Source organism: Thermodesulfobacterium thermophilum DSM 1276 (assembly GCF_000421605.1).
Taxonomy (GTDB): domain Bacteria; phylum Desulfobacterota; class Thermodesulfobacteria; order Thermodesulfobacteriales; family Thermodesulfobacteriaceae; genus Thermodesulfobacterium; species Thermodesulfobacterium thermophilum.
In genome coordinates this window covers 1-50139 of record NZ_ATXI01000014.1, presented here as the reverse complement: position 1 = coordinate 50139, position 50139 = coordinate 1, and the positions used below count along the sequence as shown (strand labels likewise).

The 50139-nt window shown below is 37.4% G+C and carries 45 protein-coding genes, 2 tRNA genes and 1 pseudogene; 20 read left to right on the top strand and 28 right to left on the bottom strand.

Annotated elements, in window-relative coordinates:
• The first annotated feature begins 415 nt into the window (after positions 1-415).
• Positions 416-631, top strand: coding sequence for a hypothetical protein (locus H529_RS0107355; RefSeq protein WP_022855878.1), 216 nt, complete (start codon positions 416-418; stop codon positions 629-631).
• A 5-nt stretch (positions 632-636) separates the two neighbouring features.
• On the opposite strand, the gene H529_RS10570 is transcribed toward H529_RS0107355, so the two are convergent.
• From H529_RS10570 to H529_RS0107335, 4 genes are all read right to left on the bottom strand, one after another.
• The gene (locus tag H529_RS10570; RefSeq protein WP_033396966.1) at positions 637-1320 is read right to left on the bottom strand and encodes a hypothetical protein; all 684 of its coding nucleotides are present in this window, start codon (positions 1318-1320) and stop codon (positions 637-639) included.
• 261 nt (positions 1321-1581) lie between these two features.
• Complete coding sequence (gene rho, locus H529_RS0107345) at positions 1582-2835, bottom strand: transcription termination factor Rho (protein WP_028843120.1); 1254 nt, start codon at positions 2833-2835, stop codon at positions 1582-1584.
• Positions 2836-3038: 203 nt separating this feature from the next.
• A tRNA-Asn gene (locus H529_RS0107340) sits at positions 3039-3111 on the bottom strand.
• Between the two features lie 94 nt (positions 3112-3205).
• A complete protein-coding gene (locus H529_RS0107335; protein WP_022855876.1) occupies positions 3206-3949 on the bottom strand; it encodes a hypothetical protein in 744 nt (247 codons plus the stop codon).
• A 136-nt stretch (positions 3950-4085) separates the two neighbouring features.
• Here H529_RS0107335 and H529_RS12105 point away from each other — a divergent pair, with 136 nt between their 5' ends.
• A complete protein-coding gene (locus H529_RS12105; RefSeq protein ID WP_022855874.1) occupies positions 4086-5291 on the top strand; it encodes an inositol monophosphatase family protein in 1206 nt (401 codons plus the stop codon).
• Complete coding sequence (locus tag H529_RS11290) at positions 5291-6184, top strand: GGDEF domain-containing response regulator (RefSeq protein WP_022855873.1); 894 nt, start codon at positions 5291-5293, stop codon at positions 6182-6184. The genes H529_RS12105 and H529_RS11290 overlap by 1 nt, the downstream gene beginning before the upstream one ends.
• Here H529_RS11290 and H529_RS0107315 read toward each other — a convergent pair.
• The 3 genes from H529_RS0107315 to H529_RS0107305 are packed head-to-tail and all read right to left on the bottom strand — an operon-like array spanning position 6181 to position 9548.
• Positions 6181-8172 (bottom strand): ribonuclease catalytic domain-containing protein, encoded by a 1992-nt coding sequence (locus H529_RS0107315; RefSeq protein ID WP_022855872.1) that lies wholly within the window; start codon positions 8170-8172, stop codon positions 6181-6183. The genes H529_RS11290 and H529_RS0107315 overlap by 4 nt on opposite strands.
• Positions 8172-8894, bottom strand: coding sequence for a 1-(5-phosphoribosyl)-5-[(5-phosphoribosylamino)methylideneamino]imidazole-4-carboxamide isomerase (gene hisA, locus H529_RS10555; RefSeq protein ID WP_022855871.1), 723 nt, complete (start codon positions 8892-8894; stop codon positions 8172-8174). The genes H529_RS0107315 and hisA overlap by 1 nt, the downstream gene beginning before the upstream one ends.
• A 3-nt stretch (positions 8895-8897) precedes the next feature.
• Complete coding sequence (locus tag H529_RS0107305; RefSeq protein WP_022855870.1) at positions 8898-9548, bottom strand: hypothetical protein; 651 nt, start codon at positions 9546-9548, stop codon at positions 8898-8900.
• Positions 9549-9781: 233 nt separating this feature from the next.
• Between H529_RS0107305 and H529_RS0107300 the strand changes: the two genes are divergently transcribed.
• From H529_RS0107300 to hypD, 12 genes are all read left to right on the top strand, one after another.
• Complete coding sequence (locus tag H529_RS0107300) at positions 9782-11101, top strand: NCS2 family permease (protein ID WP_028843119.1); 1320 nt, start codon at positions 9782-9784, stop codon at positions 11099-11101.
• 65 nt (positions 11102-11166) lie between these two features.
• On the top strand, positions 11167-11721 hold the full coding sequence (locus H529_RS0107295) for an HD domain-containing protein (RefSeq protein ID WP_022855868.1): 555 nt from the start codon (positions 11167-11169) through the stop codon (positions 11719-11721).
• A complete protein-coding gene (gene mdh, locus H529_RS0107290; RefSeq protein ID WP_022855867.1) occupies positions 11718-12647 on the top strand; it encodes a malate dehydrogenase in 930 nt (309 codons plus the stop codon). Before H529_RS0107295 ends, mdh begins: the two co-directional genes overlap by 4 nt.
• A gap of 10 nt (positions 12648-12657) precedes the next feature.
• Complete coding sequence (locus tag H529_RS10550) at positions 12658-13737, top strand: PIN/TRAM domain-containing protein (protein ID WP_022855866.1); 1080 nt, start codon at positions 12658-12660, stop codon at positions 13735-13737.
• Positions 13730-15415 carry a DNA mismatch repair endonuclease MutL gene (gene mutL, locus H529_RS0107280; protein WP_022855865.1) on the top strand — a complete coding sequence of 562 codons (1686 nt, stop codon included), beginning with the start codon at positions 13730-13732 and terminating at the stop codon, positions 15413-15415. The genes H529_RS10550 and mutL overlap by 8 nt, the downstream gene beginning before the upstream one ends.
• Positions 15412-16332, top strand: coding sequence for a tRNA (adenosine(37)-N6)-dimethylallyltransferase MiaA (miaA, locus tag H529_RS0107275; RefSeq protein ID WP_022855864.1), 921 nt, complete (start codon positions 15412-15414; stop codon positions 16330-16332). Before mutL ends, miaA begins: the two co-directional genes overlap by 4 nt.
• The gene (locus H529_RS0107270) at positions 16320-17201 is read left to right on the top strand and encodes a YicC/YloC family endoribonuclease (RefSeq protein ID WP_022855863.1); all 882 of its coding nucleotides are present in this window, start codon (positions 16320-16322) and stop codon (positions 17199-17201) included. Before miaA ends, H529_RS0107270 begins: the two co-directional genes overlap by 13 nt.
• Before the next feature lie 17 nt (positions 17202-17218).
• Complete coding sequence (locus H529_RS0107265) at positions 17219-18094, top strand: UbiA-like polyprenyltransferase (RefSeq protein ID WP_022855862.1); 876 nt, start codon at positions 17219-17221, stop codon at positions 18092-18094.
• On the top strand, positions 18095-18886 hold the full coding sequence (locus H529_RS0107260; protein ID WP_022855861.1) for a ParA family protein: 792 nt from the start codon (positions 18095-18097) through the stop codon (positions 18884-18886).
• A 91-nt stretch (positions 18887-18977) separates the two neighbouring features.
• A complete protein-coding gene (locus H529_RS0107255) occupies positions 18978-19571 on the top strand; it encodes a CDP-alcohol phosphatidyltransferase family protein (protein WP_022855860.1) in 594 nt (197 codons plus the stop codon).
• Between the two features lie 3 nt (positions 19572-19574).
• A complete protein-coding gene (locus tag H529_RS0107250; RefSeq protein ID WP_022855859.1) occupies positions 19575-19814 on the top strand; it encodes a HypC/HybG/HupF family hydrogenase formation chaperone in 240 nt (79 codons plus the stop codon).
• Positions 19777-20904, top strand: a complete 1128-nt coding sequence (gene hypD, locus H529_RS0107245) for a hydrogenase formation protein HypD (RefSeq protein ID WP_022855858.1) — start codon at positions 19777-19779, stop codon at positions 20902-20904. Before H529_RS0107250 ends, hypD begins: the two co-directional genes overlap by 38 nt.
• A 100-nt stretch (positions 20905-21004) precedes the next feature.
• On the opposite strand, the gene H529_RS0107240 is transcribed toward hypD, so the two are convergent.
• The 4 genes from H529_RS0107240 to H529_RS11285 form a co-directional block, all read right to left on the bottom strand.
• The gene (locus H529_RS0107240) at positions 21005-22702 is read right to left on the bottom strand and encodes a nickel-dependent hydrogenase large subunit (protein ID WP_022855857.1); all 1698 of its coding nucleotides are present in this window, start codon (positions 22700-22702) and stop codon (positions 21005-21007) included.
• A gap of 44 nt (positions 22703-22746) precedes the next feature.
• Positions 22747-23667 carry a hydrogenase small subunit gene (locus H529_RS10545; protein WP_022855856.1) on the bottom strand — a complete coding sequence of 307 codons (921 nt, stop codon included), beginning with the start codon at positions 23665-23667 and terminating at the stop codon, positions 22747-22749.
• A 166-nt stretch (positions 23668-23833) separates the two neighbouring features.
• Entirely contained in the window at positions 23834-25783 is a 1950-nt protein-coding gene (locus tag H529_RS0107230) for an aldehyde ferredoxin oxidoreductase N-terminal domain-containing protein (protein ID WP_022855855.1), read from the bottom strand.
• A gap of 50 nt (positions 25784-25833) precedes the next feature.
• Positions 25834-26985, bottom strand: a complete 1152-nt coding sequence (locus H529_RS11285) for a diguanylate cyclase (protein WP_081642280.1) — start codon at positions 26983-26985, stop codon at positions 25834-25836.
• A 112-nt stretch (positions 26986-27097) separates the two neighbouring features.
• Here H529_RS11285 and H529_RS0107220 point away from each other — a divergent pair, with 112 nt between their 5' ends.
• Both H529_RS0107220 and lolA read left to right on the top strand, forming a co-directional pair.
• Positions 27098-29218, top strand: coding sequence for an FtsK/SpoIIIE family DNA translocase (locus H529_RS0107220; RefSeq protein WP_022855853.1), 2121 nt, complete (start codon positions 27098-27100; stop codon positions 29216-29218).
• On the top strand, positions 29157-29813 hold the full coding sequence (lolA, locus tag H529_RS0107215) for an outer membrane lipoprotein periplasmic chaperone LolA (protein ID WP_155984471.1): 657 nt from the start codon (positions 29157-29159) through the stop codon (positions 29811-29813). Before H529_RS0107220 ends, lolA begins: the two co-directional genes overlap by 62 nt.
• 5 nt (positions 29814-29818) lie before the next feature.
• Here lolA and H529_RS0107210 read toward each other — a convergent pair whose 3' ends face one another.
• Positions 29819-30436, bottom strand: coding sequence for a DedA family protein (locus H529_RS0107210; protein ID WP_022855851.1), 618 nt, complete (start codon positions 30434-30436; stop codon positions 29819-29821).
• A 134-nt stretch (positions 30437-30570) separates the two neighbouring features.
• On the opposite strand from H529_RS0107210, the gene H529_RS0107205 reads away from it, so the two are divergent.
• Positions 30571-30657: transfer RNA gene (locus H529_RS0107205), tRNA-Leu, on the top strand.
• A 17-nt stretch (positions 30658-30674) separates the two neighbouring features.
• On the opposite strand, the gene H529_RS0107200 is transcribed toward H529_RS0107205, so the two are convergent.
• From H529_RS0107200 to H529_RS0107165, 8 genes are read right to left on the bottom strand one after another with little or no spacing between them, the layout of a single operon-like run.
• Positions 30675-31505, bottom strand: coding sequence for an ABC transporter permease (locus H529_RS0107200; protein ID WP_022855850.1), 831 nt, complete (start codon positions 31503-31505; stop codon positions 30675-30677).
• Positions 31506-31507: 2 nt separating this feature from the next.
• On the bottom strand, positions 31508-32494 hold the full coding sequence (locus tag H529_RS0107195) for an ABC transporter permease (protein ID WP_022855849.1): 987 nt from the start codon (positions 32492-32494) through the stop codon (positions 31508-31510).
• Positions 32491-33189, bottom strand: coding sequence for a tRNA (adenosine(37)-N6)-threonylcarbamoyltransferase complex dimerization subunit type 1 TsaB (gene tsaB / locus H529_RS0107190; protein WP_022855848.1), 699 nt, complete (start codon positions 33187-33189; stop codon positions 32491-32493). Before tsaB ends, H529_RS0107195 begins: the two co-directional genes overlap by 4 nt.
• Complete coding sequence (rseP, locus tag H529_RS0107185; protein ID WP_022855847.1) at positions 33174-34253, bottom strand: RIP metalloprotease RseP; 1080 nt, start codon at positions 34251-34253, stop codon at positions 33174-33176. The genes tsaB and rseP overlap by 16 nt, the downstream gene beginning before the upstream one ends.
• Positions 34247-35419, bottom strand: coding sequence for a 1-deoxy-D-xylulose-5-phosphate reductoisomerase (gene dxr, locus H529_RS10530; protein ID WP_022855846.1), 1173 nt, complete (start codon positions 35417-35419; stop codon positions 34247-34249). Before dxr ends, rseP begins: the two co-directional genes overlap by 7 nt.
• 8 nt (positions 35420-35427) lie before the next feature.
• Positions 35428-35793 carry a preprotein translocase subunit SecG gene (secG, locus tag H529_RS10525; RefSeq protein ID WP_022855845.1) on the bottom strand — a complete coding sequence of 122 codons (366 nt, stop codon included), beginning with the start codon at positions 35791-35793 and terminating at the stop codon, positions 35428-35430.
• A gap of 22 nt (positions 35794-35815) precedes the next feature.
• Positions 35816-37006, bottom strand: coding sequence for a homocysteine biosynthesis protein (locus H529_RS0107170; protein ID WP_022855844.1), 1191 nt, complete (start codon positions 37004-37006; stop codon positions 35816-35818).
• A 10-nt stretch (positions 37007-37016) separates the two neighbouring features.
• The gene (locus H529_RS0107165) at positions 37017-37616 is read right to left on the bottom strand and encodes a CBS domain-containing protein (RefSeq protein WP_022855843.1); all 600 of its coding nucleotides are present in this window, start codon (positions 37614-37616) and stop codon (positions 37017-37019) included.
• A gap of 148 nt (positions 37617-37764) precedes the next feature.
• Between H529_RS0107165 and polA the strand changes: the two genes are divergently transcribed.
• Both polA and H529_RS0107155 read left to right on the top strand, forming a co-directional pair.
• A complete protein-coding gene (gene polA / locus H529_RS0107160; protein WP_022855842.1) occupies positions 37765-40362 on the top strand; it encodes a DNA polymerase I in 2598 nt (865 codons plus the stop codon).
• A 7-nt stretch (positions 40363-40369) separates the two neighbouring features.
• Positions 40370-41083: a pseudouridine synthase gene (locus H529_RS0107155; protein WP_022855841.1), complete on the top strand. Its 714-nt coding sequence runs from the start codon at positions 40370-40372 to the stop codon at positions 41081-41083.
• Positions 41084-41090: 7 nt separating this feature from the next.
• Here H529_RS0107155 and H529_RS10520 read toward each other — a convergent pair whose 3' ends face one another.
• The 8 genes and pseudogenes from H529_RS10520 to rpoZ all read right to left on the bottom strand — a co-directional run bounded on the left by H529_RS10520 (position 41091) and on the right by rpoZ (position 50053).
• Positions 41091-41756, bottom strand: coding sequence for a 4Fe-4S dicluster domain-containing protein (locus tag H529_RS10520; protein ID WP_051132416.1), 666 nt, complete (start codon positions 41754-41756; stop codon positions 41091-41093).
• Between the two features lie 3 nt (positions 41757-41759).
• Positions 41760-42428, bottom strand: coding sequence for an ATP-binding protein (locus tag H529_RS10515; RefSeq protein ID WP_033396965.1), 669 nt, complete (start codon positions 42426-42428; stop codon positions 41760-41762).
• 76 nt (positions 42429-42504) lie between these two features.
• Positions 42505-44835, bottom strand: a complete 2331-nt coding sequence (locus H529_RS12190; protein ID WP_422821904.1) for an excinuclease ABC subunit UvrA — start codon at positions 44833-44835, stop codon at positions 42505-42507.
• 267 nt (positions 44836-45102) lie between these two features.
• Positions 45103-47754: pseudogene (gene uvrA, locus H529_RS12185) on the bottom strand (excinuclease ABC subunit UvrA); the annotation flags it as partial.
• Between the two features lie 16 nt (positions 47755-47770).
• Positions 47771-48133 (bottom strand): RNA polymerase-binding protein DksA, encoded by a 363-nt coding sequence (dksA, locus tag H529_RS0107135; RefSeq protein WP_022855839.1) that lies wholly within the window; start codon positions 48131-48133, stop codon positions 47771-47773.
• A complete protein-coding gene (gene moaC, locus H529_RS0107130) occupies positions 48133-48633 on the bottom strand; it encodes a cyclic pyranopterin monophosphate synthase MoaC (RefSeq protein WP_022855838.1) in 501 nt (166 codons plus the stop codon). Before moaC ends, dksA begins: the two co-directional genes overlap by 1 nt.
• Positions 48633-49778 carry a molecular chaperone DnaJ gene (gene dnaJ / locus H529_RS0107125; protein ID WP_022855837.1) on the bottom strand — a complete coding sequence of 382 codons (1146 nt, stop codon included), beginning with the start codon at positions 49776-49778 and terminating at the stop codon, positions 48633-48635. Before dnaJ ends, moaC begins: the two co-directional genes overlap by 1 nt.
• Before the next feature lie 8 nt (positions 49779-49786).
• Positions 49787-50053, bottom strand: coding sequence for a DNA-directed RNA polymerase subunit omega (rpoZ, locus tag H529_RS0107120; protein ID WP_022855836.1), 267 nt, complete (start codon positions 50051-50053; stop codon positions 49787-49789).
• Between the last annotated feature and the right edge of the window lie 86 nt (positions 50054-50139).

Genomic DNA, 50139 nt, shown 5'->3' with positions numbered 1-50139 from the left:
AAAAAAGCATCTTTATAGGATTGTTTCATCTGAACCATGTGGGATATAAAGAAAAGAAGATAAATTTCTGTAGTACATGGAAAGGTAGTTTCATCTGAACCATGTGGGATATAAAGTAAAACACTACATTCTTTTCTTTTAAGAAATTGAAGGTTTCATCTGAACCATGTGGGATATAAAGGACAATTATAAAGCTTTTATTCGTAAATTTACAATAGTTTCATCTGAACCATGTGGGATATAAAGTTTGTACATACAGTCCTCGTTTCTCCATATCGGATAGTTTCATCTGAACCATGTGGGATATAAAGGGAACTCCCAAATCAATTGGCAATGTTAGAAATATATTTTGTTTCTTTAGAAATTAGTAGTATACTTTAGTTAATGTATTCTTTTAACTTTGGAATACATTCGTATGCCTGCTATGTTGAGTTTGTCTTTAAAGTCTATCATAGGTCTTCTCATCGGTCCTTTGATGGTTTTATTTTTTATTACATTTTTAGTTGTTTTTTTAGTTGTTGTGTTTTTAAAAAATTTAGTAGAAGCCTATTTGATTCCTTATCTTATAAAAAAGAAAAAAAGGAGATATTTAAGAAGGCTTCTTAAAGAAAAACTTAAATATCTCCCTTAATATTTTTATTTATTTTTTAAATAAATATTTCTCAAATATTCCGGTAGAAGTTGAACAGGATAAGTTTTCTCTCCAATTTTATCTAAATGCCACCACCAGTGGTCAAAAGGATACTTTTGAGGATCATCAAATAAGTCAGAAGGATCTGCCCCTTTTTGTAATACGACTTCTATTAACATAAGATCAGCGATTTTTACGTCCTCTTCCTCATCAAGACCTTGTTGATGAATTTCTTCTCTTGTCTCTAAAAGGGCAGGTGCAGAAGCATAATAACGCAGATCGTCAGGAAATTCACAAAATAAAACCCAACTTTTTATTAATTCACTTTGATAAGAATCGTAGATTAACCTGATCTCACCTTTTAAAGCTTTTTCGTAAACTACTCTAAGATATTCAGGAAGGAGTTCTTGGGGATAGGATTTTTCAACAATTTTATCTAAATGCCACCACCAGTGGTCTTGAGGATACTGCATCGGCTCATCAAAATACTCTATCAACCCTTTTCCCTTTCTAAGCAAAGTTGTAATAAGGTTTAAATCTGCCTTTTTCACCTTTGCTTCACTATCAAGCTCTTGTTGATGGATTTTTTCTCGAATCATAAAAAGATCTAAATCAGTAGCATGATATCGAAATTTAAAACAAGGAGGTTCACATAACAGACACCACTCGTTAATAAGCTTGTTTTTCATGTTTCCTTCCTATTGAATAATAGCTTTATGTATCTTTGAATTATTATATAAAGTTTATAAAGATTGTCTAATTTTTATATTACATGTTAGGGCAAAAATATCGCTCTACAAAATGCAGAGAGGCTTTTCTTTTTTCTGAGAGGATTGGTAGTATTAAATCTGATGCCTATCTTACATTTTTTCTAAAGTCGAGGAAAGGTTTAAAATAGGAAACCTTGGTAGAGCCTTGGTAGGTGGTCCTGACCAAGGCTTTCTGTCGATTTACTGATTCATTTTGCTTAAAAAGTCTTGGTTGCTTGAGGTGTCTTTCATTTTTTCGATAAGGAACTCCATACATTCTACTGAAGAGAGAGGCGAGAGAACCTTCCTTAATAACCAGACTTTATGAAGAATATCAGGAGGTAATAAAAGTTCTTCTTTTCTTGTACCACTAAGATGGATGTCTATGGCAGGCCAGATCCTTCTATCAGCCAAGCGCCTATCTAAGACTATTTCCATGTTGCCTGTACCTTTAAACTCTTCGAAGATTACTTCATCCATACGGCTTCCTGTATCTATAAGACAGGTGGCAATGATAGTAAGGCTGCCTCCTTCTTCTATGTTTCTTGCAGCTCCAAAGAACCTTTTGGGCTTGTGTAAGGCGTTGGCATCAATTCCTCCTGAAAGAAGTTTTCCGCTTGAAGGAACTACCACGTTATAAGCCCTAGTTAAACGGGTAAGACTGTCAAGTAAGATTACCACGTCATATTTACATTCAACCAATCTTTTGGCCTTTTCTATAACAATTTCTGCTACTTGGGTGTGCTTTTGAGGTGGTTCATCAAAGGTAGAGCTTACGATCTCAGCCTTGGGAACTATTCTCTGCATTTCTGTTACTTCTTCAGGTCTTTCGTCTATCAAAAGGATGATTAAATGCACATCTGGATAATTAGTTACTATTCCGTTGGCGATATTCTGCAACAAAACCGTTTTTCCTGTTCTCGGAGGTGCAACGATAAGACCTCTTTGTCCTTTTCCGATAGGAACAAATAAGTCTATAATCCTGGTTGAAAGATTATCGGGGGTGTTTTCTAACCTAAGCCATTGGTTAGGATGGATAGGGGTAAGATGGTCAAAAGGGGTTCTGGTTCTAACTATTTCTGGTGAAAGATAGTTGACTTTCTCCACCTTGGCTAAGGCGAAATACTTTTCTCCTTCTTTAGGTTGTCTGATGTAACCAAAGATCGTATCTCCAGTTTTTAGACCAAACTTTCTTATTTGTGGAGGAGAAACGTATATGTCTTCTGAACTTGGAAGATAATTGTAGTCGTTAAACCGCAAAAAGCCAAAGCCTTCTGGTAAAACTTCTAAGACGCCTTCTACGATGATTTCTACACCTTTATTAAGCAAGGTACTTATGATGTTGTAGATTACATCGGATTTTTTATAGTAGTTATAGATGTTTTCTATGTTTAATTGTTCTCCTATAGAATAAAGCTCCGTAAGGTTTTTTCTCCTAAGTTCTGAAAGATAGATTGGGCTACCTAATTCTTCAAGAACTTTCTCTACACTGTCTTCTGAAGGAACGATACTTTTTCCTTTTTGGATTTCTTCCATTGGCAAACTCCTTTGATTTAATTTTTAGACAAAAATTTTTTAGACATCTAAAGAAACCTAATGGTGGAATTTTTAGATTAATTCAAAGATAGATTCTCACAAGTTAAAAAATTAAAAATAAGCTCCCCGGGCAGGACTCGAACCTGCAGCCTATGGGTTAACAGCCCACCGCTCTGCCGATTGAGCTACCGGGGAATACTTCATGAGATATTCATAAAAATAAATTAAAATCATATTTTGTCAAGGCCCTTAAGAGGGCTAATGTTAAAATTTTTCAATCATTTGAGGGTTAATAACAGGATAAAACCACATAGGCAGAAAGTTCTACTGTTTGTTCTTGTTTGGGGCTTGGAGGTTCTATCGTTGCTTTTTCTTCAGAAAAACTTCTAATAAAAGAGGCTTTTGGGATGACGATGTTTTCACTGCGTTGGTCAAGGTTTAGGGTAGTGATATGACAGGATTTATTAAGGGTTGTAGAAACTTTTTCGGCAAATTTTATAGCTTTGGTTATTAAGGTTAATTTTAACTCTTCTGTAATGGTTTCCAGGTCTTTTTCTGTTATCGTCCAGTAGGTGTTGGTTACAGAAAAATCAAGTTTATCACTATACATCTTTTTAGCCTCTTCAAACATAGAGTAAACCTTGGTTTGTTCGTTGGGATCTTTTAGCTCAAAAACATAAGAAAGGAAGCCTTTATAACCATAGCATACCTGTTTATCTTTTATCCATTGACAGTCTTTGTATATATTGTACCTTCCTCCCTGGTATTTTAGCTCTAAGGCCTTTACTTTTTTGTCTATCGTACCTAAAAGGTTTATGACTTCTATCTCCTTAGGTAAAGGTTGGGTAGATGCTTCAACAGCAAGCTTCAACACATTCGGTATGATTTCCTTTTTTTCTTTGAGTGAGGTTGAAACAGTCGTGATCTTAGGATGACCACCTTTGGTTTCTGCGTAAACTAATCCCTGGTTTAAGAGAAAGGTCCCCCAAGCTATTACCATCAAAATTATCATTGACAAGCCTTTGTTATCCATGTTGCCCTCCAGTTTCTGATAGTAAGCTTCTACAACATTTTGAAGTTAAAACTTATTTTTGTCAACCTGTCGATCATTAATAAAAATAAGCAAAGTGTCTTGTAATTTTGGAAGATTATAATATCCTTTATTTATCATGGATTGGATAAAGCTGATAGACCCTCTCAAAAATTTGGTTTTAGAAGTTGGCAGTTTTCAAAAACAGTCTTATTTTTCTTCGGTTGAGGTTTTTCATAAAGGAAAAATAGATCTGGTAACCTCTGTTGACCTTAAGTCTGAGGAAAAGCTTAAAGAAGGTTTGAAACGGATTTTTCCTTCTGCTTCTATTTTAGCTGAAGAAAGCTATCACCCTGAAAAAGAGTTGCCCGAGGTTTTTTGGTTGGTTGACCCGTTAGACGGAACTACCAATTTTGCTCATCGTCTTCCCTGGTTTGCCATTTCTGTGGCTTTGATGCAAGGGAAAACCCCTGTTTTAGGGATGGTTTATAATCCGATGACAGAAGAGCTTTTTTATGCAGTACGAGGTCAAGGGGCCTACCTAAACGGGAATCCTATTAGGGTTTCTTCGGTAGATAACTTGTTATCTTCGCTTTTATGTACTGGTTTTCCTGTATCTAAAATCATGGATAGTCCTGATTTGTTTATCCCTTTATTTAAAGAGTTTATGACAAAATGTCAGGGAGTTAGACGTTTTGGTTCTGCTGCTCTTGATTTGGCATACGTTGCCTGTGGAAGGTATGAAGGTTTTTGGGAACCCTATCTTAAACCCTGGGATACCGCAGCTGGAATCCTTCTTGTGGAAGAGGCAGGGGGTAAGGTTACAGATTATTTAGGTAACCCTTACCATCCTTTCCTAAACACCATAGTGGCTTCAAACAGTCATATTCATCAAGCTATGATAGAGATAACCTCAAAATACCATCTAGATACCTTTAAACCGTATAAAAATCCTTTTCCTACGGTAGATATTATCATTAAGTTTGGCGATGGAATCGTGTTAATCTATAGAAAAAATTACCCTAAAGGGTGGGCATTACCTGGAGGTTTTGTAGACTATGGAGAATCCCTGGAACAGGCAGCGATAAGAGAGGCTAAAGAAGAGACTAATTTAGACATAGAGCTCGAATATCTTCTTGGTTGTTATTCAAATCCTGACAGAGACCCAAGGTTTCATACTATTTCTACAGTATTTGTGGCTAAAGGTAAAGGGACGCTTAAAGGAATGGATGATGCTAAAGAGGCTCGAGTATTTAAGTTAGAAGAAATTCCATGGGATTTTTTAGTTTTTGACCATGCACAGATCCTTAGAGATTTTTTAAAAAAAGAAAGAGAGGAATTTTAGTGAAGTTAGCTAAGTGGTTAAATTTAATAAAGACAGAGCTTAAAGAGGATCCAAAAATTTTAATTTATGATCAGGGAAAAGAAGTAACTTTTTTTTTGGAAGAAATTTTAGAGCCCTATAAGGTAGAAATAATAAGTGTGGAAAGGCTGGAGTTTTCTAAAGAAGACCTTTTTCAGTTGGTGGTATTGGTGGGGAGAGGAGGAGAAGATCTTTCGTTTCTTTTAAACAAAGTTAAAGAATTCTACGAAGAATCTAAGGTGTGTGTGGTTTTAAACTTTTTAAAAGAGGAAGATATAGCACGTTATTTTGACTTAGGCGCAGATGAAGTTGTTTTTAAACCTTTTACTATAAACGAACTTAAAGCTAGGTTGGCTAAACTTTTTAAAGAATATTACCTGGATAAAAAAATAAAGCGTTTTTTGATAGAAGACCCTTTGACAGGGGTTTATAACAGGAGGTTCTTTGAAGAAAAACTAAGAGAAGAAGCCTATAAAGCCCTTAGGCAAAGACATCCTCTTAGTTTAATGATGCTAGACCTTGACAATTTTAAATGGTATAACGATAATCTTGGACATCAAGAAGGTGATGCTTTACTAAAGCTGGTAGGGGAAACTCTTTTAAATAGTGTAAGAGCAGGGGTAGACCTGGTTTTTAGATATGGAGGAGACGAGTTTGTTATCTTATTACCGTATACTACCAAAGAGCAAGCTGTTCAGGTAGCTGAAAGGATTAAGAAAAACTGGGAGATATATAACATCCCTAATGTTAAGATTTCTATTGGTATTGCTCAGCTAGAAGATAAGGGGGATTTAGAAAAGTCTATAGAAAATATGCTTGCAACAGCAGATGCTTTGATGTATTCTGAAAAAAAGGCTAATAAAAATTTAATTTAATCAAGTTTCAGTCTTAATATTTCTAATCTGGGGTTGACCTTTTCTATTTTAACGATTATTTCTTGCCCAGGATTGAGGTTTTCTTTGAACCCTATCAGGTCTCCTGTAAGGTTAAAATCAACCAGGTATACTTTGGCCCTTTTGTTTTGTACCTGCAAAACCAGTCCTTGTAAAGGTTGGTCTTTAACCTGGGTTTGCAAGTATTTAAGTAGAAAATATTTTTCTCTTTTGTTTTGAAGAAAGGTTGCTCTTTGAAGGTTAGTTTGCAATTCTGGTAAAAATTGGTTGAGTTCCTTTTCTGAAAGAGGAGGGGTACCAGCGATAAGAGCCTTTAGCTGATATTGGTTTACCAGGTCTGCAAACCTTCTTATCGGAGAAGACAAGGTAGCATAAGCTTCAAGTCCTAATCCAGAATGATATTCTGGAAAAAGAGAAATTTCAGATTTCGCAAGATATCTCAGTTGAAGGAGCTTAAGATAAAGGTTTTCTTCAAAGTTTTCTATTACTTCTATGGGTTTAGGTTGGGAACGAAAAATTCCAGGAATTTGATTTTGTTGGAGTAGTTTGGCTCCTAAGTAGTTGGTAAGAACCATAGCTTCAGCCACCAACATTCTGGCAGGGGTCATTTCTACCTTGAAAACTGAAATAGTCCCATCCTCAGACACCTTAACCTCAACCTCAGGCAAAAAGATAGCGATAGCCCCATTTTCTTCCCTTTTTCGTTTAAACTGCATAAGAAGTTGATAAAGTTTTTGCCAGAAAGGTTCTCCAGAACTGAGATATGAGTCTACCTCTTTATAAGTAAGTCTCTTTTTTACCTTAATAAGAGAGGAGGTGGCTTTAAATTCTTTAAGCTCTCCGTCTTTTTGCAGGTAAATCTTAAAGGTTAAGGCAGGCCTTATTTCTCCTTGTTTTAGACTAAATTTTTCGTGAGAAAGGGAAAAAGGTAGCATGGGAATGATTTTTTCAGGAAGATAAAGGGTTAAAGTTCTTTCTAAAGCACCATTCCAAAGAGGGGTCCCAGGTTTTATAAATCCAGCCACATCTGCGATATGAACATAAATTAAATATCCCTCTTTTGTCTCTTCAAAACTTAAGGCATCATCAAAGTCTTCTGTCTCTTCAGCGTCTATGGTAAAAGTCTCTAAATGTGTTAAGTCTTCTCTAGGCTCATCCTCTAATGAGGAACGAGAAATCTCTTCCGCCTGTTTTATTTCTTCCAAACTAAAGTCTAAAGGAAACTTTGTTTTTAAAAACTCTACGTTTTCGTCTTCCTCAAACAGGTTTAGCTTAACTAAAAGGTCGAAAATCTGATTTTGTTCCTTAATTTCTGTCTTTTCTAAAACGTCTTTAATTATCTTTCCTGAGGGACTCTGCTCTTCCCATAAAAAATATTCTTTTAAAGCAGTTCCCCAGAAGTCTATAGTTTCTTGGTCAAACTTTTCTATAGATCCTGCTTTTAAGGATTTTATAAACTCTATACCTTGGTTTAATTTTTTTAATCTTTCGAGTTCTTTTTCTCTCCTATGAATTTCCCTTTCTACTTCCTCTCGAGGCATTATTTCTACTTCGTTAGGTGCTTTTAATTTAAAATAAAGTTTAGCCTCGCAGACCTTTCGTAAAAACCCTGCGATTTCGTCTTCTTCTGGTACTTTTCCCAGGAAAAGTTCTACCAGGTCTTTAGCTAATAAAATGGGTTGTTCTTCGTCAACTACCACTTCCCAAAGTTCTTCTAAGTTAAAAATATCTTTTAGTTTTTCTCTTTTTTGATTTTTTTCTCTTAAAAGGGTCTCCACCTGGGTTAGGTCTTTTGATGAAATTGGTTTTTCTTCAAAGGATACCAAAGCATGGTAGTTGATGGACTCTTCTTTGCCAGAAGGTAAAACTATATGAAGGCGTTTTCCTTTTACGTCTTTAACATAAGCAGTAGTTATTTTTTCTCGAGAGAAGATATCTACTATCTTATTTTTTAAAAAATTAAGGTCCATCACTCCGCAAGTAATAAGGCTTCTCTGAGGTTTAACGTGCCTTCATAAAGGGCTCTCCCGGTTATAACCCCCATCAACCCTGAATTTTCATAAAGTTTTAATTTTTGAATATCTTCTAAGGTGGAAACCCCTCCTGCTAAGATGATAGGATGTTCTGAAACCTGAAGTGCCTTTTCTAATCTATCCAGTTCTACTCCTTTTTGGGTACCATCTCGTTCGATAAGGGTTAAAATAATCCCAAAAAGTTTAAGACCCTTTAGATTTCTTATAAAATCCAAATAGTTTACTTCTGATGTTTCCAACCATCCTGCTATGGCTATCTTTTCACCTCTTACGTCTACACTTACGATTATTTTCTGAGGATATTTATTGCATAAGGTTCTTAACCAATCAACCGAAGAGACAGCTTTAGTTCCTAAGATGACCTGAGAGACCCCATTTTTTAGATAGGTCTCTACATCTTCTTCTGTTCTTATCCCTCCTCCTACCTGGACAGGAATGTCAAGACCTTGGGCAATTTTTATTACCAGGTCTTTATGGACTGGTTTCCCCTCCTTGGCACCATCAAGGTCTACTATATGAAGTCTTTTAGCTCCTTGTTGTCTAAAAAATCGGGCATATTCTTCAGGGTTTTCTCCATATACTTTAGTTTTCTCATAATCTCCCTGAAAAAGCCTTACTACCTTATGATTTCTTAGGTCAATAGCCGGTATTACCAACATTTGTTACCTCTTGGCACCAGGAAATTTTTGTAAAAGAAGTTCAATTCCATTTTCAGCCAGTTCCTTAGCGGTAAGCCATTTGATTTTTTTGTAGATTTTAAGGTTTAATAGGTTTTCACTTAAAGGTTTCTGGGTCTCGTCAAACATTTCTGCCCAGACAATTTTTCCTGAAGAACCATCATAAAGTACCAAGACAAAGGCCACACTTGCTGGCTCGTTTACAGAAAAACCACTCCCTTGTCTTTCCTGGTAGCGATAAATCCTTCCGTAAAGGATAGCATCTACCCCGGTTTTAGAGGCTAACCTTTTAATAAATTCAGGAAAACTTTGGCTTTCGGCAAGTGTTTCTAAAATCAGAGTTTCAGCCTCTTGAGGAACAAGAAATTTAAACTGATAAGGAAGGTTGGCAGTTAGTAAGCGTTCTTTTAATACTTGGCTAAGGGTTTCTGAGGCTGACATCTTGATGGGACCTGAAATAAATCCTTTAAAAGGTACTATAAAAATTTCTCGTTGCTCTGGATTATAATATTCGAAGGGAAGAACTAAAATAGTCTTAAAAGAGGTAGTCTTAGGTTTGGTTTGAGGAGGTGTAGTTGCACAGCCTCCAAACAATAAAACCAAGCATATCCCAAGGCAAAAAAGAAAATTTCTCATAAAAACCCTCGTGGTTAATTTTATTATTATCATGTATTATAACATACTAAACAGGTTTATCCACTAAAACGAAAAAACAAAAGAGTAGTAAACCTGAACACACCAACCATGATTAGATTGATTTAGAAAGTTTCGTCTTATGGTATTAAAAAATTAAAACTTCAAGTTGACGAAAAGAAGTTTTATTAATATATTTGCATTATATTTTCAAAAAAATTAAAGGTTTAGGAGATATGCTACAAAATTTAGAAAGTTTTGTCCAACGGATCTTTAAGTTAAAACAAAGAAATACCGACGTAAAAACAGAGTTTATAGCAGGTTTTACCACGTTCATGACGATGGCTTATGTGCTTGCGGTAGTACCTTCTATCCTTTCTAAGACGGGAATGCCAAAAGAACCTCTTTTTACCTCTGTAGTTTTGATGTGTATGTTTTCTACTTTTTTGATGGGAGTTTATGCTAATTTACCTTTTGCTTTAGCCCCTGGGATAGGGTTATGTGCCTTTTTTACTTATACCGTGGTTTTAGGGATGGGATACTCTTGGCAAACAGCTCTTACCGCTGTTTTTTTAGAGGGCATAATTTTTATCTTCCTTACGATCACTAACTTCAGGACTGCTATCGCTAAAGCTATCCCTGAGAATTTGAAAAGAGCAATTTCTGTAGGCATAGGACTTTTTATAGCCTTTATAGGGCTTCAAAATGCTCATATTGTGGTTAAAAACCCTAATGTTCTTGTTCAACTTGGAGACTTAACCAACCCTGAAGCCTTTTTAGGGCTTTTAGGAATAATCATTACAGGGGCTTTACTTTTCTTTAAGATAAAAGGGGCTTTGCTTTTGGGTATTCTTATTACCGCAGTCTTGGGTATCCCTTTGGGAGTAACTCGATTAGAGGATTTTCAATTTTTGTCTTTACCCTTTTCTTTGTCTCCGGTTTTTTTTAAGTTTGATTTTAATAACATTTGGTCAGGGGATTTTTTAATCGTCATCCTTACCTTTCTTTCTATAGATCTTTTTGATACCATCGGCACACTTATAGGAGTTTCTACTAAAGCAAGACTTGAAGAAAGATTTGAAGAAAGTATAAGCTTTAAACGAGGACTTTTGGTAGATGCTATAAGCACAACCTTAGGGGCTATTTTAGGGGTTTCGACAGTTACTGCTTACATAGAAAGTGCTTCAGGAGTTACAGAAGGTGGAAGGACAGGACTTACTTCTGTTTTCACTGCTTTCTTTTTCTCTTTAGCTTTGTTTTTTTCTTCTCTTTTTTTATTAATTCCTCTTGCTGCTATAACTCCTGCTTTGGTGTTGGTAGGGCTTTTTATGTTAACCGCCATCAAGGAAATAGATTTTGAAGATTACACCGAAGGATTGCCTGCCTTTTTAACCATCATGTTCATGCCTTTAACTTTTAGCATAGTAAACGGCATAATCATCGGAGTATTAAGCTATGTCTTTTTGAAGCTTTTATCTGGTAAAAGAAGAGAAGTTCCTATCCCTACCTTTTTGATAGCCTTGTTTTTTATAGTTAAACTAATAATAGGTTTTTAGGTTTATGATAACTTCGGTTTACAACGTGATAGATGGGATTATAATTTAAATATTAGGTCGATCCTATGGATCCTTTAAGTTTGCTTGAAAAATACGGCAGAGATAACCCTGAGTTTTTAAATCTTATCGTTAAACACTCTCAGGCAGTTGCTAAAAAGGCTCTGGAAATAGCCAAAAAATTTCCCCAAGTAAACTTAGATTTTGTTTATAGAGGAGCAATGTTGCATGATATAGGCTGTTTTTTTACTTATTTCCCTAAGTTTAATGAAAAAGCTACAGAGCCTTATATTAAGCATGGAGTGATAGGTAGGGATATTCTTGAGAAAGAGGGATATTTAGACCTTGCTTTGGTTTGTGAAAGACATATAGGGGTGGGTATTACCAAGCAAGAGATCATAGAAAAAAAACTTCCTCTTCCCCCGAGAGATATGGTACCGCAAGCCTTAGAAGAAAAAATCGTAGCCTTTGCAGACAAATTTTTTTCTAAAATTCCTGAAAGGGTGGATAAAGAAAAGTCGGTAGAGGAGATTAAAAGTGAACTTAGGAAGTACGGAGAAGAGAAGGTTCGTATCTTTGAAACTTGGTATAAAGAATTTTTTAACAGGGAGGGGAGTTTATGAGTAAGTTGGCTATCATTGGAGCAGGTGCAGTTGGGACAAGTTGTGCCCATTGGGCGATGGTTAAAAATACTGCCCGTGAGATTGTACTTATCGATATAATCCCAGACCTTGCTAAAGGTAAAGCTTTAGATTTGGTGCAAAGTTCTCCCCTTTTTGGATTTTCAGGAAAAATATGGGGTACAGAGGATTTTTCAGCCCTTGAAGGGGCAGACGTAGTGGTGATAACTGCTGGTAAGCCAAGACAACCAGGGATGTCAAGGGAAGATCTGATAAGCATTAACGAAAAAATAGTAAGTTCTTGCGCAGAAAATGTTAAAAAATATGCTCCTCAAAGCATAGTAATCGTAGTTTCTAATCCTCTTGATGCGATGGTTTATGTAGCTTTTAAAGTAACTGGGTTCCCTAAGGAGAGGGTTATCGGAATGGCAGGAGTGCTTGATTCAGCTCGTTATCGTTATTTTTTAGCAGAGGCTTTAGGGGTAAGTCCTAAGGACGTTCAAGCCCTGGTGATGGGAATTCATGGAGATCTGATGCTTCCTTTGGTGAGATTGGCCAATGTGTCTGGGATTCCTGTTACCGAACTTCTTCCTAAGGAAAAAATAGAAGAGATAGTTTATAGGACTAAGTTTGGTGGAGGAGAAATTGTTTCTTACCTTAAAACAGGTAGTGCTTTCACCACACCAGGCCTTTCTGTGATAGAAATGGTTGAAAGTATTTTAAAAGATGAAAAACGGGTGTTAACCTGCTCTGTTTACTTAGAAGGGGAATATGGAATCGAAGGGGTTTTTTTGGGAGTACCTGTGGTTTTAGGAAGAAAAGGGGTAGAAAGGGTGATAGAATTCAAACTCTTGCCTGAAGAACAAGAGGCTTTAAAAAGGTGTGCCGAACACTGTAAAGAACTGCTTTCGTATTTGTCTATTAAGTAAAGGAGGTGCAATGCTAGGTGGTAAGCATCTTTTCCAAATCATCTTTATAGCTGTTTGTACTATTTTGGGTGGTGGCATTTTGTTTTATTTTTATCCTGAAAAAGGCTACGTTTTTCCGTTATTAGGTGGGGCTGCAGGTTTTTTTCTTGGTGTATTGGTTATTTTTATAGAAAAAAGGATAAGAGATCTACCTTTTCTACAGTTGTTAGGGAGCTCCATTGGTTTGCTGGTAGGATTAGGGGTTGCTAAACTTTTTTCTTCTGTATTCCATCAGGTTTTAGGCAACACGGTTTGGGAGATTTTTCTTTATATCATGAGTATGTTAGGATTAGGATATTTAGGTCTTGTTCTTGGAGGTAAAAAATTTCAAGAATTAAAAGTTTCTGACATGATAGAAAAGATTTTAGAAAAGATAGTTACTAAAGCTCTTACTCCAATTTCCACCGTTTCTAAAAAATTAGCTAAAAAGGATTCTCAAAGGGATTGGCTTAAAGAAAATTTAAAGGTGCTTGACACCAGTGCTATAATAGATGGTAGAATTGTAGATGTAGCAAAAGTAGGGTGGGTTGAGGGTAAACTTATAGTACCCAAGTTTATCTTAGAGGAGATTCAATTTTTATCAGACAGCACCGATCCTATCAAAAGAGAAAGGGGACAAAGGGCTTTAGATTTACTAAACGAATTAAAAAATCTTCCTAAAGTAGACTTAGCAATCGTGGAAACTAACTATCCTAAAATGTCTACCGATGAAAAACTTATCAAGTTTTGTAAAGAAACAGGGGCTAAACTAATTACCACAGATTATAACTTAAATAAAATCTGTCAGTTAGAAAAGATAGAGGTACTTAACATAAACGACCTATTCTTGGCCTTAAGACTTCCGGTACATCCAGGTGATGTACTTAAAATTTATATACTAAAAGAAGGTAAAGAAAAAGGACAGGGAGTAGGTTATCTTGAAGACGGAAGCATGGTGGTAGTAGAAAATGGAAGGGCTCTTATAGGAAAAGAGGTAGAGGTGGTGGTAACCAACCTTTTACATTCTTCAAGCGGAAGGATAATTTTTACTCAGATAAAAAAACATGCCTAAAATTTCGATTTTACCAGAAGAGATAAGAGGAAAAATAGCCGCGGGAGAGGTGGTAGAAAGACCTGCTTCCGTGGTAAAAGAATTGGTAGAAAACTCTTTTGATGCTCAAGCTTCTTATATCAGGGTGATACTAAAGGAAGGAGGGTTAAAAGAGATTTCTGTTTATGACGACGGAGAAGGGATGGATTTAGAAGATCTAAAGCTTTGTTATCACCATTTTGCTACCAGTAAGATAAAAAATCTTGCTGATGTTTTTAAGATAGTTACCTATGGATTTAGGGGCGAAGCTCTTGCCAGTATTGCCCAAGTTTCAAGGATGTCTATAGCAAGCCGAAGAGAGGGACAAGATATAGCCTATCAGATAGAGGTTGAAGGAGGTCGAGAGTTAAACATAAAGCCTGTTAACCTTAAAAAAGGGACTTTGGTAGTGGTAAGAGATCTCTTTTTTAACCTACCTGCAAGAAAAGCCTTCCTTAAATCTCCTAAAACAGAAACTTTAAAAATAACCGAGGTGGTTAAGGGATTAAGTCTTTCTCATCCTGAAATCAGGTTTGAGCTTAAAGCCCAGGACGAAAAAGAAAAGATACTTTTTTCATGGGAAGGGGGGACTTTACCAAGTCTTTTACAAAAACTAACAGGAATCGATCAGAAATCTTTTAAAGAGGTTCGATTAGAAAATCCACCTTATATCATAGACTTAATCCTTACTGATACCTCTTATACCATTCCTCATACGAAATATATCTGGATATTCGTAAATCAAAGATGGATAAAAGACGAAAAAATAGTTAAGATCCTTCTTACTGCGTTAAAACCGTTTTATGGAAATCTTGGTTTTCCGGCAGGAGTTGTATTTATTAAAGCTCCCTATCATCTGATAGATGTAAACGTACATCCTGCTAAATGGGAGGTAAGGTTTAGAGATGAAAAAGCTTTACATCGTTTATTTAATTCGGCTATAGAAAAGATTTTTGCTGAGAAAAAATTTTATTACCCACAACCTTTCTCAGAGGAAAGCTTAAAGACTAAAGAAGACATTTTGGACTATAAAAAGGATTGGCAACCTTTGGTTTCTTCAAGAAAAGGATCTTTTTCCGCCTCTGAGTTTCAACTATCAACGTTTAAAACCAGGGATTTTAAATACTTAGGAAGTTTTTTGCAAACCTATCTGTTGGTAGAAAGAGGAGATAAACTTTACTTGATAGACCAGCATGCCCTTTCAGAACGCTTGATGTTTGAAGAATTAAAGAGGCGATATAAGAAGGGAGCTTGTCAAGAATGTCTGTTTCCTTTATCTTTAAGGTTGACCCAAGAGGGATTAGTTAATTTTAAGAATAAAAAGGAAGCTTTAGAAGAGATGGGGTTTGGTTTTGAAGTGCCTGAGGATAAAGTTTTTTTAACTAAAGTCCCTGCAGGTTTTGATGAGGAAGTGAGAGAGGTGTTAGAAGACCTTTTAGAAAATGATTTTGGGGATCCTAAGGTTTTATTGGATGAGGTTTTGGCAGGTTATGCTTGCAGGCTTGCTAAGAAAAAAGGAGACTTTCTGCATGAAGCTGAGGTGTATCAGTTATTAGAGAAGTTTTTTGAAGACAAACTTCAAACCTGTCCTCATGGGCGTCCTCTTTATTGGATGATCGAAGCCTCTGAAATAGAAAAAAGGTTGAAGCGTAAGCTATGAAGATACAGGGATTGGTGGTCTTAGGACCCACTGGAGTAGGGAAGTCTGAGGTAGGATTGTTTTTAGCCAAACATTTAGACGGAGAAATCATAAACTTTGATTCTCTACAGTTTTATAAAGAGTTGAACATAGGTACAGCTAAACCTACAGAAAAAGAAAAAAAAGAGGTCCCTCATCATCTTTATGATGTTTTAGACTTAGAAGAAGAGTTTAACGCCGCAAGGTTTGTAGAGTTAGCTGATAAAGTTATAGCTGAGATACTGACCAGGAGGAAACTCCCTATCTTAGTTGGTGGTACAGGACTTTATCTTAGGGCGTTAGAGTATGGCCTTTTTCCAGTAGAAATACCTGAGGACATCAGAAAAGAAGTCCAAAAAAAGGCAGAACAAAATTTAGAGGAATTATATGAAGAGCTTAAGAAGGTTGACCCTGAATATGCCCACAAAATTTCGCGTAGAGATAAAGTGAGGATTACCAGGGCTATGGAGGTCTTTTATACCACCGGAAAGCCTTTTTCTTCTTTTCATAAGGAAAATCCTTTTTTTCATAAAAAGCGGTATAATTTTCTCAAAATAGGTTTGCTTTTACCCAGAAAAGAGCTTTATCAACGGATAAATCAACGAGTTCTCAAGATGATTGAGGCAGGGTGGATAGAGGAGGTTAAAAGGCTTTTGGAAAGAGGTTTTGGTCCTTACTTGAAGGTGTTTAAAGCGATAGGTTATGGATACTTGATAAAATATTTAGAGGGAGAGATTAGCTTAGATGAAGCAATAACCCTTATTCAAAGAGATACAAGACGTTATGCCAAAAGACAGATTACCTGGTTTAAAAAAGAACCGGATGTAGTTTGGTTTTCGCCCGAAGAGAAAGAAAAAATCTTAAACTCGGTAAAAGAGAGGTTATCATGGAAAGCATGACAGGTTTTGGTAAGGCCAGTTTTCAGATAGATAGTTTTAAGGTTACGGTGTATATAAAAAGTGTAAATTCGAAATATTTAGACCTTTCTTTAAAATTACCAAAAAGGTATACTTTTTTAGAAGAAAAGATAAGAAAACTAATAATAGAGCAAGTTTCTCGTGGGAAAGTGGAAGTTCAGATAAAGCATACAGGAATTCCTTCTGATGGAAGAGAAGTCTTTTTAGACCTTCAGACAGCTTTAAACCTTAAACAGGCCTTGGAAAGATTAAAAGAAACCTTAGATTTTGAAGAGGGATTAACCCTTTCTGATTTTTTGAGGTTTAGAGAATATCTTATGTTAGAGGATAAAGAAGAGGAGGTTGATAAACTTTGGGAAGAGGTTTACCCACCTTTAAAGGAAGCTTTAGAACAACTTAAGGCCTCAAGGCTAAAAGAGGGGACGTATTTAAAGGAGGTGTTAAAAAAACACTTAGAAGACCTAAAGAAACAGATAACTGAAATCGAAACCTTAAAACCTCAGGTAGTCCAAGAGAACACCGAAAAATTAAGACTTAGGCTTCAGAAACTTGCAGAAGAGATAGAAGTTAGAGATTTAGACGAAAACAGATTTTATCAGGAACTGGTATATCTTCTTGATAAGATAGATTTTACCGAAGAACTAAACAGACTAAAGGTTCATCTTAAACATTTTGAAGAGACCTTAGAAGAGGATTTCCCAGGGAAAAAGCTTGACTTTTTATGTCAGGAAATGTTTAGAGAGATTAATACTTTGTCTAACAAAGCACAGTCCTCTGCCATTTCTTTGGTGGCGGTAAGGATAAAAGATTTGATAGAAAAACTGAGAGAACAGGTTCAAAACATAGCTTAATTTTTAGGAGGGAGAAATTGTTATCCAAGCTTAAACTTTATTCAGACCTTTTAAAGTTTGAACACACGGTTTTTGCCCTTCCTTTTGGCCTGGCAAGTGTATTTTTACTCTATCAAGAAGTTCCTTCTTGGAAAAAAATCATCGCTATTTTGATAGCTATGATCTCAGCCAGAACCTTAGGGATGGCTTTAAACAGGTTAGTTGATAAACCCTTTGATGAAAAAAATCCGAGAACCAAGATCTGGCCTCATGCAAGCGGCTTGGTAAAAGATTGGGAAATAAAACTTCTTATTTCTATTAGTGGGTTGGTTTTTATGATAAGTTGTTATTTTATCAATCTGTTAGCTTTAGCCTTAAGCCCAGTTGTGATTTTTTTCTTATGGTTTTACCCTTATGCTAAAAGGATAACCTATTTTCCTCATTTAGTCCTTGGGGTAGTTTATTTTCTTATTCCAATAGCCGTAGATATAGCCTTAAACGAAAGGGTCAGTTTGATTGCCTTTTTGTTAGGTTTGGCTATGGGGTCCTGGGTTTCTGGTTTTGATGTGCTTTATAGCCTGCAGGATTATGAGTTTGATAAAAATGTAGGGCTTAAGTCTATTCCTGTTAGATTTGGGATAGCCAAGGCTCTTAAAATAGCCAGACTTCTTCATGGGCTCACCTTTTTTTCGTTAGTTTTAGCAGGAGTAGTTTATCCTAAGACTACCTGGGTTTATTATTTAGGCCTCTCTTTGATCACCCTTTTTTTGGTCTTTGAGCATCGCTTGATAACCGAAAAGGATCTTTCCAAGATAAACAAGGCTTTTTTTACGGTAAATGGTTTTATCAGTTTTGTTTTTTTGTTAGTGGTTGTTCTAAACGAGTTGTACTATACTTTTGGACTAAAAGGATAGATGAAGGTATTAGCTTTTATCAACCAAAAAGGTGGGGTGGGGAAAACTACGGTATGTGTTAACCTTGCCCGGGCTCTAACCTTGGAAGGTTTTAAGGTTTTAGTGATAGATTTTGACCCTCAGGCCAACGCCTCAAGTGGTTTAGGAGTTAGGGTCAAAAAACAACAAAGCATCTATCAGGCAATCATAGAAGAAAAAGTAGAGCCTTTTATCAAACAGCCGTTTTCAGGTCTCTATCTTTTGCCTTCTTCGATAGACCTTGTAGGGCTTGAGATAGAGCTGGTAGATTATCCTCAAAGAGAATATGTGCTTAGAAACCTTATTGAAAAAGGGACTTATTTGCAACAACCGATAAAAGAGTTTTTCGATTTTATTTTTATCGATTCACCCCCTTCTCTTGGTTTGATAACCGTTAACATCCTAACAGCTTCTCAGGGAGTAGTTATTCCTCTTCAGTGCGAATATTATGCCTTAGAAGGGCTATCTTTATTGGTAAGAACCATAAAGGGAATTAAAAAAAGTTTAAACCCTGAATTGATGCTCTTTGGGTTGGTTTTAACGATGTATGACGGAAGAAATCGTCTTTCTCATGAAGTAGCTGAGGAAGCAGAAAAACATTTTAAATGGATTATTTTTAAGACTCGCATCCCAAGAAGTGTAAAGGTTAGTGAAGCACAGAGTTTTGGAAAACCTGTTATTGATTATGATAGACAAAACAGGGTTTCACTTGCGTTTAAAGAGTTATCCTTAGAGTTTCTTGATAGAATAAGGGAGAGACAAACTTTGGGATAAGATGTAAGTAATGGTAGTACAACTTTCTTGCTATTGAAGATTTACGAGAATGTGAAATAATATAAGAACTAAAAGTTAACAAGGTTTTAACATGTCAAAGATAAACTTAAGCGAGACTGCCAGAAATTTAGCTCAACCAATATTGCTTCCTTTGGTAAAAGTACTCTCTGGTCTTAACGTCCACCCCAATGCTATCACCATCCTTTGTTTTTTGGGGTTTGTTTTAAGTTCCTTTTTTATAGCCTATGGAGAGTTTGTGGTAGCTGGTATTCTGCTACTTCTTTTTGCTCCTCTTGATGCCTTAGATGGTGCTTTAGCCAGGTTTACCAACAAAGTCTCACCTTTTGGGGCTTTTTTAGACTCAACTTTAGATCGTTATGGAGAAATATTTATATTTCTTGGTTTTTGTTATTACTTTATTGCCTATAATCAACCTTATCAGGCTCTTTTGAGTTTTTTAGGGATTACAGGGTCTTTGATGGTAAGCTATGCCCGAGCAAGGGCAGAAGGGGTAGGGTTTGAATGTAAAATCGGAATGTTTACCAGGTTTGAAAGGATCACCTTTTTGATTATAGCCCTTATTTTTGATCTAATTACGTTGTTTTTGGTGGTAATTTCAGTTTTTACACATTTAACTGCCATACAAAGGATTTTGTATGTATACAAAAATCAAAAAAGGAGTTAAAAGATGTGTTTGGCCTATCCTTATAAAATAGTAGAAGTAAAAGACGAATGGACGGCTATTGCTGAAGTTCAAGGAGTAAAAACTGAAGTAGCCCTTCATCTTCTTCCTGAAAAGGTAAAAGAAGGGGATTGGGTGTTGGTGCATGTAGGTTTTGCCATTAAAAAACTTAGTGAAGAAGAAGCTCAAGAAAGTTTGAGGTACTGGGATGAAATACTCAGGCTCACTCAACCAAACGTGGAATAGCTTTAAAGACCCTCAAAGGGTAAAAGTTTTAGCGGACCTCATTAAAAGAGAGGTAGAGAGTTTAGGTAACCCCGTAAACATTATGGAGTTCTGCGGGGGGCATACCCATGTTATCTTGAAAAACGGCTTAGATGAGCTCCTTAAAGGTTATATCAATTTTTTACATGGCCCAGGCTGTCCGGTATGTGTAACTGCTTTAGAAAGAGTAGATTTAGCCATTGAACTTGCCAAATTACCTGATGTTATCCTCTGTACCTATGGAGACTTGATGAGAGTTCCTGGTTCTAACAAGATTAGTCTTTTAACCTTAAGGGCTGAAGGCTATGAGGTGCGCCCCCTTTCTTCGTGTTTGGAAGCCATAAAAATAGCCCAGGAGTTTTCTAATAAAAAAGTAGTGTTTTTTGCCATAGGGTTTGAAACCACCGCCCCTCACACCGCAGTTCTTATCAAACAAGCCCATCAATTAGGTATTTCAAACCTTTGGGTAGTATCAAATCATATTTTAGCCTTAGAAGTCCTTGACTACCTCTTAAAAAGTGAAGAAAAACCTTTTATAGAGGCTTTTATAGGTCCAGGACATGTAAGTACCATTACCGGAGTTCAGGTCTATCAACCGATAGTGGAAAAATATGGCACCCCAATCGTGGTTTCAGGTTTTGAGCCTTTAGACCTGTTGCAGGCGGTTTATCTGATAGTTAAACAAAAGAAAGAGGGAAGATGTGAGGTAGAAATTCAGTATACCCGTACGGTGGATAAACAGGGCAACTTAAAAGCACAAGAACTTCTAAAAGAGGTTTTTGTGATAAGGGATTCTTTCCCTTGGAGAGGTTTAGGTGAGATACCAAACAGCGCTTATGCCATAGCACCTAAGTATGAATCCTTAGACGGAGAAAAGTTTTTTAATCTATCTCTTCCTTCTTCTAAAGAACATCCTCAGTGCTTGTGTGGAAGGGTTATAAAAGGGCTTAACAAGCCTATTGACTGTAAACTTTTTGGTAAAGCCTGCACCCCTCAAAATCCTGTAGGTCCTTGTATGGTCTCTTCTGAAGGGGCCTGTTTAGCCTATTTTAAATACAGAAAAACAGTTTAGTTAAAACTCAAAAATATTGTAAAAATCCCTTTTTATAATCCAAGAAATAAAAAAGGGAGCCTTTAAAGGCTCCCTTTTTTATTGGTTAAAATTTGAAAACTTAGAGTACTTTTACTCTTTTGATTTCCTTACCTTTGGCATCTAATAGATGGACAGCACAGGCTATGCATGGGTCAAAGGAATGGATGGTTCTTAACACCTCAAGTGGTTTTTCAGGGTCAACCACGGGGTTATTGATCAAGCTCTCTTCATAAGGACCACGTTTTCCTTTTTCACATCTTGGGCTCATGTTCCAGGTAGATGGAACAACTGCTTGATAGTTTTTGATTTTACCTTTTTCTATAACCACCCAGTGAGAAAGCGTTCCTCTTGGGGCTTCATGAAAACCAACACCCTTAATCTCTTTGGCAGGAAATTCAACTTTATTCCAGATAGCATAGTCACCTTTAGCGATGTTTTTCTCAAGAAGGTTTAGATGTTTGAGGGCAAGGTCAGCAAGCATGGCTGCTCTGATGGCTCTGGCTAAATGTCTTCCCATCGTGGAGTGAAGGTCATCCACCGTCAAGTTGACACCTAAAGCTTTAGCTTTTTCTACCGCATAGTTGACCCACTTCATCGTTAATTCATGTTTGGCAGCGATACCCACCAATACTTGAGCCAATGGTCCAACCTGCATAGGTTCACCCTTAAAACGAGGAGCCTTAGACCAACTGTATTTTCCGTTAGGATTGAAGTCAGTATAATTAGGAACGGTTTCGCCCTGCCAGGGATGTTTTGGTCCAGTATCTTTGTACCAGGAATGAGCTACACTTTCGGTAACGTTGTCTCTAAAATAAGGATCGTTAAAGCTTTTGATCGGGGTATAAGTAGACAAGTCTCCGTTAAAGATGGTTCCACCAGGGAGGTCAAATACTGTTCCTTTGGTGTCAAGAGGAAGGTCTGGGACTGCTAAGTAGTTAGCAACTCCTCTTCCGATTTTAAACCAGTCTTTGTATAGACATCCTACAGCAATCACGTCGTTAAGATAAACCTCTTGGATAAAATGTTTTACTTTCATGAGTAATTCACGGGCATAATCTAACCTTTCTGCGTTAAGGGTAGCTAAGTTGTCAGGATTGATGGCTAAAGCTACTCCACCTACTACCAACGTTTGGATATGAGGGGTTTTACCTCCAAAGATAGCAACCACTTTGTTAGCGTCAAACTGATAGTCTAAGGCAGTTAAGTAATGAGCTACAGCAAGTAAGTTTACTTCAGGAGGAAGTTTCATCTGTGGATGTCCCCAGTATCCATTGGTAAAAGGTCCAATCTGTCCCTTTTCTACAAACTTTTGAAGGGTTTCTTTTACCTTTTTAAAATAAGTAACAGAGTTTCCTTCCCAATGAGACAGGCTCTGAGCAAGCTCAGCAGTTTTTTTGGGATCTGCCTGTAAAGCAGATACTATATCTACCCAGTCAAGGGCTGATAGATGGTAAAAATGGACCATGTGGTCATGCAAAGCATGGGCACAAAGGATGATGTTTCTTACATACTGAGCATTTAAAGGAATTTCCATTCCTAAGGCGTTTTCTACTGACCTAACAGAGGCCATAGCATGAACGGTTGTACACACACCACAGAACCTCTGAGTAAAGGCCCAGGCGTCCCTTGGGTCTCTTCCTTTGAGGATGATTTCAATACCTCTCCACATCTGCCCAGAAGACCAAGCATTTACTACCTTGCCTCCATCCACCTCTACATCTATTCTTAAATGTCCCTCTATCCTGGTTATGGGGTCTATGGTAATCCTTTTAGCCATAAGTTAACCTCCTTTGTAATCTTTTTTTAGATGTTAGTATTTTTTTATTCCATAATAGGTTTGTAGAAGGGGGACATTTCATCCCAAAAGTCTGGTTCAACACATCCCATACATCCGTGACCAGCTCCTACCGGCCAGGCACCTACATCACAGAATTTGATCACACCACAGTTAGCATAGGTAATAGGCCCTCTGCATCCTACTTTGTAGAGACAATAACCCTGTTTGTGTCCTTCGTCACCAAAGGCTTCAGCAAAACGACCTTCATCAAAGTGGGGCCTTCTTTCGCAGTGGTCATGGATAAGCCTACCATAAGCAAACTTTGGCCTTCTAAGTTTATCTAATTCAGGAAGTTTGCCAAAGGTAAGGATATAACTGATGGTAGCAAAGAAGTTGTAGGGGTTAGGAGGACAACCAGGGATGTTGATTACCTTTTCACTTCCGATAACCTGAGGCACACCTACCGCACCTGTAGGATTGGGTTTAGCTGCTTGTACTCCTCCAAAGGCAGCACAGGTACCCATGTTGATAACCAGCTTAGCATCCTTTGCCACTTCTTTTAAAATCTCTATAACAGGTCTACCACCAACCTTACAGTAAATACCACCATCTTTGGTAGAAACAGCTCCTTCTACCACACAGATGTATTCTCCTTTATAGGTTTTGATGGTTTCATGAAGCACCTCTTCTGCCTGCTTACCAGCAGCTGGCATCAAGGTTTCATGATACTCAAGGTTAACCATTTCAAGCAAAAACCTTCCTAAAGGTGGATGTGAAGACCTGAGAAGTGATTCGGTACATCCGGTACACTCCATAAAGTGCAACCATACTACCGTAGGTTTAGGACCCTTTTTCAGGGCTGCTTCTACTTTTTCTACCATAGAAACAGGAAGCCCCATCGTAGCGGTAACTACTGTACATATCTTTAAAAAATCCCTTCTACTAAGGTCTTTGAGGTTAAACATACGCATACCTCCTGTTTGTATTATCTTTAATTAAAAAAGATTACAGTTTTTTGCGAAAAAAGTCAACTTTAGTTTTTCAGATTTTTTTTTATAATAGATTAAATAATTTAAATTTGACAAAAATTTTTTGATAAAATTCTTTTGATTTCTTGCTTTTTTGACGTTTTTAGGAAATGCCTACTAAAGAAAGATAGGTAAGATAAAACCTTTCAAACCATTCTAAGTAGGCTCTTTTTTTATTTTTAGTAAACTTAGTGTACCATTTAGAAAGGCTTAACTCTTCTGCTAAGGTACAGAATATATCTGTGGCTTTTTCACTTTCTAACGGTTGAGGTAAAGCTTTAGCCTTAAGACTATAGATTCCTATGTTTCGATAAACCTCTTTCATCTTTTCTTCATATTCAGATATTCCTAATTGTTGGTAAAGAGATGGAATGAGGTTTTCGGCCCAACCTCTGTGGAAACGGCAAAAAGCTGCGTTGGAAAGGCCAATTTCTTTGATGGCTCTTTGATAGACCTGTTTAGCAAACTCTTCAGGAGAAGTAAAGGCTAAACAGTAATCTGTCCAGTACTTACCTGTTATAAAAATAGGAATAAGGAATCCTTTGGTCCAATAAAAATTAGGGGTCATATAACCATCTTCTCCATAAGGTTGATAAAGGGCTAAATCCCTAAAAGAAAGACCTACTGAGGTAATTCTGTCTTCATAGAGATTTTCTAAGTAGTTAATCGCCTGTCTTAGACCTTTTTCTGCGATAAGCGATAAGATTTTGTTTTTCTTACTAACTAATCCTTCTATAATCTCGATAGCTAATTTCCCGTTAACTTCCCAGGCCTTAGGATTTAGTTTAAAGGGATCCAAACAAGGAGGCTCTGAAATTCCTACTTCTTCGCAGGTTAGAAGTTCTTTTTGTATAGCCTCAAGTAAAAACATCACCACATGTCCTGCTTCTATAGCATCAAGCCCTTTTTGGTCTATCAGGTCTACGATTTTTGAAGCTAAATCTAAGTTAAAAACTCCTATTAAAGGCCCAATCCCTTGAAAAGGTTCGTAGTCTACCTTTTTCCCTTTCCATACCTTTTTACAAGCTACCGGACAGGGTTCTCCACAGGTTTTCCAGGTTTTAGCTTGTTCAAAGGTAAGCTCTTTAAAGGGTTTCCAATAATAAGAAAGGATAAGGTCAGCTAATTTTTTTCGAAACTCTCTTTTAAGGTATATACTGTTAAAGCAAAAGGTAGGCAACCATTCTTTGTAATAAGGATAGTTAGACCCAAAGGTGCCTCCTGCTCCTATTTTAGGGTCAAATCTATACTTTAAGGTAGCTGAGTTTACTGCTGAAGTATAATCTCTGGAGGTAACTTCTTGAAAAAACTTGGCAAATCTTTTAACATCTGAGAAAACCTCAGGAACCTGGGGACTGGCCTCTCCACCTACCACCAGCCCAACCACCCCATGGGCTTGAGCTAAAACTGACCCTGGACCTGCCCTTCCTGCAAAGTCTTCGCTTCCTTGGATAAGATCTTTTTTCTCAGGGTTTACGTCTATCGATACCAAAGCCCCAAGTTTAGTAGAAAAAGCTCCTTCCCCAACTACTACAGCCCTTGCTCTATTTTTAACGAAAAATTCTGAGTAATTGTCTAAAAGATATTTGGTGAGGGCATAAGTTCCTTTATATCCATGATAGTTGTCATAAATTTCTTCAAGTTTTTCTTTTTCTATTGTTTCAAACCTTAGGTTTATCCCTTCAGTACGTCCCTCTACAAAAATAACGACAGGTTCAGGACTTTTACCAAAAATGGCAAATCCATTAACTCCAGACCTTATGAACTTATAGCCCACCCCTCCTATTTCTGATACATGTAATCCAAGACTTTCTGGACTCCTAAATACCGCTACCAACCTGTGGGTACCAAAAATTTTCCCTCCAGCAAAAGGTCCAGTCCCTAAAAAAAGTACGTTGGCTCCAGAAAAAACCTCTTCCTTAAAGCTTTCTACTTCTTCTAAGTGTATTCGTATTCCTATATCTACAGGACCTAAATAAGGTGGGATCGGATAATTTTTGATTTCCCAAGTTTTTTGGTTTACATCTATCCACAAGACTTTATATTCAAGCATTTTAAAACCCTCTAACCGGTTGATGTAAAACGAACTTGTATAGATAAAACCTAAAAGATCACAATACGGTTTTTACCTTTGATTTTACCCTGATATAAAGCTTTATCAAGTCTGTTTAAAAAGATATCTAAGGTATCCTCGTCTTTCCAAGAAGTAACCCCAAAGGAAGCGGTAATCTTAAGTTTTTTTTCACCAAAGTTATGTTTTTCGATTAACTTTCTTAGATGATCAGCTAATATTTTTGCTTTTTCTAAAGGAGTCTCTGGACAAACAAGGATAAACTCTTCACCTCCCCATCTACCAAGGATATCTTGATTTCTTACTCTTTGCTTAATGATTTTAGTCAATTCTTTTAAAACTTTATCTCCTTCTGCGTGTCCGTAGGTGTCATTTATCTTCTTGAAATCGTCAACATCTATAAGGATTGCAGAAAATTCGTAATCCTTTTGAGTTTGTTTTTTTAAAATTTCTTGTTTGATCTTGTGAATTATATATCTTCTGTTGTAAACTTTAGTAAGAGGGTCTATGATAGAAAGATTAACAGCCCAAGCCCAGAAAAAGATTAAAAATCCATTCAAGATAAACAGAAGTACCAAGCCTATATAAGGAATAATTATATTTTGATAGAATTTTTGTTGAATAGGGGTAAACTTTTTAAGTGAGATACCGGTATAGAGAATCCCGATAATTTTACCAGAGGGATCTTTTATAGGTTTGTAGGCAGTGATGTATTTTTCTCCTAATATGTCTGCGATACCATAATACTCTTTTCCCTGTTGTAAAACCCTTTGTGCAACAGGAGGACTTACCTTAGTTCCTATGATACGGGCACCTAATTCATTTCTTATGGTAGTGGTGACCCTTGTATCGTTTAGAAACACAGTAGCGGTGTTTCCTGTTGCTTTTTCAAAAAAGTCTACTATCTCAAAGTTGTCGTTGATCAAAACCTTCCCTTTATACAACCTACCATCTAATACCTGCCATTCCCCAGGATATTTTAGGTTTAATAAAACTTCAAACATGTTTAGGTCTTTCTTTACATGCAAGGTAGCTACTTCTAAAACCTGATGGTAGGTGCAACGAGCTGAAATCCAACCTACTAAAAGAGCTAAAAATATGGATAATCCTGTGAAAAATAAAATTAACTTAGCTCTGGAATTTAAAAACATTTGAGTAATATATCCAGCCAGACGATATTTCATAAACAAATAACAACAGAAATAAAACTATAGTTTTTATTGAAAATTATGGTATAATTTTTATTAAAACTTGTCAAGCTCGAATTTATAAAAAATTTAATCAGAATTGTGAAAATTGGCCTATAAACGAATTTTCTTCAGTTATTTTTTCTTTTTTATTTTTTCAATTTTTCTGTTGATCTCTATCTATTCTTATAATCCTTATGACCCAGGTATAGGTGTTTCTGGAGCACCTGAGGTTACCAATTTCGGTGGCCTTTTAGGGGCGTATATAGCTTCTCTTTTTTATTTTATCTTTGGTATCGTAAGTTTGCTAATTCCTATTCTTTTTATTTTAAGTTTTTTCTTAAATTTGATGGGGGTTTCTATCAAAAGGTTAATGTTTAGTTTTTCTTTTCTGATTTTATCTCTTTGCATGTTAGTAGGCTATACATTAACCCTTTTAGAATCCCAAAATCTTTTACTTTTTGGACGTTTTCCTTTAAACGGAGGTTTTATAGGGGAATTAAATGGTTATTTTAGACTTTTGGTAGGAGATTTTGTTTTTTTGATGATAATGTTTGTCTTTCTTTTTGTTTCTTTTTTGGTAGGGTTAGGCTTTAATCCAAAAACTTTCAAATCTATCTTAACCAAATTTAGCTATAAAAAAGACATAAAAAAAACAGAAGAAAAACTTGAAGGAAAATTTGAAAAGATTTCCTCAACCAAGATATCTTCTCAACCGGTTGAGGAACCTCTGCCTTTTGAAATTAAACCTTTAAACTCAAAAAATAATACTAAAGAGAAGATTTCTAAAAAGAAGGTTCAAGAAGAGACACAGATAAAGGAATTCGAAAAAACCTTGCCACCACCTGTAGATTTACTTAGGGATCCTCCCCTTTCTTCTTACAGAGTAAGGCCTGAGGAGTTAAAAGAACGTGTCTTGGTGTTGATCTCAAAACTTAAAGAGTTTGGTATAGAAGGTGAGGTAGTAGGTGTTTCTCCAGGACCAGTGATTACTGTATTTGAGTTTAGACCAGCTCCCGGTATTAAAATCAGTAAAATCCAGAGCTTGGTAGATGACTTAGCCTTGGGGCTTTCTGCTAAAAGTGTAAGGATAGTTGCCCCTATCCCAGGTAAAAGTGTGATAGGTATCGAAATTTCAAACCCTAAAAGAGAGTGGGTATATCTTAAGGACATTTTACAGAGCGAAGCTTTTATCCGGTCTAAGTCTCCTCTTACCATCGCCTTAGGTAAGGACATTTCAGGAGCTCCTGTGGTAGCTGACCTTAAAAAGATGCCTCATCTTTTGATAGCCGGAAGCACCGGTTCTGGAAAAAGCATCTTTTTACACAGCGTAATTTTAAGCCTTATCTATAAAGCAACCCCGGAAGAGGTAAGATTTTTGATGATTGATCCTAAAAGGATCGAACTTTCCGTTTACGATGGCATTCCTTACTTATTACACCCTGTGGTGTTAGAACCTAAGATGGCTACCAAGGCTTTAAGATGGTTGGTAGGAGAGATGGAAAGACGGTATAGCCTTTTTGAGGAGGTAGGGGCAAGAAACCTTGAGTCTTATAACGAACAGTTTGACGAAAAACTGCCTTATTTAGTGATGATTATCGACGAGTTAGCAGACCTTATGGTGGTATCTTCTAAAGAGGTAGAAACCTTACTTACCAGACTGGCTCAGATGGCAAGGGCAGCAGGAATCCATCTACTGGTAGCCACCCAAAGACCTTCGGTAGATGTGATCACCGGGTTAATCAAGGTTAACTTTCCTGCCAGGATCTCCTTTCAGGTTACCTCTAAGGTAGACTCAAGGACCATTCTTGATACCCAGGGAGCAGAAAGGCTTTTAGGGGCAGGAGATATGCTTTTTATGCCTCCTGGATCATCTTATCTACAAAGGATCCATGGCCCTTATGTCTCAGAAGAAGAGGTGAAACTTTTGGTAGATTACCTTAAATCTATCGGAGAACCTGAGTATTTAGCCAACTTAGAGGAGATAGAAGACGAAGAACCTATTTCTTTTGAAGAGGAAACCGATTACGAAGATGACAAACTGTATGAAGCTGCCTTGAAAATTGCCTATCAGTATGGTAAAATTTCTGTATCGATGCTTCAAAGGAAGCTTAGGATAGGTTACAACCGAGCTGCAAGGTTGGTAGAACGGATGGAGGAGGAAGGTATTGTTGGCCCAAGCGATGGTGTTCGTCCTCGCCCTGTTATTGGTCCTCGTAAATCCCTTTAGTCTTAAGGCCCAAACTGTAGACGAGGTTATAGACTATATCCAAGATTTTTACCAAAAAATACAGACGCTTGAAGCAGAATTTATCCAGGAAGCCTATATCTCTCAAGGACATAAGGAAGTGTCTTCAGGTAGACTCTGGATTAAAAAACCTGGCAAATTTCGTTGGGAATACTACAAGCCCCAAAAATTGTTTATCATATCTTCTGGAAAAAGTATATACTTTTACTATCCGGAAGAAAAACAAGCCTTGGTGTATCCTTCAGGTACAACCTTTGGCTCTAAATTAGCCCTGGGGTTTATGACCGGAAGAGGAAATGTGAAGACAGACCTTAAGGTTGAAAGTTTTCAGACCTTAGATAACGATTTTTGGAAGCTAAACTTTTTACCTGCTAACAACGACCAAAAGGTAAGAAGGATTTCTCTGGTGGTAAACCCTAAGTCTGGAGAGGTTAAAGAAGTTATTTTAAACATGGCTTCAGGAGAAACTTTAAGGATAATTTTTAACAACCTACAATACAATAAAGCCCTTAAAGACAGCCTTTTTCAGTTTTCACCTCCGAAAGACGTAAAAGTTATTCAAGCTCAAAGTAATTAAAAAGTCTATTTTCTTTTTAGTTTGAACCAGATATAAAGTCCCAAAATCACCCCACAAAAGATTATTATTCCTATAGAGCCGCGTTCTAAATAAGTTTTTAAAAGGGCCTCGTTTTTCCCAAAAAAATAACCACAAAACCCGAGGAAGCTACACCAAAGTAACGCACCTAAAAGGGTATAAAGAGAAAACAGAAAAAGTCCCATCCTAGCAAACCCTGCTGGGATAGAAATGACATGTCTAAGTCCTGGAAGAAGCCTTCCTATGAAGGTACTGATATGCCCGTGTTGATCCCAAAATCTTTCCATTTTTTGAAAGGAGTATTCGGTTAGGAGTATATACTTACCATATCGTCTGATAAACCTTAAAAACATCGGGCGACCAAACTTAAGGGCTAAAAAATAATTGATAAGAGCTCCAGCCCAACTCCCTAATGTACCAGAAAAGATCACACCCCAAAGAGAAAGTTTGCCCTGATAGGCAAGGTAAGCCGCAGGAGGTATGATTACTTCACTTGGGATAGGAATTAAAGTAGACTCAAGGGTCATCAAAAAAAATACACCTAAATAACTACTTTTTTCAAAAAAAAGTAAAAAATATTGCACAAAATCTTTTAAAAATTCCATAAAAGGTCCTCCTAACCTTTTTTAAAAGTATAAGTTTTAAAGAGTTAAATTAAATCATATAAAAAATTACTTAAACAAAGGGTTTAATCCGTCTTGACAAACCAAAAAAAGGATAATATATTATTACTCAATACGCCGAGGTGGCGGAATTGGTAGACGCGCTGGCTTGAGGGGCTAGTGGACGTCGGTCCGTGCGGGTTCGAGTCCCGCCCTCGGCACCATCTATGTTCTTTTCTTTTCATCTTTCTTTCCTTTTAGGATTTAAGATTTCTTGTAGAGTTTCTCCGAGTATGGTAAACGCAAGAACTGTTATCAAGATAGCCATTCCTGGATAAAAGGAAAGCCACCAGGCTACTTCTAAGGTCTCTTTGCCTTCTATCAACATATTCCCCCAGGAAGGGATGGGAGGCTGTACCCCTATACCAAGAAAGGAAAGGGCAGATTCTATCAAAATGGCTTGTCCAAGTCCTAAGGAAGCAGAGACCAAAATAGGTGGTAGGGCATTAGGTATGAGATGTTTAAATAAGATCCTTAAAGATGATGCCCCATAGGTTTTAGCTATCAACACAAAGTCTCTTTCTTTTAAGGATAAAATTTCAGCTCTTACTAAACGAGCTAATCCCATCCAGCTGGTAGCACCTATTACCACCATGATGGTAACGATAGATGGTTCTAAATAAGCTACCATAGCTAAAACCAAAAATATGGTGGGGAAACAAAGCATGATGTCAATAAACCTGCAAATAATCAGGTCAACCAACCCTCCAAAGTAGCCAGCTATAGCTCCTAAGACCACCCCTATCATCAGAGATAATCCTACTGCCACCAAGCTTACCTCAAGTGAGATCCGAGAGGCATAGATCATCCGACTCAACACGTCTCTTCCTAAAAGGTCAGTTCCTAAGGGATGGGCTAAGGAAGGTGGTTGAAGTATGTTGTCTACGTTTATTTCCAAAGGGTCATAAGGGGCTATGTAAGGAGCAAAAACAGCCAAAATAGCTAAAAATAAAATGATTATTAAAGAAGCCGTTCCTAAACGATGTTTTAACAACTCTTTTATTAAAGACATTATTAATGTTTATCTCCAAGCCTTATTCTTGGGTCTGCCAGAGCATATCCTATGTCTGCTAAAAAGTTCCCTATCAAAGTAAGCACAGCTACCAGGAAAAGGTTTGCCATAATCACGGGATAATCCCTTGCCATCACCGCTTGCCACATCAGCTGCCCTACTCCAGGTATACCAAAAATGGTTTCAAAGATAACACTCCCTCCTACCAGCCCAGGTAAAGAAAGACCTAAGATGGTAATAAGGGGTAAAAGGGCGTTTCTTAGGGCATGTTTATAGATTACTTCTTTTTCTGAAATTCCTTTAGCCCTGGCGAAAAGAATATAGTCGGCTTTTAGTACTTCTATCATAGAATTTCTTACATATCTTGAAATTCCCGCAATCCCTCCGAAGGTGGCCACAAAAAGGGGACAAATCAGGTGTTTGGCCCAGTCCCATAATTTTTCAAAGAACGTCATTTCTTCATAACCTAAAGTGGAATGTAGCCCCGAAATAGGAAGCCATTGAAGTTTTACCCCAAAAATCATCATAAGAATGATAGCCAGCCAAAAACTGGGCATAGCATAACCCACAAATACTACTATGGTTAGTATTCGATCAACCCAACTTCCAGCTTTTACAGCTCCCAAAACTCCTAAAGGTATCGAGATCATAAAGATTAAAATTAAAGAAAGAAAGTTTAAAAGTAAGGTAATCGGAAGTCTTTCCTTGATTTTATCCCATACCGGCCTTTGATCTGGGGAAAAAGAACGTCCAAAATCAAGCTTGGCAGCTTTTTTTAGCCATTCCCAGTATTGAACATAAAGTGGTTTGTCAAGACCGTACATTTTGACCAATCTTTCTCGATATTCTGGGGTAATCTTAGGGTTGAAGTCAGTAATAGGACTTAAAGGGCCTCCTGGGGCTAAATGAATGACTGAAAAACTAATGACAGTAATCCCAAAAAGGGTTATCAAAAACACCAAAAATCTCTTTAGTAAAAAAGAGATCATCTTTTGTCGCCTCTTTTTCTTTCAGCTTCAGATGGTTTTAAATACAAAGGAAGTAAATCTTCTGCAGATTTCAGTTCAAAATCGTTATTCCTTAGCTTTAAATAAACCAGTTTGGCCACATTTTCCAAGGTAAGACCTATCGTAAAAGGCCATCTTAAAAAATTAGGACCTAACCTCTCTTTCAGATAGGTTTCCCATTTTTCTAAGGTTTCACCAACAAACCAGGTAGGTTCTTTTATCAAATCAGGTATATTTCTGACTGAGACGCAAACAGGAGAAATCTTTGTTTTTAGGTTATTTTCCTCCCATCTATAGACACCTAAAAAAACTTCTTGGCTATAGGCATCTATCAGAGATACCACAGGTAAGTTTGTTGGAAAGGTTTCTACCGCAAGCACTTCAAGGCTAACAAAAGGTATCACAGGTTTAGGGAAGGCTAAGCTTAATCCCTTTAGCACCGAAAGCCCAACTCTTAGTCCAGTAAAACTGCCTGGACCAAGGTCTATGGCATAGTAGTCTATGGTCTTTAGGTCTAAACCTAAGGTTTTTTCAAAAAAAGTTAGGCATTGGAAAATAATCTGAGAATAAGACTGAGAGGACCTTAAGGTAACAGCCCCTAATATTTTATCTTTTATAAGGGCTATTCCTCCAGACTTCCCTGCTGTTTCTATAGCTAAAACTAAGGGAGTTTCCATCCGCTAAGAAGTTTAAGGATGTCGTTGTAAAACACAGCTATACTTAGAGCAAGGATGATAAAAAGTCCTATTTTAAAGATAAGCTCTTGGGTTTTTAGAGATAAAGGTTTTCTTCTGATGGCCTCTATACCAAAAATGACTAAATGGCCTCCGTCAAGCATAGGTAAAGGGAGAAGGTTTATAATCCCTAAGTTGATCGAAAGAAGTCCGGTAAAAGAAATAAGAGGATAAATCCCTAATTTGGCTGTATCTCCTGCCATTTTCCCGATGGTAATAGGACCTCCTAACATAGAAAAAGGCAATTCTCCTGTAAAGAGTTTAAAGATAGCTACAAAGGTAAGGACAGTTATGTCTACCACCTTTTCTACAGCAAGGACAAAGGATTCACCAAAACCGTGCCTTTGATGAACTACCTCTTGGGTTGACTTGACACCGATAAAGGGCACCTGGGTTTTTTTCCCAAAGATGTTGTATCCTTCTTTCATTTCAGGAACGATTTTTACCTCTAACTCTTGGGAGTTTCTCTTTATCTTAAGGGAAACTTCTTTTACCATCTCCTTGCTTTTTAGATATAGGATAAGCTGGTCGAAAGACTTGACCTTTTTGCCGTTTACTTCTATGATTTCATCTCCAGGAGCAAGTCCTGCTTTTTCAGCTGGAGAACCAGGTAAAACCTCTCCTATTTTGGTAGAAAGAAGATAAGAACCAGAGGCCCAAAAAAGAAACCAAAATAGAAGGACAGGGAGGATAAAATTAGCCAAAGGGCCTGCAACCACGATAAACGCTTTTTGCCAAGGCTTTTTAAAGGCAAAAGCTTTGTCTTTTTCGACTACCGAAGGCAACGTTTCAGGATGTTCCCCATAAAGTTTAACGTATCCACCTAAAGGAAAGGCAGACACCCTGTATTCAGTCTCTCCTGCTTTAAAACCGATAATTTTGGGCCCAAACCCTAAGGAAAAAATCTCTACTTTGACCCCCATGAGCTTAGCTGCTATAAAATGACCTAATTCATGAACAAAAATAAGTATACCGATTACCAATAAAGCTATAATTACTGTTAGCATGTTTTATTTCCTTTTATCAGATTTTCTGTATAAAGACAAACTTCTTTATGCAATTTTAAAAGAAAGGATAAATCTTCTTTACAGGAAGGCATCTCTGGTATTTTAAACCCATCGAGTGTTTTTGCAAGAAAATAAGGGATTTTATCAAAGGTAATTCTTTTTTGTAAGAAAGCCTCTACCACCACCTCATCAGCTGCCTCAAGGATAAGAGGATAAACCCCTCCTTTTTGTCCTGCTTCATAAGCAAGCTTAAGGCAGGGGAATTTCTCAAGGTCAGGAGCCTCAAAAACTAAACTGCCAATTTTCTCCAGTTGAACCTTAGGTACCTGAAGTTCAACCCTTTCAGGGTAGTTTAAGGCATAAGAAATAGGTAGTTGCATGTCAGGAAAGCTAAGGTGCATTAAAATACTTCCGTCTATCAACTCAACCAAACCATGGACTAAACTTTGAGGATGGATAAGTACCTCTATCTTTTCCAAGGGAAAGTCAAAAAGGACCTTAGCTTCAAGAACTTCAAAACCCTTATTCATAAGGGTAGCAGAATCTACCGATATTTTGGCTCCCATCTTCCAGTTCGGGTGTTTCACCGCCATCTCTGGGGTAATTTTAACAAACTCCTCTAAAGGTAGACGATAAAAAGGCCCACCTGAGGCTGTAAGGATAATTCTCTTAACCTGTTCTTTTTTTTCTTTTTGTAAAAGCTGAAAAATCGAAGAATGCTCGCTGTCAACCGGCAAAAGTTCTGCTTTAGATTTTTTAGCTACTTCCTTTAAAATTTCTCCAGCCACGATCAAACTTTCTTTGTTAGCTATGGCTACTCGTTTGCCTGCCTTTAAAGCATAATAGGTGGGTAAAAGAGCTTTTATCCCAGAAATTCCTATGACTATTATGTGAGCCTCATCTAATTGGACTAAGGTTTTAAGCCCTTCTTCTCCGACCAAGACCTCAGCTTTATAATCAAGAGACTGCTTTAACGCTTCAGCTGAAGAAAAATCTTCTACTACCAAATAGGGAATTTTAAATGATTTGGCAATTTTTTCTAAGGCCTCAATCTTGCTACGACAAGAGGCTCCTAAAATTCTAAACCTTTCTGGATAGGCTTGAACCACCTTAAGCGTAGAATTTCCTATAGAACCTGTAACACCAAGTATTACTAAATTTTTCATTTTTAAAATTAGTTTTTAGGTTTTTCTGAGGTAGAAGAAGGAATTTGGGGAGGTACGGGAATATTTTGAGGGGTAGTTGGGGTAGGGATGGTAGAAGGAGAGGGTGTTTGAGTTTGAGGGGTAGGGACGACAGGAATTTCTGTTTTATTTTTGCTGGTGTGGATTTTAGTAAGCAAGATAGAGTTTAAAAAAAACACCAACACCAAAATCATCGTCACTTTGTTTAAGAAGTTGGTTGGTCCTGCACCACCAAAGATGGCCTCAGCCCCTCTAAACACCGCACCATATTCTGAACCTTTGGTTACGTTTATCAAAACAATCAAAACTATCAATATGGCTACTATTAACTGTAAAACCGTTAAAATAGTTTCCATCGAAAATCCTCCTTTTTAGACTTTATCTCATCGGAAAAAGTTTAGTTCCTGGTAAGGGGTTAACCGGTTCTGTTAACAACATCTCTCCCTGTTTAATCCAGTTTTTAAGTATTTCAGCGATTTTTCTGGCTTTAGGAAGGCTTGAAATAGGAAAGGTGGGGACCTCTTTTCCTAAAACGGTTATTTTTCCACTTTTTAATTCTGCATAACTTACGATCCCGTAGTTTCTTTTTATTCCGTTAGGATAGTCATAGGAGTAGTCTATTACCTGAGTAAAGAGTTCTTCGTCAGAGAGTCCTGCCCATTCAGCCACTTGTTCATTCAGGATAGGAATAGGTATACCTATGCCTACTGCCAAAGAACATCCATAGCCTATATGACTTGTTCCTACCAACCATTCTGGGGACATTTCTTTCAGGTTTCCGATAACCATAAGGGTAGCTGCAGGTTGCATGGGTGCCCCTTTAGGGGTTCTTTTAACTTCGGTTTTATGCTGAGTTCCAGCCCAGATCACATATCCTTTGGCTCCTCCTAAGAAAATCCTTGTCCCTATCCCTATGGTTTTTAGATAAGGGTCTTTTAGCAAGGGAGAAAGACATCCTGCGGTCGCATAGTTGGCGTTACCAAGGTTAGGTTTTAACACCCCCATGTAGGTATAAAGTATTTTGTTTGAAAGGTTGATGGCGCAATTATAATTTTGATAAGCATTTCTTGGGTTGCAAAGAACGGCATCTACTAACTCATGAATGGTGAACTCTTTTTCAAAAGATTTTCTAGGATAACAATGGGTCCCATAACCTAAGGCCCTTAGATAGATTTTTTTTCCTGCAACTAAGTCGTGGATAACATGACCACCACCGTATAAAAACTGACCTGGAAAAACTTTGTTAAGAGGGTCATCTTCTCTGGGTTCAGTGGCTCCTATGTAAAGGTCTACAGCCGCAAGTCCCCCATAGGCTGGCACATCGTTTAACCAAACCCTATAAGCTTTTATCGTAGGAGAGGGATGGCCGAAGTTTATAAAAGCTCCAGAAGAACACATCGGAGAAAAGGTCCCGGTGGTGACTACATCTACCTCTTTAGCCGCAGTAACAGGTCCTACCTCTTTAACCAAACTGACAAACTCCTCAGCTGTAAGAACTACAGCCTCTCCTTTTTCAATCTTTTTATTGATATCTTCTATGGTCTTCTTAACTTTGAATTCTCCTTCCATAGGAGACCTCCTAATCGATAATGGATATTATTTTATGACCTGCTACTTCAAGCTCAGAAGCTATTTTATCTAAGGAAATTTTTTCTAATCTTATAAAATAAACCCTTTCTCCTTCAAAGTTAACGTCCATTCCTATCGAAATAACCTTGCCTCCGTTTTTTCTGATGGTCTCTAACACATCGTCTAAGTTGCCATTTTTAGGAATAACGTCTAAGCGAGAAGAGGCCCTTAAAATCCCCATAAGTTCTATAAAAGACTCTAAAATATCGGTAACGGTTATGATACCCACTAATTTGCCTTGGCTAACCACAGGCAGCCCACCGATTTTATACTTATAAATAAGCTTAGCTGCCTCGTCTATGTAAGTATCGGGATCTACGGTAATTGGGTTTAAGATCATAACCTCTTTAAGAGAAAGTTTAAGCTTTTCTGGACTAAGATAGGCTCTTAACTCACTTTCAGTCACCAACCCTATCAACCTCTCTTTTTCTTTGTCTACTACAGGAAGGTGCCTGATAGAGTGTTTTTTCATCAGCTGAATAGCCTTTTCTACTGTATCGTCAGGAAAGGCAACCACCACGTCAGTAATCATCCAGTTTTTAACCTTCATCTCTTTCCCTTAAATAAAATTTTTAATTAAATATACCATAAAAAAATAAATATCCAAACTAAAGAAGTGCGTTCTCTTTTTTAAGTTTTATTTTCGATAAAATAGGTTAAATTTTAAGGTACTTAAATACAGGAGGTGGTAAGACTACATGGTAGATAAAAAAGATATAGTCCTTATAGATGGGGCTTCTTTTATTTATAGAGCTTATTTTGCCATCCCTGGATATTTAGCTACCTCTAAAGGTCTACCTACCAAAGCTGTTTTCGGTGTAACCCAGATGGTGCTTAAAATTTTAAAAGAGTGGAACCCTGAGTATATAATCTGGTTTATGGATGAAAAAGAGCCAACTTTTAGGCATAAGGCTTATGAAGGATATAAGGCTACTCGGCCTCCAATGCCTGATGACCTAAAGATCCAAATACCTTACATAAAAAAAATCATTCCTGCTTTAGGAATTCCCTTAATTTCAGCTCCTGGATATGAGGCAGACGACTTGATAGCAAGTTTTGTCAAAAAATTTATCTTGTCTCCAGCCACAGAAACTTTCTATAAGGCTGTTATAGTGGCTGGAGATAAAGACCTGTATGCCCTGGTTTCTGATAGGGTAAGACTTTATGACCCTATAAAGGAAGCTTTTTTAGATAAAGAAAGTTTTATCAAAAAATACGGGTTTTCTCCGGAGGTTTTCCCTGAATTCAGAGCCTTAGTAGGGGATAAAAGCGATAACATACCTGGAGTCCCAGGGATAGGAGAAAAAACTGCTAAAGAGTTGCTCATAAGATTTAAAACCTTGACAGGCATTTACGACAATCTTTCTTTAATTTCTTCTAAAAAAATAAGAGAAAATTTGGAAAAATATCGAGAACAGGTGTTTAACAACCTTGATCTTATTCGTCTCAATCTGGAATCTCCTCTTCCTTCAGAGGACCTTGAATTTTATCGAAGAAAAGATCCTGACTATCTTACACTTAAAGCCCTTTTTAAAGAACTTGAGTTTAGGAAACTTCTCTCAGAGCTTTCTTTACCCCAGGAAACTTTACCTAAACCACCAAAGATAAGAAAAAACCCTCCAGATTTACTTAATAAAATAAAAAAAGAATCGGTAATAGCTGTTTTGCCTGAAAATCTAAATAAAGGCCTTTTTGGCAATTTGCAGCCTACAGAATTTCTAGTTGCCCTTTCTGAGGAAGAGGTCTATAGGCTAACTTTAGAAGAGTGTAAAAGATTGGCTGAGGAACAAGGTATTTACGTGGTTTATGACTATAAAAACTGGCTTAAAAACTATAAGATTCCCTTTTCTCATCCCTTAGACGTAAAGTTAGCTGCTTATCTTTTAAATCCCGGATTAAAGGCTTATGATTTAAACTTTTTATTTCAGGAATACTTAGACCTAAATCTTAACGGAATAAACAGGGTTTCTGAAGAATTATCAGGGATAAAGGTAGTCAGTTTAAGAAGGTTAGGTAAAGAGCTTTTAGCAAAGTTAGAAGAGGAGGGGCTTTCTTCCTGGTTGTTTAAGGTAGAGGCACCTTTAAGTGAGGTTTTAAACGAGATGGAACAAGCTGGGGTAAAGATTGATCTGGTCTATGTTAAAACCTTGGTACAACAATATCGAGAGAAAATAAAAAAAATTGAAGAAGAACTTTTTAAGCTGGCAGGGAAAAGATTTAATCCTCGTTCTTCAAGAGAGGTGGGCGACATCCTTTTTAATAAACTGAACCTTCCTTCTATAAAAAGGACCCCTAAAAGTTCGGCTCCTTCTACCGATGCAGAGGTCCTTGAAGAACTGGCTCCTTTACATCCCTTTGCCAGACTTCTTCTGCAATATCGTACTACTCAGAAAATATTGAGCACCTACCTTGAGCCTTTTTTAAAGTATACCAGACCACTTACTTCTCGTATCCACACAGAGTTTAACCAAACAGGAACAGCCACAGGTAGGATTAGTTCGCAAAATCCAAACCTACAAAACATTCCCATAAAAGGAGAAGAAGGTTTAGAAATTCGCAGGGTATTTATAGCAGAAGAAGGCTGGTGGCTTTGTAGTTTAGACTACTCACAAATAGAACTCAGGATTTTAGCTCATTTTTCTGAAGACGAAAATCTTATAAGGGCCTTTAATGAAGGGCAGGACATCCATACCTTTACAGCCTGTGAGGTATTTGGGGTAACTCCTGATAAAGTAACCCCTGAAATGAGAAGGGTTAGCAAGGCTATAAACTTTGGGATTGCCTATGGGATGAGTCCTTACGGCCTAAGTAAAGAGCTTAGAATTTCGGTAAAAGAGGCAGAAGAGATCATAACAAGGTATTTCCAGCGGTATCCTGGGGTAAAAAAATACATAGAAGAAACGATAGAATTTGTTAAAAACCATGGGTATGTTAAGACCTTAGCCGGGAGAAAACGTTATATTCCTGAGGTGTTTAGTTCTGATAAAACTGTAAGAGACTTAGGGTTTCGCATGGCAGTAAACACCCCGATACAAGGCTCTGCCGCAGACCTTATCAAGGTAGCTATGGTAGCCCTTTATAGGCAAATTAAACAGAAAAAGCTAAAGTCCCGTCTTCTTTTACAAATTCACGACGAACTTCTTCTTGAGGTGCCAGAAGAAGAAGTAGAGGTGATAAAAGATATAGCTCCTTCGGTGATGGAAGCCCCTTTCAGTTTTTTAGGCCTTGATTATGTTCTGAAAGTACCTATTAAGGTTAATTTTGCCTTTGGTAAGTCTTGGGCTGAATGTAAATAGGTTAGATATGCGCTTAGATAAATTTCTTTCTAACCTTGGGATAGGTTCAAGAAAAGAGGTAACCCTTATAATTAAGAAGGGTAGAGTTACGATTAACGGTATAAAGGTAACAGACCCAGGGGTAAAGGTTAACCTTGAAAAGGATGTGGTTCAGATCGACGGAAAAGAAGTTAGGGGTAAGGTAGAAGGTTTTTATTATAAATTCTATAAACCCAGAGGGTGTGTTACCTCTAAGTCAGACAAGGACCTTACGGTAATGGATTTTCTTCCTAAGGATCTGCCAGGATTAAACAGGATTTTTCCTGTGGGAAGACTTGATAAGGATGCGGAAGGACTGCTAATCTTTACTGATGATGGTGTTCTTGCCCATAGGATGATGCATCCTAAATGGAAGCTTGTTAAGACCTATCAGGTTTGGCTGGATAAAGAAATAACTGAATTAGACCTGAAAAAGATAGAACAAGGGGTTGAGCTTTCTGACGGCAAGACCTTACCGTGTACAGCTTCTTTTTTAGATGAGACTAAAAGGTGGATAAAGATAGAGGTTAGGGAAGGGAGATATCATTTGATAAAAAGAATGTTTGGAAGCTTAGGCTATAAGGTTGTAGGTTTAAAAAGGATAGCGATAGGTCCTGTTGAATTAGAAGGACTCAAACCATCAGAAATAGTTCCTCTTTCTGAAGAAGAAGTTAAACTTTTAAAAAAGGCAGTTGGTTTATAAATTAGTTTTAGGATTTTTGGTTTAAAAGTTTTTTTACCTTTTGCCATCCCATCTTTTGTATCATAGCCCCCATTCTTTCTCCTTTTTCGTTGTAGTTTTGGTAAAACTGTATCAAATTTTTTAGATAAACCGTGAGTTCTTCAGGTGAGGCCTTGGTTAAAAAGGAAGCCAGTCTTGGATGTCTCCCAAGTTTCCCTCCGACGTAGATTTTATAACCTCTGTAGGTTTCTTTTATAGCACCTTCAGGACAAGCTTTTATACATCCACCACATCCTATACATTTTTTATTGTCTATTACAATTTTTTGATCGACTTCTTTAATCGCCCCTTCCTCGCAAGAATTTACACAATTGTCACATAGAGTGCACAAACTATCATCGTGTTTTATTTTAACAAAACTATGGATTCCAAAGTCAGCGATATAAAGCTGGGAACACCCGTTCGGACAGTCTGAAATGGAGACTTTAAACCGGTGATGGGGTCTTAAAGGTTGGCCTTTTAGCTTATTTTTTATAAAATCATCCAGTTGAGAGTTTTTAAGTACATCTTCAAGGGTTTTTATAAGCTCGAGAGAACGGTTTATAGCGTTAGGACATCCTTTTGGACCAAAGCAGGTAATAATCTCGTAAGCTACAGATGAAATTCCATAGGGCATAACCATATCTTGTTTCATCCTTTAAACCTCCTCTATATCTTTAAGACTTCCGTCTATACCAATGGTGTAGACCTTAAAGGGAAGTTTTTGGCTTAAAGTTTTTCTTACGTCTAAAAACAGTTTAACCAAATTTTTGCAACAAGGCACTTCCATGATGGCTATTTCTAAACCATTTGGTTGGGCTTGATGTAAAATCTCAGATAATTTTTCCCAGTATAACTCGGGTGGGTCAAACTTAGGACATCCTGTTAGGATTTTCTTGCCAGGGAGAAGATGGGTATGAAGCTGGGGATAGGCTACGGCTACACAGTCTGCACAAATCAATAGATTAGCCCCCTTTAAAAATTTAGCAGAAGGAGGGACTAATCTAAGTTTAACTGGCCAGTGAGAGAGGGCAGAAGGTATTTCGTTTGCAACAGTAGGTTGGTTTTTAGGGATAAACTCTTTTACCTGATGAGAAGGACATCCACAAGGTAAAAAAGGGAAAGGCTGACTCTTTTTTTCTATAAGTTTTATAGCACCTGTAGGACATTCACCTATGCAAGCCCCAAGTCCGTCACATACCTCTTCTGCTACAAGCTTAGCCTTGCCATTGACGATAGCTATCGCCCCTTCGTGGCAGGCAATCACACACTGACCACATCCATTGCAGAGTTCCTCGTCTATTTCTATAATCTTAGAGGCTTTCATCGATATATGCCCTCCTTTTTATTTTTTATAAGTTTAGTTAAAATATAAACTGACCTAAATAAAAAAAAACCTTGATTTAGGTCAACTTAAGATATTTTTTAAGGATTTTAGAGGTAGGGGTATAGGCTTTTAAGAAATCTTCTATCGGACCCTGAAAAAGGAGTTCTCCTCCTTTTTTTCCTCCTTCAGGTCCGAGTTCTACCACCCAGTCTGCCCATTTGATAAGTTCAAGGTTATGTTCTATCACGATTACCGTATGGCCTTTCTGGATTAAACCTTGTAAGAGTTCTGCTAATTTTTCTACGTCTTTTATGTGAAGTCCTGTGGTAGGCTCATCAAGAAGATAAAGATTTCCAGGTTGAGAAGACTTGATAAACTCTTTGGCAAGTTTTATCCTTTGAGCTTCTCCTCCAGATAAGGTGGGACTGGGCTGACCTAAGGTTAGATAATCAAGGCCAATATCACAAAGGATTTTAAGCTTATGTTGGATCGAGGGGTAGTTGCTGAAAAATTCTACAGCTTCAGCAAAGTCCATCTCAAGGACCTCTGCGATGTTTTTATTTTTTAACAAAACTTCCAAGGTTTCTGGATTATACCGTTTACCTCCACAGTATTCACATTTTTGATAAACTGCAGGTAAAAATTTAATCTCTATCTTTTCATATCCCTGTCCATTGCAATAAGGACACTGTCCTTCTTTGGTATTAAAGGAAAATCTGCCTTCTTTGTAACCTCGTTGTTTAGCCAATAAAGTGTTGGCAAAGGCCTTTCTGATGTCGGTAAAAACTCCTACATAGGTAGCAGGGGTAGATTTTGGGGTGTTTCCTATAGGTTGGTGGTCTACTAAATATACCCTTTTGATTTTTTCCCAGTTTTCTATACTTTTTACCCCGTAAAGAACATTTTTTTCTTTTTCTAATAGTCTTTTTAGATTTTCGTAAAGGCATTCCTCTAATAAAGTAGACTTCCCTGAGCCTGAAACTCCTACTACCACTGTAAGAGCGTTTAAGGGAAAAGAAACGTTGATATTTTTAAGGTTTCTTAGAGAAGCCTCTTTAAGTACTAAGAATTCCTTAGGATTGCGCTTAAAACTTTTCAGGGTTTTTCTGTTTGGATCTTTAATTACTTCAGCTGTAGGTGAGGAAGATCTTAAAAATTCTTTAGAAGGTCCGCTAAAAAGTACCTGTCCTCCTCTTTTTCCTCCTCCTGGTCCCAAGTCTACTATAAAGTCGCTTGCCAAAATTGTATCTTCGTCATGTTCAACCACTATCAAGGTATTTCCTTTATCCCTGAGTTTTTTTAACACCTTTATTAATTTTTGTGTATCCTTAGGATGAAGCCCGATGGTAGGTTCATCGAGGATATAGGCTACCCCTGTGAGATTGCTACCTATTTCTGCTGAAACTCTTACCCTTTTGGCTTCTCCTGAAGATAGGGTGTCTGCAGACCTACCTAAGGTAAGATATCCTACACCTAGATCTATTAAATAATTAAGTCTTGAGAGAGTTTCAGAAATTAGTTCTTCGGCTATTTTTTGTTGTATACCTTCAAATTTAAGTCCCTCCAAAAATTTTTTTACTTCGTAGAGACTTAAGTTAGACAATTCAGGCAAAGAAATTCCGTTAATTTTATAAGAAAAAACCTCTTTACGATATCTTGAACCGTTACAATCAGGACATGGTTTTTCTTCAAGTCTACCAAGTCCTCCACAAGTAGGACAAGCTCCTACCTTTGAATTAAAGGCAAAAAGCAACGGATCTGGTTCAGGAAGACTTATTCCACATAAAGAGCAGGTTCTTTTTTGACTAAAAAGTACCTCCTTTTTATCGGTTTTTATCAAAACCTCTCCTTTTCCAAGTTCAAGGCCTTTGTAAAAAATCTTTTCAAACCACTCTTCTTGCCAATCTATTTCTTGAGCTAACACCACCTCAATCGTATATTCTTTAAACCTTGAAAGAACAGGGATAGGAGGAATGTAGTAGAATTCTCCGTTTATTCTGACCTTGTGATACAGGTTGGCAAGCAGTTTATCAAACAGATTTTTGTAGATTCCTTTTCTGTGTTTTACCAAAGGAGCAAGAAGGGTAATGCTTGACGCCTTTTCTCCTTTTAAAAACTCTAAAGCTAAGTCAAACAACTCCTTTGGTTCATGAGGTTTTAGCTCCCTTTCACATTTAGGACAATAGGCCTTGCTAACCTTAGAATAAAGAAGCCTAAGATAAGGAAGGATCTCGGTAATAGTCCCTACCGTAGATTTGGGAGAAAGTTCTCCTGACCGCTGTTCTAATGCAACCGTAGGTGGTATCCCTGAAATAAGGTCATAATCTATCTCTTCATAAAGCTTAAAAAACTGTTTCAAATAAGTGGGTAAAGTTTCTAAAAACCTTCTTTGCCCTTCGGCAAACACCACATCAAACGCAAGGGTAGATTTTCCTGAACCAGAAACCCCGGTGATTACTATCAACTGTTTCCTTGGTAGGTTTAAGTCTATGTTTTTTAAGTTATGATGCCTGATTCCTCTAAGTTTTATAAGATCTTCGTCGTAGCGATAGTTTTTGGGGGCTTCGGCTTTATCTTTAAGGTTTAGGCCATCGAGATATTCTGTTAGATAAACAGAGGTTTGAGTCTGCACCTCTGGATTTTTGATAAACTCAGAAAAGGGCCCTTGGAAAAGAAGTTCTCCTCCCTCTTCTCCGCCCCCAGGACCAAGCTCAAGTATCCAATCAGAGTTTAAGATAACCTCAGGATGATGTTCTACTATTACCACCGTGTGTCCTAAGCTTTTTAGATAGTTTAAAGAAGAAATCAGTTTTTCTATGTCTTTTAGATGAAGGCCAACTGTAGGTTCGTCAAGAAGGATTAGACATTTCTCCCCTTTTATTTTAGAGAGTAACTCTGCTATTTTTAGCCTCTGGGCTTCACCTCCAGAGAGAGTAGAAAGGGGTTGCCCCAGTTTGAGATATCCTATCCCAAGATTTTTTAAGAGGGTGAGGGTTTTTTTGAGAGGTGTATGTCCTGAGAAGAACTCTAAAGCCTGTTCTACGGTAAGGTCTAACATTTCAGCGATGTTTTTCCCTCTCCATCTGACTTCTAAAATCTCTTCCCTAAATCGGGTCCCCTTACAAACCTCACAGGGGATGGTTAGGTCTGATAAAAATTGCATCTCTATTATCTCAAAACCAAGACCTTTGCATGCAGGACACTGGGCATGTTCTGAGTTAAAAGAAAACCAGTTTTCGGTATATCCCAAACTTTTTGCGGTATTAGTACTTGCAAGAAGCTTCCTTAAATATACCATGATGTCTAAATAGGTTGCTACCACCGAGCGAGGGGACCGAGCCAGTGGTTCCTGAGTAAGGTATAACACCTGGTCGATCCGGTTGACTCCCTCGATCTTTTCACAGGTTTTTAAAGGATGTTTATTCTTTGCGTCGACCAGGCCTTGATAAATTATATCTTCTAAAAGGGTAGACTTACCAGACCCTGATACCCCTACTATGCAGGTAATCGCTTTTAGCGGAAGAGAAAAAGAGAATCCTTTTAGATTGTTTTTCTTAGCTCCATAAAATCTGATAAAACCTGAGGGTTGAAAGTCGGTTAAAGAATAGGTTCTTTTTTGGCTTATCTCGGTTAAAGCTTCAGCTGTAGGAGTATTTGTGTTAAAAATATTTTTTGGAGGTCCAAAAAATAAGAGATGACCTCCTTTTTCCCCTCCCTCTGGACCTAAGTCTATCAAAAGGTCCGCTTGGGTAATGATCTCAGGATCATGTTCTACCACCACCACTGTATTTTTTTGAGAAACCAATCTTTCAAGAAGTTTTAATACTTTTTGGGTATCTCTGGGATGAAGTCCAGTGGTTGGCTCATCTATCAAATAAAGGGTTTCTACCAAGTTAGAGGAAAGAGCTCTTGTTAGAAGACATCTACTGGTTTCTCCTCCAGAAAGGGTTTTACTTGCACGGTTAAGGGTAAGGTAGGAAAGCTCTACTTCTTCAAGATAGGAAAGACGTTTTAATATTTCCTTAGCTAGCCTTTCTTCTGCAGGCTGAGGTTTTTGTTCTAAAAAGTTTTGAATAAATTTAACTGCTTCTTTAATTTCTAAACCGTAAAAATCTCCGATGTTTAACCCGTTGACATAAAACATCAAAGCTTGAGGGTTAAACCTGGTTCCTTTACAGACAGGACAGCTTACTTCTCTTCTTAGCTTTGAAAGAAGGATCCTTATATGGGGTTTATAACGTTTACTTTCGAGCCAGTCTATAAGCTCTTTCAGTCCATACCAATCCCCTTCGCCCCAAAAGATTTTTTGCTTAATTTCTTCAGGGAGGTCTTTAAAGGGAAGGTTTAAGTTTATGTTTTTAGTCCTTAAAAACTCTACTAAGTCCAGCTTAACCTCAAACAAAAAAGGAAAATCAAGGATAGGGATAGCCCCTTTGGTTGCTGGCTTTTCTGGATATTTTACCAAGGCCTCAAAATCTACCACCAACAGGTTGCCAAAACCTTTGCACTCAGGGCAAGCCCCTAACGAGCTGTTAAACGAGAATAAATTGGGGGTTTTTTCGGGTATTTTAAAACCACACTGAGGACAGTTTTTTTCTTGGGTATAATATACCTCTTCTCCATAAATAGTTCTAACCTTGATCCAGGGAGAAAGTTTAAAACCGAGTTCTAAAGAGGATATAAGATCAAAGAGGTCTTTTTCCGTAGGCTTAAGTCTATGTATGATTAATTCTATTTCTTCAGGGACTTTTTCTATCTCGTCTATTTCACATATCTTTCCATCTAAAAAGACCCTTGAAAATCCTGCAGCAAGTAGACCTTCTTTGAGGTGCTCAAAGCTTTCTTGTGGTTTTTGAGGAACTATGAGGTAGAGTGGTACCTGATAAAATTTTTCGATAATCTCTTTGGCTATAGACTGTGGGGTTTGAGGTAGAAGGTATTTTTTACAGTTAGGACAAAAAGGGACCCCGTTGTAATAATAAAGCATCTTGGTAAAATGGCTAATTTCAGTAAGGGTAGCTACCGTAGAACGTGAAGTTTTGATGCTATTTCCTTGAGGAAAGGCTAAAGCTGGGGGGATGTTTAAGATAGCTTTAACCTTAGGTCTGGGGAGTTTTTCGAAAAACTGTCTTACATACGAAGAAAAGGTTTCTATATAACGTCTCTGGCCTTCGGCAAAAAGGGTGTCAAAAACTAAACTCGATTTTCCAGCCCCAGAAACACCGGTAACTGCTATCAGATGATAAAAAGGAAGTTTTAAACTAAATCCCTTGAGGTTATTCTGTGTAACCTCAAGAATTTCGATAAATCTATCTTGATTCCTCACGAAGTTTTTAGATTATTTATTCTCCTCTGATTTTTTCCATCCTTTCCTGGGCTTTTTTACATTCAATACAAAGGGTGGCCTCAGGTCTTGCAAGAAGCCTTTTTTCGTCTATTTCTTCTCCGCAGGCTTCACATATTCCATAGGTCCCATCTTCTATTTTTTTTAGGGCTTTGTCTATCTTTTTTAACAGTTTTTGTTCTCTGTCTCTTAGTCTTAACTCAAAAGCCAGATTACTCTCACGTGTAGCCTGATCGATGGCGTCTGCTAAAGGTTCATACTCTTCCACCAACTCTTTTTTGGTTTCTAAAACATCCTTTAGAATTTCTTCGCGGCGTTTAAGCAAAAGTTCTTTGAACATGGCTAATTTTTCCTTATCCATCAAAAATCCTCCTTTCCAGGTTGTTCTTCTAATACTACTTCACCACTTTTTCCACCAGTTTTATAAACCAACCTGATGTTGGTGATTTTGATACGCTTATCAAGGGCTTTACACATATCATAAACGGTAAGAGCAGCAATGCTTACTGCAGTTAAGGCCTCCATCTCTACCCCGGTTTGCCCTACAGTCTTTACCATACCCTCGATTTCAAGCACATACCTTTCAGGAATAAACCTAAAATTGAGGTCAATCTTAGAGATAGGTAGAGGATGACAAAGAGGAATAAGCTCAGAAGTCTTTTTAGCCCCTAAAATTCCTGCTACCTTAGCACAGGCTAAGAAATCTCCCTTAGGGATATCTTGAGATATTATCTTAGGGTAGATTTCTTCAGGAAAGACTACCTCAGCCTTAGCGATGGCTATCCTCTCAGTCGCAGGTTTGCCTCCTACATCTACCATAAAAAGATTGCCTTGGGAGTCTAAATGGGTAAAACCAGCCATTATCTACTTCCAAAAATAAACTTTTTCCAAAAACTTTCTTTTTTCTTTTTTTTCTCCTGTTGATATGGTTCTAATCTGTTGGTTGAACCGTCGATTTTTTCTTTTTCAGCTATCTTTTGTAAAAGTTTTTTTGTTTCTTCGCTAACGTTATGGGGAAGCTCTACCTGTAATCTTAGGATAAGGTCTCCTCTTTTCTTGGTTTTAGGGTCAGGAAGTCCTTTATTTTTTATAACAAGTTCATCCCCTGGTTGAGACCCTGGGGGTATTTTTACAGATAGGGTTTCTTTAAAAAAGGGTACTTTAACTTCATCTCCTAAAATTGCAGAAACAAAGTTTATCTTTAAATTTCCTATAAGATTAGATTTTTCTCTGTAAAAGAGGGAATGTGGTTTGACTTTTACTCTGATGTATAGGTCTCCTGGCCTACCTCCATAAAGCCCGGCTTCTCCTTCTCCGGGGATCCGTAAAATAGTCCCATCTTCTACCCCAGCAGGAATAACTAGCTTTATCTGTTTTTTCTTCCAAGCCCTGCCCGAGCCGTTGCATGTCTTACAGATTTCTACATAAGTAGAACCTCTACCTCTGCAGTCTGGACAAGCATAAGCAATTCTAAAAAATCCTTCGGTGTAGACAATTTTCCCTTTACCATTACAGGTTTCACAAATCTTTAAACCTTTATCAGGATTATAGCCTAATCCCCCACAATCTTCACATAGGTCCAATTTTTCTATGTCAAGCGTAATTTCTTTATCTGTAAAAAGGTCCTCTAAGTCTACTGCTACTTCATATGAAAGGTCAGCTCCATCTCGTGGTCTGGTATGACTTTTTTCTTCAAAGGTAAACCCAAAAAATTCTTCAAAAATGTCAGAAAAGGTTTTGAAAATATCTCCTATATCTTCAAACCTTCTATGACCAGAAGAAGTAAGCCCTGAATAACCGTAAGTATCATAGATAGCTCTTTTTTCAGGGTCAGAAAGCACTTGATAGGCTTCAGAAATTTCCTTAAATTTTTCCTCAGCCTCTTTATTACCTGGGTTTTTATCAGGATGATATTTGAGCGCAAGTCTTCTATAAGCTCTTTTTATTTCTTCTTGAGAGGCGTTTCTTGGGACCCCTAAAATTTCATAAAAATCTTTGTAAGACATCCTATCCTTTATTTAGAGGAACTTTTTTGTTTTAAGATCTCGGTTAGTTCGTAAGGAGAGGAGGTTTTCTCTTTTTTACCAAGATGTTTTATGTTTTCAGTGGTAACTAATCCCGCGGCAATTTCTCTAAGAGCTAACACAATTTCTTTGTTGTCTGCCTGTACAAGAGGTTCAGCCCCTTCTTTTAATTGTTTAACCCTTTCTATGGCTAAATGTACCAATCTAAACCTACTTGGTACTTTTTTTAAACAATCTTCTATCGTAACCCTGGCCATACCTTTATACCCCTTTTAGTTTTATATAATCTTTTCTTAATAAAGCAACTAAACAGCTACTACTTCTGTTACCTCAGGAACCTCTT

What these genes read in the sequence shown, in the direction of transcription:
- H529_RS0107200 (WP_022855850.1), bottom strand. Translation starts at nt 31,505, where the DNA reads ATGTCTTTAATAAAAGAGTTGTTAAAACATCGTTTAGGAACGGCTTCT.
- mutL (WP_022855865.1), top strand. Translation starts at nt 13,730, where the DNA reads ATGCCTAAAATTTCGATTTTACCAGAAGAGATAAGAGGAAAAATAGCC.
- H529_RS0107255 (WP_022855860.1), top strand. Translation starts at nt 18,978, where the DNA reads ATGTCAAAGATAAACTTAAGCGAGACTGCCAGAAATTTAGCTCAACCA.
- H529_RS0107240 (WP_022855857.1), bottom strand. Translation starts at nt 22,702, where the DNA reads ATGGCTAAAAGGATTACCATAGACCCCATAACCAGGATAGAGGGACAT.
- secG (WP_022855845.1), bottom strand. Translation starts at nt 35,793, where the DNA reads ATGGAAACTATTTTAACGGTTTTACAGTTAATAGTAGCCATATTGATA.
- hisA (WP_022855871.1), bottom strand. Translation starts at nt 8,894, where the DNA reads ATGTTGGTAATACCGGCTATTGACCTAAGAAATCATAAGGTAGTAAGG.
- H529_RS0107270 (WP_022855863.1), top strand. Translation starts at nt 16,320, where the DNA reads ATGGAAAGCATGACAGGTTTTGGTAAGGCCAGTTTTCAGATAGATAGT.
- H529_RS10545 (WP_022855856.1), bottom strand. Translation starts at nt 23,667, where the DNA reads ATGTTTAACCTCAAAGACCTTAGTAGAAGGGATTTTTTAAAGATATGT.
- H529_RS10520 (WP_051132416.1), bottom strand. Translation starts at nt 41,756, where the DNA reads ATGAAACAAGATATGGTTATGCCCTATGGAATTTCATCTGTAGCTTAC.
- H529_RS10550 (WP_022855866.1), top strand. Translation starts at nt 12,658, where the DNA reads ATGCTAGGTGGTAAGCATCTTTTCCAAATCATCTTTATAGCTGTTTGT.
- H529_RS0107155 (WP_022855841.1), top strand. Translation starts at nt 40,370, where the DNA reads ATGCGCTTAGATAAATTTCTTTCTAACCTTGGGATAGGTTCAAGAAAA.
- H529_RS0107295 (WP_022855868.1), top strand. Translation starts at nt 11,167, where the DNA reads ATGGATCCTTTAAGTTTGCTTGAAAAATACGGCAGAGATAACCCTGAG.
- H529_RS10570 (WP_033396966.1), bottom strand. Translation starts at nt 1,320, where the DNA reads ATGAAAAACAAGCTTATTAACGAGTGGTGTCTGTTATGTGAACCTCCT.
- H529_RS0107315 (WP_022855872.1), bottom strand. Translation starts at nt 8,172, where the DNA reads ATGGACCTTAATTTTTTAAAAAATAAGATAGTAGATATCTTCTCTCGA.
- dnaJ (WP_022855837.1), bottom strand. Translation starts at nt 49,778, where the DNA reads ATGTCTTACAAAGATTTTTATGAAATTTTAGGGGTCCCAAGAAACGCC.
- miaA (WP_022855864.1), top strand. Translation starts at nt 15,412, where the DNA reads ATGAAGATACAGGGATTGGTGGTCTTAGGACCCACTGGAGTAGGGAAG.
- dxr (WP_022855846.1), bottom strand. Translation starts at nt 35,419, where the DNA reads ATGAAAAATTTAGTAATACTTGGTGTTACAGGTTCTATAGGAAATTCT.
- dksA (WP_022855839.1), bottom strand. Translation starts at nt 48,133, where the DNA reads ATGGATAAGGAAAAATTAGCCATGTTCAAAGAACTTTTGCTTAAACGC.
- H529_RS0107230 (WP_022855855.1), bottom strand. Translation starts at nt 25,783, where the DNA reads ATGCTTGAATATAAAGTCTTGTGGATAGATGTAAACCAAAAAACTTGG.
- H529_RS0107170 (WP_022855844.1), bottom strand. Translation starts at nt 37,006, where the DNA reads ATGGAAGGAGAATTCAAAGTTAAGAAGACCATAGAAGATATCAATAAA.
- H529_RS0107260 (WP_022855861.1), top strand. Translation starts at nt 18,095, where the DNA reads ATGAAGGTATTAGCTTTTATCAACCAAAAAGGTGGGGTGGGGAAAACT.
- H529_RS0107250 (WP_022855859.1), top strand. Translation starts at nt 19,575, where the DNA reads ATGTGTTTGGCCTATCCTTATAAAATAGTAGAAGTAAAAGACGAATGG.
- tsaB (WP_022855848.1), bottom strand. Translation starts at nt 33,189, where the DNA reads ATGGAAACTCCCTTAGTTTTAGCTATAGAAACAGCAGGGAAGTCTGGA.
- H529_RS0107335 (WP_022855876.1), bottom strand. Translation starts at nt 3,949, where the DNA reads ATGGATAACAAAGGCTTGTCAATGATAATTTTGATGGTAATAGCTTGG.
- polA (WP_022855842.1), top strand. Translation starts at nt 37,765, where the DNA reads ATGGTAGATAAAAAAGATATAGTCCTTATAGATGGGGCTTCTTTTATT.
- H529_RS0107305 (WP_022855870.1), bottom strand. Translation starts at nt 9,548, where the DNA reads ATGAGAAATTTTCTTTTTTGCCTTGGGATATGCTTGGTTTTATTGTTT.
- H529_RS0107165 (WP_022855843.1), bottom strand. Translation starts at nt 37,616, where the DNA reads ATGAAGGTTAAAAACTGGATGATTACTGACGTGGTGGTTGCCTTTCCT.
- H529_RS0107300 (WP_028843119.1), top strand. Translation starts at nt 9,782, where the DNA reads ATGCTACAAAATTTAGAAAGTTTTGTCCAACGGATCTTTAAGTTAAAA.
- moaC (WP_022855838.1), bottom strand. Translation starts at nt 48,633, where the DNA reads ATGGCTGGTTTTACCCATTTAGACTCCCAAGGCAATCTTTTTATGGTA.
- H529_RS0107355 (WP_022855878.1), top strand. Translation starts at nt 416, where the DNA reads ATGCCTGCTATGTTGAGTTTGTCTTTAAAGTCTATCATAGGTCTTCTC.
- H529_RS0107195 (WP_022855849.1), bottom strand. Translation starts at nt 32,494, where the DNA reads ATGATCTCTTTTTTACTAAAGAGATTTTTGGTGTTTTTGATAACCCTT.
- H529_RS12105 (WP_022855874.1), top strand. Translation starts at nt 4,086, where the DNA reads ATGGATTGGATAAAGCTGATAGACCCTCTCAAAAATTTGGTTTTAGAA.
- rpoZ (WP_022855836.1), bottom strand. Translation starts at nt 50,053, where the DNA reads ATGGCCAGGGTTACGATAGAAGATTGTTTAAAAAAAGTACCAAGTAGG.
- H529_RS10515 (WP_033396965.1), bottom strand. Translation starts at nt 42,428, where the DNA reads ATGAAAGCCTCTAAGATTATAGAAATAGACGAGGAACTCTGCAATGGA.
- mdh (WP_022855867.1), top strand. Translation starts at nt 11,718, where the DNA reads ATGAGTAAGTTGGCTATCATTGGAGCAGGTGCAGTTGGGACAAGTTGT.
- hypD (WP_022855858.1), top strand. Translation starts at nt 19,777, where the DNA reads ATGAAATACTCAGGCTCACTCAACCAAACGTGGAATAGCTTTAAAGAC.
- rseP (WP_022855847.1), bottom strand. Translation starts at nt 34,253, where the DNA reads ATGCTAACAGTAATTATAGCTTTATTGGTAATCGGTATACTTATTTTT.
- H529_RS0107210 (WP_022855851.1), bottom strand. Translation starts at nt 30,436, where the DNA reads ATGGAATTTTTAAAAGATTTTGTGCAATATTTTTTACTTTTTTTTGAA.
- H529_RS11285 (WP_081642280.1), bottom strand. Translation starts at nt 26,985, where the DNA reads ATGAAATATCGTCTGGCTGGATATATTACTCAAATGTTTTTAAATTCC.